55 protein-coding genes (2 of these 55 running past the window's edge) are annotated in these 56,462 nt (G+C 62.6%); 10 read left to right on the top strand and 45 right to left on the bottom strand.

Annotated elements, in window-relative coordinates; genetic code table 11:
• Positions 1-1,084 carry the 3' portion of an FAD/NAD(P)-binding protein gene (locus LPB73_RS04690; RefSeq protein WP_231079769.1) on the top strand. Its footprint begins 275 nt before the window's first position, so the window shows 1,084 of its 1,359 coding nt (coding positions 276-1,359); its start codon lies off the left edge, out of view; its stop codon occupies positions 1,082-1,084.
• On the opposite strand, the gene LPB73_RS04685 is transcribed toward LPB73_RS04690, so the two are convergent.
• Genes LPB73_RS04685 through LPB73_RS04655 form a run of 7 tightly spaced genes read right to left on the bottom strand, consistent with a single transcriptional unit; the run spans position 1,081 to position 8,462 of the window.
• Positions 1,081-1,854, bottom strand: coding sequence for an ABC transporter permease (locus LPB73_RS04685; RefSeq protein WP_231079768.1), 774 nt, complete (start codon positions 1,852-1,854; stop codon positions 1,081-1,083). The two genes, LPB73_RS04690 and LPB73_RS04685, sit on opposite strands and share 4 nt — an antisense overlap.
• Complete coding sequence (locus LPB73_RS04680; protein ID WP_231079767.1) at positions 1,851-2,681, bottom strand: ABC transporter ATP-binding protein; 831 nt, start codon at positions 2,679-2,681, stop codon at positions 1,851-1,853. The genes LPB73_RS04685 and LPB73_RS04680 overlap by 4 nt, the downstream gene beginning before the upstream one ends.
• Before the next feature lie 22 nt (positions 2,682-2,703).
• Positions 2,704-3,732: an ABC transporter substrate-binding protein gene (locus LPB73_RS04675; RefSeq protein ID WP_120291610.1), complete on the bottom strand. Its 1,029-nt coding sequence runs from the start codon at positions 3,730-3,732 to the stop codon at positions 2,704-2,706.
• Between the two features lie 52 nt (positions 3,733-3,784).
• A complete protein-coding gene (locus tag LPB73_RS04670) occupies positions 3,785-4,789 on the bottom strand; it encodes an amidohydrolase family protein (protein WP_231079766.1) in 1,005 nt (334 codons plus the stop codon).
• 9 nt (positions 4,790-4,798) lie between these two features.
• On the bottom strand, positions 4,799-7,093 hold the full coding sequence (locus tag LPB73_RS04665) for a xanthine dehydrogenase family protein molybdopterin-binding subunit (protein ID WP_231079765.1): 2,295 nt from the start codon (positions 7,091-7,093) through the stop codon (positions 4,799-4,801).
• A complete protein-coding gene (locus LPB73_RS04660; RefSeq protein ID WP_175368366.1) occupies positions 7,090-7,587 on the bottom strand; it encodes a (2Fe-2S)-binding protein in 498 nt (165 codons plus the stop codon). The genes LPB73_RS04665 and LPB73_RS04660 overlap by 4 nt, the downstream gene beginning before the upstream one ends.
• Positions 7,584-8,462: an FAD binding domain-containing protein gene (locus LPB73_RS04655; protein ID WP_231079764.1), complete on the bottom strand. Its 879-nt coding sequence runs from the start codon at positions 8,460-8,462 to the stop codon at positions 7,584-7,586. The genes LPB73_RS04660 and LPB73_RS04655 overlap by 4 nt, the downstream gene beginning before the upstream one ends.
• Before the next feature lie 141 nt (positions 8,463-8,603).
• Here LPB73_RS04655 and LPB73_RS04650 point away from each other — a divergent pair, with 141 nt between their 5' ends.
• Positions 8,604-9,410: an IclR family transcriptional regulator gene (locus LPB73_RS04650; RefSeq protein WP_170849559.1), complete on the top strand. Its 807-nt coding sequence runs from the start codon at positions 8,604-8,606 to the stop codon at positions 9,408-9,410.
• Between the two features lie 22 nt (positions 9,411-9,432).
• On the opposite strand, the gene LPB73_RS04645 is transcribed toward LPB73_RS04650, so the two are convergent.
• The 6 genes from LPB73_RS04645 to LPB73_RS04620 are packed head-to-tail and all read right to left on the bottom strand — an operon-like array spanning position 9,433 to position 15,443.
• Positions 9,433-10,884, bottom strand: coding sequence for an aldehyde dehydrogenase (locus LPB73_RS04645; RefSeq protein ID WP_231079763.1), 1,452 nt, complete (start codon positions 10,882-10,884; stop codon positions 9,433-9,435).
• Positions 10,885-10,917: 33 nt separating this feature from the next.
• Complete coding sequence (locus LPB73_RS04640) at positions 10,918-11,640, bottom strand: ABC transporter ATP-binding protein (RefSeq protein WP_120291622.1); 723 nt, start codon at positions 11,638-11,640, stop codon at positions 10,918-10,920.
• Positions 11,633-12,376, bottom strand: coding sequence for an ABC transporter ATP-binding protein (locus LPB73_RS04635; RefSeq protein WP_231079762.1), 744 nt, complete (start codon positions 12,374-12,376; stop codon positions 11,633-11,635). The genes LPB73_RS04640 and LPB73_RS04635 overlap by 8 nt, the downstream gene beginning before the upstream one ends.
• The gene (locus tag LPB73_RS04630) at positions 12,373-13,320 is read right to left on the bottom strand and encodes a branched-chain amino acid ABC transporter permease (protein ID WP_231079761.1); all 948 of its coding nucleotides are present in this window, start codon (positions 13,318-13,320) and stop codon (positions 12,373-12,375) included. The genes LPB73_RS04635 and LPB73_RS04630 overlap by 4 nt, the downstream gene beginning before the upstream one ends.
• Complete coding sequence (locus LPB73_RS04625; RefSeq protein WP_093756755.1) at positions 13,317-14,186, bottom strand: branched-chain amino acid ABC transporter permease; 870 nt, start codon at positions 14,184-14,186, stop codon at positions 13,317-13,319. Before LPB73_RS04625 ends, LPB73_RS04630 begins: the two co-directional genes overlap by 4 nt.
• A gap of 30 nt (positions 14,187-14,216) precedes the next feature.
• Complete coding sequence (locus tag LPB73_RS04620) at positions 14,217-15,443, bottom strand: amino acid ABC transporter substrate-binding protein (protein WP_231079760.1); 1,227 nt, start codon at positions 15,441-15,443, stop codon at positions 14,217-14,219.
• Positions 15,444-15,592: 149 nt separating this feature from the next.
• Between LPB73_RS04620 and LPB73_RS04615 the strand changes: the two genes are divergently transcribed.
• Together LPB73_RS04615 and LPB73_RS04610 are read left to right on the top strand one after the other, a co-directional pair.
• Positions 15,593-16,516: a helix-turn-helix transcriptional regulator gene (locus LPB73_RS04615; RefSeq protein WP_175368362.1), complete on the top strand. Its 924-nt coding sequence runs from the start codon at positions 15,593-15,595 to the stop codon at positions 16,514-16,516.
• Between the two features lie 452 nt (positions 16,517-16,968).
• Positions 16,969-18,147: a glycosyltransferase family 4 protein gene (locus LPB73_RS04610; protein WP_175368361.1), complete on the top strand. Its 1,179-nt coding sequence runs from the start codon at positions 16,969-16,971 to the stop codon at positions 18,145-18,147.
• A 15-nt stretch (positions 18,148-18,162) separates the two neighbouring features.
• On the opposite strand, the gene LPB73_RS04605 is transcribed toward LPB73_RS04610, so the two are convergent.
• The 5 genes from LPB73_RS04605 to LPB73_RS04585 form a co-directional block, all read right to left on the bottom strand.
• The gene (locus LPB73_RS04605) at positions 18,163-19,329 is read right to left on the bottom strand and encodes a glycosyltransferase family 4 protein (RefSeq protein ID WP_175368360.1); all 1,167 of its coding nucleotides are present in this window, start codon (positions 19,327-19,329) and stop codon (positions 18,163-18,165) included.
• Positions 19,322-20,344, bottom strand: a complete 1,023-nt coding sequence (locus LPB73_RS04600; RefSeq protein ID WP_231079759.1) for a polysaccharide deacetylase family protein — start codon at positions 20,342-20,344, stop codon at positions 19,322-19,324. The genes LPB73_RS04605 and LPB73_RS04600 overlap by 8 nt, the downstream gene beginning before the upstream one ends.
• Before the next feature lie 54 nt (positions 20,345-20,398).
• Complete coding sequence (locus tag LPB73_RS04595; RefSeq protein WP_231079758.1) at positions 20,399-21,898, bottom strand: lipid II flippase MurJ; 1,500 nt, start codon at positions 21,896-21,898, stop codon at positions 20,399-20,401.
• 70 nt (positions 21,899-21,968) lie between these two features.
• A complete protein-coding gene (locus tag LPB73_RS04590) occupies positions 21,969-23,123 on the bottom strand; it encodes a glycosyltransferase family 4 protein (protein ID WP_231079757.1) in 1,155 nt (384 codons plus the stop codon).
• Positions 23,123-25,435 (bottom strand): GumC family protein, encoded by a 2,313-nt coding sequence (locus LPB73_RS04585; RefSeq protein ID WP_231079756.1) that lies wholly within the window; start codon positions 25,433-25,435, stop codon positions 23,123-23,125. Before LPB73_RS04585 ends, LPB73_RS04590 begins: the two co-directional genes overlap by 1 nt.
• A 354-nt stretch (positions 25,436-25,789) precedes the next feature.
• Here LPB73_RS04585 and LPB73_RS04580 point away from each other — a divergent pair, with 354 nt between their 5' ends.
• Complete coding sequence (locus LPB73_RS04580) at positions 25,790-25,963, top strand: DUF1328 domain-containing protein (RefSeq protein ID WP_089265352.1); 174 nt, start codon at positions 25,790-25,792, stop codon at positions 25,961-25,963.
• Positions 25,964-25,991: 28 nt separating this feature from the next.
• Here the strand turns inward: LPB73_RS04580 and LPB73_RS04575 are convergent, their stop codons facing one another.
• The 9 genes from LPB73_RS04575 to LPB73_RS04535 all read right to left on the bottom strand — a co-directional run bounded on the left by LPB73_RS04575 (position 25,992) and on the right by LPB73_RS04535 (position 36,893).
• Entirely contained in the window at positions 25,992-26,705 is a 714-nt protein-coding gene (locus LPB73_RS04575; RefSeq protein WP_231079755.1) for an ABC transporter ATP-binding protein, read from the bottom strand.
• On the bottom strand, positions 26,686-27,450 hold the full coding sequence (locus LPB73_RS04570) for an ABC transporter ATP-binding protein (protein WP_231079754.1): 765 nt from the start codon (positions 27,448-27,450) through the stop codon (positions 26,686-26,688). The genes LPB73_RS04575 and LPB73_RS04570 overlap by 20 nt, the downstream gene beginning before the upstream one ends.
• A complete protein-coding gene (locus LPB73_RS04565) occupies positions 27,447-28,448 on the bottom strand; it encodes a branched-chain amino acid ABC transporter permease (protein ID WP_231079753.1) in 1,002 nt (333 codons plus the stop codon). Before LPB73_RS04565 ends, LPB73_RS04570 begins: the two co-directional genes overlap by 4 nt.
• The gene (locus LPB73_RS04560; RefSeq protein WP_120291915.1) at positions 28,445-29,314 is read right to left on the bottom strand and encodes a branched-chain amino acid ABC transporter permease; all 870 of its coding nucleotides are present in this window, start codon (positions 29,312-29,314) and stop codon (positions 28,445-28,447) included. The genes LPB73_RS04565 and LPB73_RS04560 overlap by 4 nt, the downstream gene beginning before the upstream one ends.
• 8 nt (positions 29,315-29,322) lie before the next feature.
• Complete coding sequence (locus tag LPB73_RS04555) at positions 29,323-30,957, bottom strand: amidohydrolase (protein WP_231079752.1); 1,635 nt, start codon at positions 30,955-30,957, stop codon at positions 29,323-29,325.
• 79 nt (positions 30,958-31,036) lie between these two features.
• Complete coding sequence (locus tag LPB73_RS04550) at positions 31,037-32,212, bottom strand: ABC transporter substrate-binding protein (protein ID WP_231079751.1); 1,176 nt, start codon at positions 32,210-32,212, stop codon at positions 31,037-31,039.
• 108 nt (positions 32,213-32,320) lie between these two features.
• The gene (locus LPB73_RS04545) at positions 32,321-33,757 is read right to left on the bottom strand and encodes a glutamine synthetase family protein (protein ID WP_089265357.1); all 1,437 of its coding nucleotides are present in this window, start codon (positions 33,755-33,757) and stop codon (positions 32,321-32,323) included.
• A gap of 31 nt (positions 33,758-33,788) precedes the next feature.
• Positions 33,789-35,156, bottom strand: a complete 1,368-nt coding sequence (locus LPB73_RS04540) for an aromatic ring-hydroxylating dioxygenase subunit alpha (protein WP_231079750.1) — start codon at positions 35,154-35,156, stop codon at positions 33,789-33,791.
• Between the two features lie 36 nt (positions 35,157-35,192).
• Positions 35,193-36,893 (bottom strand): amidohydrolase, encoded by a 1,701-nt coding sequence (locus tag LPB73_RS04535; protein ID WP_231079749.1) that lies wholly within the window; start codon positions 36,891-36,893, stop codon positions 35,193-35,195.
• Positions 36,894-37,136: 243 nt separating this feature from the next.
• On the opposite strand from LPB73_RS04535, the gene LPB73_RS04530 reads away from it, so the two are divergent.
• The 3 genes from LPB73_RS04530 to LPB73_RS04520 all read left to right on the top strand — a co-directional run bounded on the left by LPB73_RS04530 (position 37,137) and on the right by LPB73_RS04520 (position 39,650).
• Entirely contained in the window at positions 37,137-38,357 is a 1,221-nt protein-coding gene (locus tag LPB73_RS04530; RefSeq protein ID WP_089265360.1) for an NAD(P)/FAD-dependent oxidoreductase, read from the top strand.
• A 16-nt stretch (positions 38,358-38,373) separates the two neighbouring features.
• The gene (locus LPB73_RS04525) at positions 38,374-39,159 is read left to right on the top strand and encodes an IclR family transcriptional regulator domain-containing protein (RefSeq protein WP_089265361.1); all 786 of its coding nucleotides are present in this window, start codon (positions 38,374-38,376) and stop codon (positions 39,157-39,159) included.
• A 143-nt stretch (positions 39,160-39,302) separates the two neighbouring features.
• Positions 39,303-39,650 carry a 5-carboxymethyl-2-hydroxymuconate Delta-isomerase gene (locus tag LPB73_RS04520; RefSeq protein ID WP_231079748.1) on the top strand — a complete coding sequence of 116 codons (348 nt, stop codon included), beginning with the start codon at positions 39,303-39,305 and terminating at the stop codon, positions 39,648-39,650.
• Positions 39,651-39,926: 276 nt separating this feature from the next.
• On the opposite strand, the gene LPB73_RS04515 is transcribed toward LPB73_RS04520, so the two are convergent.
• The 10 genes from LPB73_RS04515 to phnG all read right to left on the bottom strand — a co-directional run bounded on the left by LPB73_RS04515 (position 39,927) and on the right by phnG (position 47,452).
• Entirely contained in the window at positions 39,927-40,226 is a 300-nt protein-coding gene (locus LPB73_RS04515; protein ID WP_068735221.1) for an HU family DNA-binding protein, read from the bottom strand.
• A gap of 252 nt (positions 40,227-40,478) precedes the next feature.
• Positions 40,479-41,099 (bottom strand): pyridoxamine 5'-phosphate oxidase family protein, encoded by a 621-nt coding sequence (locus tag LPB73_RS04510; protein WP_093756773.1) that lies wholly within the window; start codon positions 41,097-41,099, stop codon positions 40,479-40,481.
• Between the two features lie 23 nt (positions 41,100-41,122).
• Positions 41,123-41,701: a phosphonate metabolism protein/1,5-bisphosphokinase (PRPP-forming) PhnN gene (phnN, locus tag LPB73_RS04505; RefSeq protein ID WP_089265363.1), complete on the bottom strand. Its 579-nt coding sequence runs from the start codon at positions 41,699-41,701 to the stop codon at positions 41,123-41,125.
• Positions 41,698-42,852, bottom strand: a complete 1,155-nt coding sequence (locus LPB73_RS04500; RefSeq protein WP_231079747.1) for an alpha-D-ribose 1-methylphosphonate 5-triphosphate diphosphatase — start codon at positions 42,850-42,852, stop codon at positions 41,698-41,700. Before LPB73_RS04500 ends, phnN begins: the two co-directional genes overlap by 4 nt.
• An 11-nt stretch (positions 42,853-42,863) precedes the next feature.
• A complete protein-coding gene (gene phnL, locus LPB73_RS04495; RefSeq protein ID WP_231079746.1) occupies positions 42,864-43,565 on the bottom strand; it encodes a phosphonate C-P lyase system protein PhnL in 702 nt (233 codons plus the stop codon).
• Positions 43,566-43,572: 7 nt separating this feature from the next.
• Complete coding sequence (phnK, locus tag LPB73_RS04490) at positions 43,573-44,397, bottom strand: phosphonate C-P lyase system protein PhnK (protein ID WP_231079745.1); 825 nt, start codon at positions 44,395-44,397, stop codon at positions 43,573-43,575.
• Positions 44,390-45,274 carry an alpha-D-ribose 1-methylphosphonate 5-phosphate C-P-lyase PhnJ gene (locus tag LPB73_RS04485; RefSeq protein ID WP_231079744.1) on the bottom strand — a complete coding sequence of 295 codons (885 nt, stop codon included), beginning with the start codon at positions 45,272-45,274 and terminating at the stop codon, positions 44,390-44,392. The genes phnK and LPB73_RS04485 overlap by 8 nt, the downstream gene beginning before the upstream one ends.
• A complete protein-coding gene (locus LPB73_RS04480) occupies positions 45,271-46,377 on the bottom strand; it encodes a carbon-phosphorus lyase complex subunit PhnI (protein ID WP_231079743.1) in 1,107 nt (368 codons plus the stop codon). The genes LPB73_RS04485 and LPB73_RS04480 overlap by 4 nt, the downstream gene beginning before the upstream one ends.
• 2 nt (positions 46,378-46,379) lie before the next feature.
• Positions 46,380-46,988: a phosphonate C-P lyase system protein PhnH gene (gene phnH, locus LPB73_RS04475; RefSeq protein ID WP_231079742.1), complete on the bottom strand. Its 609-nt coding sequence runs from the start codon at positions 46,986-46,988 to the stop codon at positions 46,380-46,382.
• Positions 46,989-46,990: 2 nt separating this feature from the next.
• Entirely contained in the window at positions 46,991-47,452 is a 462-nt protein-coding gene (gene phnG, locus LPB73_RS04470; protein WP_231079741.1) for a phosphonate C-P lyase system protein PhnG, read from the bottom strand.
• A 125-nt stretch (positions 47,453-47,577) separates the two neighbouring features.
• On the opposite strand from phnG, the gene phnF reads away from it, so the two are divergent.
• The gene (gene phnF, locus LPB73_RS04465) at positions 47,578-48,312 is read left to right on the top strand and encodes a phosphonate metabolism transcriptional regulator PhnF (protein WP_120291917.1); all 735 of its coding nucleotides are present in this window, start codon (positions 47,578-47,580) and stop codon (positions 48,310-48,312) included.
• On the opposite strand, the gene LPB73_RS04460 is transcribed toward phnF, so the two are convergent.
• From LPB73_RS04460 to LPB73_RS04450, 3 genes are all read right to left on the bottom strand, one after another.
• The gene (locus tag LPB73_RS04460) at positions 48,313-48,780 is read right to left on the bottom strand and encodes a DUF1348 family protein (protein WP_231079740.1); all 468 of its coding nucleotides are present in this window, start codon (positions 48,778-48,780) and stop codon (positions 48,313-48,315) included.
• Between the two features lie 82 nt (positions 48,781-48,862).
• Complete coding sequence (gene ybgC, locus LPB73_RS04455; RefSeq protein WP_231079739.1) at positions 48,863-49,309, bottom strand: tol-pal system-associated acyl-CoA thioesterase; 447 nt, start codon at positions 49,307-49,309, stop codon at positions 48,863-48,865.
• A 165-nt stretch (positions 49,310-49,474) separates the two neighbouring features.
• Positions 49,475-52,258 carry a UPF0182 family protein gene (locus LPB73_RS04450; protein WP_231079738.1) on the bottom strand — a complete coding sequence of 928 codons (2,784 nt, stop codon included), beginning with the start codon at positions 52,256-52,258 and terminating at the stop codon, positions 49,475-49,477.
• Positions 52,259-52,497: 239 nt separating this feature from the next.
• Between LPB73_RS04450 and rocD the strand changes: the two genes are divergently transcribed.
• The gene (gene rocD / locus LPB73_RS04445) at positions 52,498-53,715 is read left to right on the top strand and encodes an ornithine--oxo-acid transaminase (RefSeq protein ID WP_231079737.1); all 1,218 of its coding nucleotides are present in this window, start codon (positions 52,498-52,500) and stop codon (positions 53,713-53,715) included.
• A gap of 121 nt (positions 53,716-53,836) precedes the next feature.
• On the opposite strand, the gene LPB73_RS04440 is transcribed toward rocD, so the two are convergent.
• The 5 genes in view from LPB73_RS04440 to ruvC are tightly spaced (at most 6 nt apart) and all read right to left on the bottom strand, a layout consistent with a single transcriptional unit that may run on beyond the window.
• On the bottom strand, positions 53,837-54,247 hold the full coding sequence (locus LPB73_RS04440) for an NUDIX hydrolase (protein ID WP_120291684.1): 411 nt from the start codon (positions 54,245-54,247) through the stop codon (positions 53,837-53,839).
• A 6-nt stretch (positions 54,248-54,253) separates the two neighbouring features.
• Positions 54,254-55,303 carry a Holliday junction branch migration DNA helicase RuvB gene (ruvB, locus tag LPB73_RS04435; protein ID WP_231079736.1) on the bottom strand — a complete coding sequence of 350 codons (1,050 nt, stop codon included), beginning with the start codon at positions 55,301-55,303 and terminating at the stop codon, positions 54,254-54,256.
• Positions 55,300-55,800 carry a hypothetical protein gene (locus tag LPB73_RS04430; RefSeq protein ID WP_068735190.1) on the bottom strand — a complete coding sequence of 167 codons (501 nt, stop codon included), beginning with the start codon at positions 55,798-55,800 and terminating at the stop codon, positions 55,300-55,302. The genes ruvB and LPB73_RS04430 overlap by 4 nt, the downstream gene beginning before the upstream one ends.
• On the bottom strand, positions 55,797-56,414 hold the full coding sequence (gene ruvA, locus LPB73_RS04425; RefSeq protein ID WP_089265378.1) for a Holliday junction branch migration protein RuvA: 618 nt from the start codon (positions 56,412-56,414) through the stop codon (positions 55,797-55,799). Before ruvA ends, LPB73_RS04430 begins: the two co-directional genes overlap by 4 nt.
• Positions 56,411-56,462 carry the final stretch of a crossover junction endodeoxyribonuclease RuvC gene (ruvC, locus tag LPB73_RS04420; protein WP_089265379.1) on the bottom strand. 476 nt of this gene lie beyond the right edge of the window, so the window shows 52 of its 528 coding nt (coding positions 477-528); its start codon lies off the right edge, out of view — the gene reads right to left on this strand; it ends in the stop codon at positions 56,411-56,413. Before ruvC ends, ruvA begins: the two co-directional genes overlap by 4 nt.

The raw sequence follows: 56,462 nt of genomic DNA, 5'->3' as shown, positions 1-56,462 counted from the left end.
TTCAACCTCATTCGTGCCCCGCCGGGTCTATGGCGACTACATCTCGACGAAGTTCAACGAATTGACGGGCAGCGGACGCGTGACGCCGCGGCAGGATGTGGCTCTGAGTGTGACGCGGCAGGGCGATGGCTATCGCGTTGCGACAGCATCGGGCGCGACCATCGACGCCGATCTGGTGTTCCTCTGTCTTGGCAACCAGCCGCCGTCGCCATTTCCCGGCATCGAGGCATCGCCGCGCTCGATCACCAATGTCTGGGCGCCGGGCGCGCTCGATCCGATCGGCAAGGACGATCGCGTGCTGGTCATCGGCACCGGCGCCACCGCGGTCGATATGGTGATCGATCTCGTTCATCGCGGCATGCGCGCGCCCATCACGATGGTCTCGCGGCGCGGATTGCTGCCACTGATCGACGTGCCGGCACAGACCGATCCCGATCCGATGACATCGTTCCCGAATCCCACCGCACGGGGGCTTCTGGCGGCATTGCTCAGGGACACCCGCCGCAAGGTTGCCGCGGGCATTCCATGGCAGACGATGGTCGACACGTTTCGATTGTCCATCGGTGAACTCTACAGGAATGCCTCTGAGACCGAACGTGCCCGCTTCGCGCGGCATCTGCGCGCGATCTGGATGGTGCATCGGCATCGGCTGGCGCCCGACGTCGCCGAACTGCTGGAGCAGTTGCAGCGAGACAAGCAGCTCGATGTGATCGCGGGTCGCATCACCAGTGCAGTTGCGACACCGTCGGGACATGACGTGACCATCCGCAAGCGCGGACACGGCGAGACCATCGATCTCGCCACCAACTGGATTCTGAACTGTACCGGCCCGGAAGAGCACTATGATCGCCTGGGCGATCCGCTCATCAAGTCGCTGCTCGCAACCGGGCAAGCGCGGACCGGCTTCAACGGCCTCGGCCTCGATGTCACCCCAACCTGCGAACTCCGCGACAGCGCCGGTCATGTTCAGCCCGGCTTCTATGCCATCGGCCCGGCGACGCGCGGCGCGTTCTGGGAAGTGACTGCGGCATCCAATATTCGGCGGCAGTTGCTGGCCGTAAGCGAGCAATTGAAGGTGCTCTAGCCGTTCCGCCACGGCACGATGGCGCGCTCCAGCGCGTCGAAGCCCGCATTCATCACGAAGCCGATGATCGCGATGACGAAGAGGCCGACATACATGGTCTGGACGTCGAACAGCTCCCACGCATTCCAGATCATGTAGCCGAGCCCCTGCTTGGCGCCGACCATCTCGGCGATGGCGATCAGCACCAGCCCCATGCCGGCGCCGAGCTTGATGCCGGTCATGATCAGCGGCAATGCGCCGGGCAGCGCCACGGTGCGAAACATGTTGAAGCGGCTGGCGCCGAAATTGCGGCCGACATCGAGGAAGATGGGCGCAATCTGTCGCACGCCGGCGGCTGTATTGATCACCACCGGATAGAACACGCCGATCGCGACCATGGCGATTTTCGAGCTTTCACCGAGACCGAAGATCAGCAGGATCAGCGGCAGCAGCGAACTTTTCGGGATCGGATAGGTCGCCGAGATCAGCGGATCGAAGGCGGCCCGCACGGGGCGATAGAGCCCGATGGCAAGCCCGATCACGATGGCCGGCACGCAACCAACGATAAAACCGGCAGCGAGGCGATACAGGCTGGCTCCCACATGACGCCACAGCGCGCCCGAGGAAGCGAGCTCGAACAGATGCCCAATGATGTTAGAGGGCGCCGGAAAGAACCTGACATCAACGATGCCGGTGCGGGCGCAGATTTCCCATAGGCCCAGTAGCACCAGCGGCGACAGGATGCTGATGGCGCGGTCGCTCCACAGTGAACGGGTGCGAACCGAACTCATGCCTTGCTCCCCGGCTCGCGGCTGCGCGCGCGATCGACCTCTTCGCGGAGCTGCGCCCAGATGTCATAGACCAGTTCGCCGTAAGCCGGGGTATGCCGGAGCTCGACGACATTGCGCGGCCGCGGCAGATCCACTGGCACGATGGTCTTGATGCGCCCCGGCCCCGCCGTCATGACCATGATGCGATCACCGAGCGTCACGGCTTCATCGACACTGTGGGTGATGAAGACCACAGTCTTGCGGGTTTCTTCCCAGATCCGCAGCAGCTCTTCGTGCAGCAATGTCTTGTTCTGCTCGTCGAGCGCCGAGAACGGCTCGTCCATCAGCAGGATATCGGGATCGTTGGCAAAGGCGCGCGCGATCGACACGCGCTGGCGCATGCCACCGGAGAGCTGATGCGGATAGAGCGTGCGCGCACCATACATGCCGGTCTTGTTCAGGTAGTGCCCGACCACGTCATCGATGCGCGCCTTCGGAACATTGCGCATCGTCAGGCCATAGGCCGCGTTGTCCCAGACGGTCATCCAGGGAAACAACGAGTCCCCCTGGAACACCATGGCGCTCTGTGGATGACCGGGCTGCGGATTGGCGATGTCGATCCGGCCCTCCGATGGCGCATCCAGCCCGGCAAGCATGCGCAGCAAGGTCGTCTTGCCGCAGCCGCTCGGGCCGACCACCACGAAAAAGGTGCTGGTCGGGATATCGAGCGTGATCCGGTCCAGCGCCAGCCGTGCATCGTGACGCTTGGTGACGTCGCGCAGGCTGATCTTCGGCGCGGGCGCTGGCCCGCTGTCCCCGATTGCTGCTGTCGACATCTGCACCGTCATCGCCACACTTCTCTTCACCGTTTCACTTGGGCCGTGCGAACGGCCCCAGGACTGGCTTCAGTGCATCGACATAGGACATGTCGACGACCTTGGCGGCCTCGATGTCGCTGGTGACCAGCCCGCGCGACTTGAAATAGGCAAGATCGGTCTCGACGCTGGGAAGATTGATCTGACCGTCGGGATCGATGAACACCGGCACGATCTGATGCAGCAGCGCCGTGTCCTTGATGCCCGTCATCTCGGCAATGTCCTTGATCATGTCCTCGGCGCCGGGACCCGCGATCTTGCCGTCCTTGAGGGTCGCGGCATAGGCGCGCACCCCGCGCAGATAGGCCTTGAGAAACGCCGTGACCGTCTTGCGGTCCTCGGCGAACTTGCCATTGATCAGCAGCATCGCCGTCTGTTGCACTGGATAGAAATCGTCGAGGCCGGTGAAGCGCACAGCGACATTGTTGCGCACCATCGCCGTCACGCCCGGCTCCGCCGAAATCGCCGCGTCGATCGCCTTGTTGGCGAAGGCGGTGAGATGCTGCGGGAACGGAAGGAAGACCTTTTCGATATCCTCGTCCTTCAAACCGGCCTTTTTCAGCGCCTGATTGATGACCGACTCATCGGCCGCGCCATTGGCGATGATCGCGACCTTCTTGCCCTTGAGATCCGCAAGCGACTTGAACGCACCTGACTCGATCAGATCCTTGCGCACCATCAGCGCCTTGTAGCTGTAACCGGCGATATTGGTGCCCTTGTCCGCCACCATCTTCAGCTTGAGACCGCGATTGACAGCATTATAGAGCCCGGCGGAGGCGGCGCCTGCCGATGCGTCGAGATCGCCTGCGCCGAGCGGCGCAACCATCTTGGCGCCGGAGTCGAACGGTATCAGTTCAACCTTGACACCCTCTTCCTTGAAGTAGCCGCGCTTCTCAGCGAGGAATAGGCCGATATCCGACGACAGATTGGTCGTCCCCACCTTGACCGTCTTCATCTCCTGGGCGTTCGCAAGACCCAGCATCGACATCGCAACACCGGCGGCAACAAGCAGACGTTTCAGCATGATCGGTCCTCTTTATCTCGCATGAAGATGATACGGCAGAACGCACCGCAGCTCAGGGCAAGCGTGGAAACAGACGCCTCGGATTGGTTTCGGTAATCAGTTCGATATCGGCAGCGGAAAAGCCCGCAGCCTTGACGCTGGCGAGGGGATCGCGATCCGCCGGCGGGAAGGACTCGTCAGTACCGAGCGCCACACGTTCGATGCCCACGGTATCGGCGAGGAAACGCAACGCTTTCGGCGCATGCACGATGCTGTCATAGCCGATGCGCGATGCGTAGACCGACGGGTCGCATTGCGCGACATCGCCCTGCCCCGCGCGATCCATCCGCGCATGCATCACATCGAAGCGACCCAGCAGATAAGGAAATGTGCCGCCGCCATGGCTGAGGACGATCGAGAGCGCCGGGAAGCGATCGAGCACACCCGAGAGGATGATCGAACCAATGCCGAGCGTGGTGTCGAATGTGTATTGCGCGATCTGCGTCAGCGCGAATTTCGCGGCACGCGGCGCAGCATCCACCAGCACGGGATGCAGGATGACTGGCAGTCCCAACGCTTCCGCCTTGGCCCAGAACGGATCGAGCGGCTTCTCGCCGATATTGACGCCTTCAACATTGGCCGGGACCATGACCGCAACAGCGCCAAGGCCAACGGCGCGATCGAGTTCAGCCGCGGCATCGGCGGCGTCGGCTAAAGGCACCGATGCGACAAAGGAAAAGCGGTCATTGTTCGTATGGCACCACTCGCCCAGCGTATCGTTGAGCATGCGGTGCCAATGCGCGCAGGCATCTTTCGCCAGACCGTAGCCGTAGATATCAGGCCATGTGGCGACGAGCTGCCGGTCGAGACCCTGGCGGTCGAGGCTGGCACGGCGTTGTTCAACCGGCTCGACCAGTTGCGGGAAGAACGGCCGAACCCTGAAACCATAATCGAAGCCGAGGGCCGGCGGCTTGCCATTCCCGGCTGGCAGCAGCCTCACGCCGCAATAGGCGCCGCGGCCATCGATCGCGGACAGCAGCTGCGGCGGCACATAATGGGCGTGGATATCGATCGGCACAATCGGTCCCTATGCAGCGTTGCTCGCGCGCTCGCGCGCGTCCTTGATGAGGCGCCACAGACGCGGCGGCGTCAGCGGCAGGTGATGAATCTCGACATTGAGCGGCGCCAGCGCTGCCGCCACCGCATTGGCCGTCGCTGCGGCCACAGCAACGATACCGCCCTCGCCCGCGCCCTTTGCACCCAGCGGGTTGCTCGGTGACGGCCGCAGCTCCAGCGTCACCGCCCGCAGCACCGGAAAGTCGCTCGCGGTCGGCACCAGATAATCGGCCAGAGAGGCGTTCAAGAGCTGTCCCTGCTCGTCATAGATCAGATGATCGAGGAAAACGCCACCCAGTCCCTGCACGATGGCGCCGATCGCCTGTCCGTGCACGATGGCCGGATTGATGGCGCGACCGACATCTTCGACCGCGATGTAATCGAGAACTTTCACCGCGCCCGTGCGCGGGTCGACGGTGACATGCGCCGCATGGGTGCCGTAGCTGTAGGTGCGCGCATCGTTGGAGAATGTGCCGTCTGCCTGCAATTCGCGCCCGGCTGCGAGCGTCGCGAATGACACGGATGTGCCATTGTCAGCGATGACATTCGCATTAACGATCTTCAACTCGCTGTTCGGTCTACCCAGGTGATTGGACGCCTGCTGCAGGATCTTCTCGCGCAGCCGGGTGGCGGCATCGAGCACGGCCGAACCGCCCATCACCACCGCACGCGAATGATAGGTGCCAAAGCCCTCATCGAGCAGCGTGGTCGAGCCATGCAGCACACGGATGCGATCGAACGGGATCGACAGCGTATCCGACGCGATCTGGCCGAGCACCGTCTCCAATCCCTGCCCCAGCACGGATGAGCCGACTGCCACCGTCAGCGAGCCATCCTTTTCAAGGGTAAGCGCTGCGTTTTCCTTCGGGCCGGCACCGCCGCTTTCGACGAAACAGCCGAGCCCAATGCCATGACGTACGCCATCAACCAATTTACCCTGCAGATGACGTTTCTCGTGCCAGCCGATCTCTTTCAAGGCACGCTCGAACACCTCGACATAGTCGCCGGTGTCGTAGGATGTCGGCCCCTCATAGGGCACGAGCCCATCGATCGGATAAGGCAATTCCTGTTCGGTGATCAGGTTCTTGCGCCGGAATTCGGCGATGTCGATGCCGAGATCGGTCGCAGCCATGTCGATCAGCCGCTCGCGAAAGAAATTCGCCTCGAAGCGGCCCGGCCCGCGATAGGTGCCGACCGGCGTCTTGCTGGTCATGAAAGCTTCGACCGACACGCTGACATGGGGGATGCGATAGGGGCCGGGCAGAAACTGCGCCGCCTTGGCCGGCACCACGCCGCCATTGGTGCGGATATAGGCGCCCATATCGGCGAATACCCGGCCGCGCAAACCCAGCATCATTCCGTCGCTGCGGCAGGCGAGCGACAATTCGCAAGCGATGTCGCGTGAGTGATTGATCGCCATCAGATGTTCGCGGCGATCCTCGATCCATTTGACCGGGCGTGCCAGTTTGCGGGCAGCGAAGGGGATCAGGAAATCCTCGGGATAGAATTCGCCGCGTACGCCGAAGCCGCCGCCCACATCGATCTCGATCAGGTCGATATCATCCTCGCGAAGGCCCAGCATCTGCGCCAGCGCGCGGCGGTTATAGAACGTGACCTTTGTCGCGCCTGTGACGACGAGTCGACCCGCCGATGAATTCCATTCTGCGAGGAGGCCCCGCGTCTCCATCGGCAGCGCCGTGTGGCGCTGCACGCTGAAGCGCTCGGTGCGCACATAGTCCGCCGCCGCGAAGGCCGCATCGGCATCGCCAAAACCGGCATCGTAGCGCAACGCAACGTTATCTTCGGCGAAGTCGAACAGCGGGGTTTCACTTGCGCCGCGCTCAGTGACTGCGGACAGCGCTTCAAATTCGATGCCGATCCTCTCCAGCGCATCCTCGGCCAGTGCGCGGCTGTCGGCGATCACGACAGCGATGGGCTCACCGACATAGCGCACCTTGTCGCTTGCGATGACGGGCTGGCGGAATGGCTCGAATTCGGGCAGCGGCGCCAGGCGCAGCGGGATGATGGGGATGGTGTCGCTGATGTCGCGAGCCGTGATCACGGCATGAATGCCCGGCATCGCTAGTGCCGCCGATGCATCGATGGCGACAATCCGCGCATGCGCGATCGGGCTGCGCAGGATCGCCGCATGCAGCATGCCCTCGACGGCGAGATCGTCAGCGAAATTGCCGGATCCCGACAGGAAGCGCGCATCCTCCATGCGCTCGACTGCGCTACCGACCAGGAGCTTGGCGACATCGCTCATTGCGCCGCCTCGCATTGCACGTCGCGATAGGCAATACGGGCTTCCATGATCGCCGCGATGATCGGCAGATAACCGGTGCAGCGACATAGGTTTCCGGAAATCACCTCGCGGATGCGGTCCTCGTCCGCATGCGGCTCTTCGGTCAGCAATGCATGCGCCGTCGTGAGAATACCGGCAGTGCAGAAGCCGCACTGCAAAGCGTGATGCTTGCGGAACGCAAGCTGCAACGCACTGAGATGTGCGGCGCTGCCAAGACCCTCGACGGTGGTTATCTCGCGTCCTTCTGCCTGCGCCGCCAGCACCAGGCAGCCGCGCACTGCGGCGCCATCGACGATGACCGTGCAGGCACCGCAGACACCGTGCTCGCAACCCAGATGCGTGCCGGTCAGGCGGAGCTCGTTGCGCAGCGCATCCGCCAGCGTGGTGCGAGGTTCGACTGTGACGGTCGCCGCGGCACCGTTGACGGTGAAATGGACGGGACGGGCCGACGTCATGCGGCCTCCGGCAGAGTGATATTGGCTGCGCGCGCCAGCGCCCGCTCCAGCAACACGCCGAGAAGATCGCGGCGATAGGCGGCTTCCGCGTGGATATCATCGGCGGGATCGACCGCATCCCGTGCGACAGCCGCGGCCTGCAAAATCACGTCGGCATCGATCCGACGACCATCGAGGATGGCCTCGACACCGGGCAGCCGCATCGGACGATCGGCAACGCCGATCACCCCGATATGCGCATTATGCGCCAGGCCCTGCGCGTCGATGTCGTAGAATGCGGCAACACCCGCCAGCGCAAAATCTCCGCGGCGGCGTGCGAGTTCCTCGAAGGCCCAGCGCCGCGCCTTCTTCCAGAGCGGCAGACGTATGCTGGTCAAGATTTCGTCGGCCCCCAGAACCGTGCTGAGGCCGCCGGTGATGAACTCGTTTGCGCTCAAGATGCGGGTCCCGGTCGATCCGACGATCGTCAGCATCGCATCGCAGGTCACCGCAATGCCCGGCATTTCGGCGGCCGGATCGGCATGGGCCATGCTCCCGCCGACGGTGCCGCGGTTACGGACCTGGTAATGCGCGACATGGGCGATGGCCGCCGCCAGTAGCGGATGCGCCTGTGCGAGCTGCGCATCGCGCTCGATATCCCGCCAGGTCACGAGGGCCCCAATGTCGATGCCCTCAGCGGAAATACTGATACTTTTGAGATCTGGCAGCCGTCCGATATCGACCAGCACGCTTGGCGCCGCCAGCCGGAAAGCAAGCATCGGCATCAGGCTCTGCCCACCCGCGATCACCTTGGCATTGCCGCCATGAACCGCGAGCGCGGCGATCGCCTCGGGCAGCGTAGCAGGGCAAATATAGTCCAGCGGCGGAAGCTTCATGGGCTGATTTGCTACTTCTCAATTGCTGAGAACACTATCTTATCTTATAAGAAGGCACGCGCACGGCAATGTTTGTTGGTGCGCAAATGATATCCACATGCTGCCGTTTCCATTGGCAAGCATTACCGAATGGAGGTTCCGTTGGCCATCAAGAGAGCCGCAACTGCGTCGAAACGCGTCGACCAGACGGACCGTCCTGCTGCTGCAGATGGCAGTTCGCGAAAGATACTTCGCGCCTTGCTGGCCTTCTCCACCGATCGTCCGAGGCATTCCGCAGAAAGCCTGTCTGAACAGATCGGGGTGCCACTGTCGTCGACCTATCGGTACATTGGCATCTTGCGCGAAGCCGACCTCATCGACGAAGACGGCCGCGGCTCGTTCGTGCTCGCGCCACGCGTCATCGGCCTGGCTCAGGCGGCCCGCGCCGGCACCGACCTTGCCTCCATTGCGCGCCCCTTCATGAAGCGCGTCTCTCAGGAGGTCGGAGAAACCATCATCCTGCTGCGCCGCTCGGCCGATCGCGCCGTGTGTATCGAGCGCGCCGAATCGTCGTCACGCATTCGCCTGACCTTCGAGGTTGGAACGGCCTTGCCGCTGCACCGCGGTGCCGGACCGAAAATGCTGCTCGCGCATATGCCCGAAGCTGAATGCGAGACAATCCTCGACGACGCCGTTCGGCGCGATCCCGGCTTCGCACCCCATCGCAGGCTGCTGGTGCGCGAGCTCGCCGTGATCCGCGAGCAGGGATGGTCGGAGTCGCGCGCGGAAATCACACCGCATGTTTATGCCGTCTCCGTTCCCGTCCGCGATTCCGGTGGCGTGATCGCCGCAATCTCTTTCGTGACGCCGGCATTCCGCACGCCGAAAGCCAGCCAGATCAGGTTGCGCGAGCATCTGCAGCACGCAGCTGCAGATATCAGCAAGGCCTACGCTGCCGTCAGCTTCTGACGGCCGCGTGTAACGGACACGATCAGATCGGATAGTGCTGCGGGCCGGTCTCGATGGTGATCCAGCGCAGTTCGGTGAATTCGGCAATGCCGGCCTTGCCGCCGAACCGACCGTAGCCCGACGCCTTCACCCCGCCGAACGGCATCTGCGCCTCGTCATGCACGGTCGCGCCGTTAATGTGGCAAATGCCGGACTCGATCCGCTTGGCGACTTCCAGCGCCCGGGCGATATCGCGGCCGAACACCGCCGCCGATAGTCCGTATTCGGTATCGTTGGCAACGCGCACGGCTTCGTTCACGCCATCGACGCGCACGACACTCACGATCGGCCCGAATGACTCCTCATTGTAGATCCGCATCGTCGAGGTAACGTGATCGAGTACTGTAGCCGACATCAGCGTGCCATCGACGCTGCCACCCGCCACAACACGGGCACCCTTGCCCACGGCGTCCTTGATCAGCGCCTGCATGCGACCCGCAGCATCCCTGCCGATCAGTGAACCGAGCGGTGTATCGCCCTTGCGCGGATCGCCGGCGACTAGGCTACCCGCCTTGGCCGCGAGCTTAGCCACGAAGGTGTCGGCGATCTTCTGATCGACAACAAGCCGCTCGGTGGACATGCAGATCTGCCCCTGGTTCATGAATGCTCCAAAGGCCGCGGCCGCCACTGCTGCATCGAGATCAGCATCGTCGAGCACCACCAGCGGCGCCTTGCCGCCGAGTTCAAGCAGCACTGGCTTGAGATATTTGGCGGCGGTCTCTGCGATGATGCGGCCGACGCGGGTCGAACCGGTAAAGTTGATCCGGCGCACGGCGGGATGCGAGATCAGTGCATCGATCAGCGCGGGCGCATCTTCCGGCGCGTTGGTGATCACATTAAGTACGCCAGGCGGCAGACCGGCCTCGCGCAGGCACTCGCCGATCAACCGATGTGTGCCCGGGCAGATTTCCGATGCCTTCAGGATTACCGTATTGCCGCAGGCCAGCGGCAACGCCACAGCCCGCACGCCCAGAATGACCGGCGCATTCCACGGCGCGATGCTGAGCACGACGCCCGCGGGCTGGCGGATCGCCATCGAGATGCAGCCGGGCTTGTCCGATGGAATGACCTCGCCGGAAATCTGCGTCGTCATCGATGCCGCTTCGCGCAGCATGTTGGAGGCGAGATGAACATTGAAGCCGGCCCAGCCGGCAGTCGCGCCGGTTTCCGACGCCATCAAGGCAATGAAATCAGGCGCCTTGCTGGCAAGGATATCGGCCGCCTTCAGCAGGACGGCGCGGCGTGCGCCCGGGCCGGTCGCCGACCACGCAGGGAAAGCAGCGGCGGCAGCATCGGCAGCGCGCTTGGCATCGGCGATTTGGGCTGCCGCGGCGCGCGAGGCGATATCGCCGGTCATCGGATTGAGACGATCGAATGTCGCGCCGTCGATGGCCTGCACATCCTGGTTCTCGAGCAGCAGATTGATCTGGTTCATGATGATGTCCTCCGTTGGATGTTTCTTTGAATTTCAAGCCGCGCCGCTGGCGAGCCCGCCGAGATAGGCGCGGCGCACGGCGTCGTCGGATTGCAGGGCTGCGGCGGTGCCGCTGCCGGTGATCTTGCCGTTCTCGATCAGATAGCCGCGATCGGCGATAGCCAGACTCTCGCGTGCGTTCTGTTCGACCAGCAACAGGCCGACGCCGGTCTCGCGCACCTTACGCAAGGCGGCGAACAATTCCCGCACCAGCAACGGCGACAGACCGAGCGACGGTTCGTCGAGCAGAAGAATGTCGGGGTTCGACATCAGCGCACGACCGATTGCTACCATCTGCTGCTCGCCACCGCTCATGGTGCGCACGGTCTGCGCCAAGCGTTCGCCAAGCCGCGGAAACAGCGTCATCACCTTGGCACGCTGCGCTGCCTCGACCGCCCGCGCACGCTTCGGGTTGGCGCCGAGCAACAGGTTTTCGGCCACTGTCAATTCGCCGAACACGCCGCGACCTTCCGGCACCAGCGCAAGCCCGGCTTCCACGATCTCATGAGGCGGCAGACGGGACAGATCACGACCGGCGAGTTTGACGATCTTGGCTGGTGACGGCAGCAAGCCGGCGATGGCTTTGAGCAACGATGACTTGCCCGCGCCATTGGCGCCGAGAATGACAATGATCTCGCCGCGCTCGACATGCAGCGCCGCATCGCTCAGCGCGTGATGCTGGCCATAGGTGACGCTGATATTGGAGACCTCAAGCATCCGCCGGCACTCCCAGATAGGCTTCGATCACCGCGGGGTCGCTCAGCACAGCAGCTACAGGCCCTTCTGCAATCTTGCGGCCACTGCTCATCACCACGCAACGATCGCAGAGCGAACGGATCGCATCCATCACATGCTCGACCAGCAGGATCGACAGCCCCTCCTGTTTGAGCGATCGGATCAGCTCGATCCCGATCAGCAATTCGGACGGGTTCAGACCGGCGAGCCATTCGTCGAGCAGCAGCAGGCGCGGCTGCAGCGCCAGCGCGCGTGCCAGTTCAAGCCGCTTGCGGTCGATATAAGTGAGCTCCGATGCGGGCCGTCCGCCAAATCCGGCGAGACCGACCCGCGCGAGCAGGCCGGCCGCAGCCGCAGCCATCGCGTCGCGTGCAAGCGGCGCATGATGAAAGGCCAGCCCGGCCTCCACATTCTCCCCGCAGGTCATGCCGTCGAGCACGCGCACCAGTTGGAACGTACGCGCCAAACCGAGTCGCGCGATGCGATGGGTCGGCCATCCCGCGATGTCATGGCCAGCAAAAGCGATCACGCCCGTATTCGGCGACAGCACGCCGGAGATCAGGTTGAGCGCCGTGGTCTTGCCGGAGCCGTTGGGACCGAGCAGCCCGACGATCTCGCCGGCATGCACCGTCAGGTCGATGCCGTTAACGGCGACGAGACCGCCGAAGGCGCGGGTCAGGCCTTCGATGCGCAGGACTGGCGTTGCGCTGGGGGTCATGCCTGCGCTCCCCGCATCTTCGACGCCGTGGGTCGCCAGGCTTTCAACTTCTCCCAGAGGCCGACCACGCCTGATGGCAGCGCATAAACGATCAGGAGAAACACCACACCCATGATCAAGGTCGACGTGCTGGGAAAGCGCGCCGACAGAAAGTCGAACAGCAACGTCAGCGGAATGGCGCCGAGCGCCGGCCCCCACAGGCGGTGGGCGCCGCCAAGCAGTGCCATGATCACCACTTCGAAGGAGATGGTGGCGTTGAAGGCGATCGATGGCTCGATATAGGTGAAGCGCGGCGCCATGATCGCACCGACCAGCGTCATGAAGGTGGCCGTGATGGTGAACAGCGCGACCTTGGCGATGGTGACATTGATGCCGCAGTGTCGTGCCACGGCCTCGTCTTCGCCGATGATGCGCAGTGCGAAGCCGAAGCGCGAGCGGGCAATCAGCCAGCCGGTACCGAACACGATGACGGCAAGCGCCAGCAGCTGCCAGTAAATGTCGTTCTGGGTGATATCGACAAAGACGTAACGGCCGAGCACGCGGGTCTTGTTGACCTCGTACCAGACCACGATCTGGCGCACGAGTTCGGCGAGACCGAAGGTGAAGATGACGAAATGCACGCCGCTCAGCCGCAGCGTCGACAGGCCGACGATGACGGCCATGACCGCGCCGATCGCAGCCGCGATCAGCAGCACCAGCGACCACGGCAATTGCTCGCCCAGCACGGCGACGGTGTATGCGCCGACACCGAAGAAGGCTGTGGTCGCCAGCGACACATAGCGCGTCGGGCCAGAGAACATGCCCCATGCCGTCGCCAGCACCGTGAATTGCAAGAGACTGATCGCGAGCGCGAGGTGATAGGCATCGACAATCATCGGGACGAATGCGAGCGCAACCACGGCTGCGAGACAGATCGCACCGGTGGTCATTTGGGTACGGCTCATCGCTGCGCCCTCCCGAAAATGCCGGCCGGCTTCACCAGCAGCACGCCGAGGAACAGCGCGAAGTTAACAGCAAGCGTCAGTCCGGGATCGATAAAGGTCGCCACCAGCGCTTCGCTCAGTCCCAGCGCCAGCCCGGCGACGAGACAGCCCAGCAGATTGCCGACGCCGCCCATCACGACCACGATCAGCGCCTTCATGGTGAACACCACGCCGGAAGTGGCGCTGAAGGTCAGGAACATGCTGATCAGCACGCCGGCAGACGCCACCAGCGCGCCGCCGAGCGCAAAGGCCAGCGCCGATGTCCTGGTGACATCGATGGCAACAAGCTGCGCTGCGATGGGATCGACGGCTACGGCGCGGATGGACGTCCCGATCCGTGTGCGGGTCAGCGTCAGATAGAGCGCAAGGCCGACCACGACCGCAAGCCCGAATGCGATCAGGCGGTTCAGTGCCAGCACCTCGCCGACGATCGTCACCGGCACAGCGAGGAACGAGTAACTGAAGTAAGCGCCGCCAAACATGGTCAGCATGATGCCCTGCACAATGAACATCATGCCGAAGGTGGCCAGGATACTATCGACCTCAAGGGCGTCGCGGGTGCGCGCGCGGCGCACCAGCGGCGTGAGCAACACGCGATACAAGAGATAGCTGATGCCGAAACTGATCGGAATAACAAACGCCAGTCCTGCGAGCGGATTGAGCGCCCAGCCGGTGAACAGCCAATAGGACGCAAAGGCCGCGCCGATCAGGAACTCGCCATAGGACAGGTTCATGATCCGCGCCACGCCATATTGCAGGGTCAATCCCATGGCGATCAGCGCGTACATGCCGCCCAGCACGAGGCCGGTGAGAACCGCGTTTGTCATTCTGTCAGACCAGATGCAGGAGGGACGCGATCACTGCGCCTTCCATGCCGGCTTCGGCACGACCGGCGCACGTGCGCCCTCGTTACCCGACGGGCCGACACCGTAGAACTCGCCGTCCTGCCACTGCCCGACCCACCAGTATTTGGTCGGCATGTTGTTCTCGAGCTTCACCTTGCCGATCACGGTGTCGAAGGTGCCGCTCTGCAGGTCCTTGATGACCGCAGCGCGATCGACCTTGCCAACCCGCTCGATCGCCTGCTGCAGCATCTGCAGGCCGGCATAGGTGACCGCACTGGCCCAGCGATCCGGCTCCGCGCCATTCGCCGCCGACGCCTTGTGCCGCGCCAGATAGTCCTTGATGGCCGGGCTGTCGCCATTCCAGCCGCCGATGCCCATCACGCCTTCCGCGTTGGCGCCGAATTTCTGCTTGAACAGCGGAAATGCCGTGCCGACACCGGTGTAGAAGATCTTCGGATTGAAGCCGGAGATGCGTGACTGTTCGGTGATGGCGATCGTGTCCGGCGGATAGCTGAAGGCGATGAACACGTCGGGGTTCAGCGCCTTCACCTCATTGATGATCGGGCTGAGATCCTGGGTGCCGACCGGATAGGTCTTGTCATAGGCGAGCTTGAACTTGGCGGCTGTAAGAGCTGGTCTGGCGGCACCAGAGAGATCGATGCCGAAGCCGTCGGCGATGCTGGCCATCGCCACGGTGTCGCCGATCTTGCCTTCGGTGCGCAGCTTCACCAGCAGCTCGACCAGGGTCTTCGCGGCGTCCGCGCTGGTGCCGAGCAGCCAGAAACTGTTGGGCCAGCGCTTCGCCAGTTCGGGCGCACGGTCGGTCACGGCCGTCGATGCAATGTGCGGATAGCCGGCCTTGTTCAGGATCGGGCCGACCGCGAGATTCAGGCCGGTGCCCCAGGGCGGCAGGATGAAATCGACCTTGTCCTGGGTGATCAGCCGCTCCAGCGCCTTGGCGGCTTCTTCGGCGCTCGACCGGTCGTCATACTGGACGACCTCGATTGGGACGCGCTTGTCGCCGAGCTTGAGCCCGCCGGCGGCGTTCACCTCTTTGACCCACAGCTCGTAGTTCGGAATCGTCGTCACCGCGGCGCCGCCGGCGGCGGGGCCGGTGCGCGAGATGGCATAACCGATCTTGACCGACGTCTGGGCCTCCGCTGCACCGTCCCACCCGACGGACGCCGCACCGGCCACTGCGAGTAGTCCCGCCGCAAGGCGCTTGACTGCTGACACCATGTTATCCTCCCCGAATTCTTTTCACCGACGCCTTGTGGCGTTCGATGGCCGGAGACTAGTCCAGCGTTTGGGGCTGGGAATTGGACGCATCCGGGGAAAGATTGTATTGATCCGTGTAGGCGAGCTATTTCACGCGACGGATTGTCCCAGTGCTTGAGACCGCACACATCGTTTCGGGTCCCACCGGCTTTGGGGAGAAGCCGCTTCCGGCATTGCATGCGGAAAGATTCGCACCCGGACTGGCGCCGCGCAGCTGGATCATCCGGCAGTCGGTTGCCAGGCGCTCGCACCTGCTGGTGATCGAAACCCGGCGCGGCACCGCCACCATGCGCGGCACCACGGTTGCCATTCAGTCCGCCGGCCTGTTGTGGCTTCCAGGCGATCACGAAGGCACATTGGAGGTCGAAGCCGGCGCGCAAGGCTATCTGATTTCAGTGTCGGACGATGTCCTCACCCGCACCGTCGCCGGCAGTGCCGAGGCGCTGCATCTGCGGCGAACCATCGACCGGCTGGTCCTGCGCGAAGGCGCGCAACTCGCGACGACTTTTGCGGCCATCACGGAATCCTGCAGCACGCTGGTGCGTGAGTTGAATACGCCGGGCCGCGGCAGCGCGACGATGACATCGACGCATGTGTTGTTGCTGTGCCTCCACATCTGGCGATCGGTGATTTCGGAGGAAGCCCCCGACGATGCTGCACAGCGCGGCGACGGCCCGCGCCTCGTCGGCAATTTCCTACAGATGGTCGAACTGCATTATCGCGACGGCTGGCCCATCGCACGCTATGCGGCCGCACTCGGCGTCACTGACGACAAGCTGCATGCGCACTGCAAGCGCGAGAAGGGCTACAGCCCGCGCGCCATCGTGCATCAGCGCCTGATCCACGAAGCCTGCATGCGGTTGCGACAGCTCGATCTGCCAGTCGAGCAGATCGGCTATGGCCTCGGCTTCCGCGATCCCGGCTATTTCAATCGCTTCTTCCGCAAGTATCAGAATGCGTCGCCAGGCGCCTATCGGCGTCGCGCACGGCTCGATCCAAGTCAGCACGGTCCGTCCTATGCAGCCTGGCCGTAACTGTCCCACGCTCGATCAGTGCTGTGTCTCTTTGAAACCCGCGTGATCAATTTGAAACAGCGCGCGTTAAGCATGACTCAATATTGAAGTGGGGTCACAATATCCATTTCCGCGCTCTGTTTCAGATGTCACTTCAAGACGCCGTTCACTATTCGGCCCAAAGCGCTGGTGAAAGGTGCCTACGAGATCGTCGTCGACGTAGGATCGCACCCATAAGACGCATGCGACGGCGCCAATTACCGACTCCAGGTGGAGCGGAATACTACTTGGCGCGGCAGGGCTGCATTTGCTCGACTGTGTCCGAGTGTTTCCGCTGATATCCCTTATCGCGAAGGTCAAATCTTAGACGTTGTGCTGGTGACAAAAGCCTGCGAAAGCAGGATATTGATGAAATTGCGACTTATCAGCGCACCTACGGTATTGGCGTTCACCCGTTTTCATAGTGTCGGCCCATGACCATCGAGATCGTCCAGATCGTCCAGGAGTTGAGTTCGGTCGGCGGCGTTGAAAGCGTGGCCAGCGAACTCGCATGCGCATTCAGTCGCGCCAAAATCGCCAACACAGTTCTCGCCAGCGCCGTCGGCGACAAGGCAACGCCAGGTACGCGCATCGAGCGCGTCGGCGCCTGGCTTTCGCACATCAAGACGCGCGGCATCCTGCGCTATCTTGGTCGCGCTTTTGTCGTTCCCACCTTCACATTACTGGCGACGCGCGCCGCCTATCATCATCCCAAGGCCGTCATCATCAGCCACGGCGACAGCCTGACGGGCGACGTGTTGGTCGTGCACGCGGTCAACGCGCAGAGCCTCGCCGAAAAGCGCAACGCCGGCTCCTGGTCATGGATGCTGAATCCCATGCATCTGTGGGTGGCCCTGCGTGATCGCTGGATGATCGGCGGCCTGCGCTATCGCATGTATGTCGCGGTCTCGCCGCGCGTCGCAACTGAACTGCAACAGATCTACAAGGTGCCAGCGTCGCGCATCCGCGTGATCCCCAACGGCATCGACCTCAATCGCTTCGCCCGCGACACCGCGGCCGGTCTCAGGATCCGTCAGGAATTCGGCATCCCGGTGGACGCAAAGCTGCTTCTGTTCGCCGGTCATGAATTCCGCCGCAAGGGTCTGGCACATGCCATCGGCGCGCTCGAACGCCTCGGCCCGGATGTCTGGATGCTTGTGGTGGGCTCGGATAATCCCGCGCCCTATCGCAAACTGGCGACGACCTCCGCCGATCGGCTGGTCTTTACGGGATCGCGTACCGATATGCCGGCCCTCTACGCTGCGGCCGACGCCTTTGTACTGCCGACTGCCTATGAAACTTTCTCGCTGGTCTGCATGGAAGCCATGGCCTGCTCGACGCCGGTTTTTGCAACGCCGGTTGGCGGCATCGAGGATTATCTCGTCGATGGCGTAAACGGCTATCAGATCAAGATGGACGGCGCAGACATCGCCGACAAGATCGCGATGGCTTTCTCCGATCCGGCGACACTGGCCCGGCTGTGCGAAGGCGCGCATGCCACGGCACTGAATTACGGCTGGGATTATGTCGGTTCGCGCTACATCGAGCTGCTGGAGCAGGTGCAGGCGTCGAAGAACGAATTTGCGCCGGGCGCTATGGCGGTCGGCGCCTGATCGCAAGCGCCTGCTTCAAGGGCGCGGCCGATCAGCCCCCCGCTTTGCATCGGCGGCCTGCTGGCAGGCCGACACCAGCGCATTCGCCACCACCTCGTAAGTAAAACGCGTCAGCACGTTGTCGCGCGCGGCCGCGCCGCGGTCCAGCAACTGCTGCGGGTGGGCAGCAAGCCGATCCAGCAGTGTCGCCAGTGCATCGGGATCCCGTTCGGGAATAGTCCAGCCGCCCTTGCCGACAACATCGGGAATAGCGCCGCCCGTCGAACCGATCACCGGCACGCCGCAAGCCTGCGACTCGACGATCACCCGGCCGAACTGCTCACGCACGGCGCTGGTGGTGCGTGTCAGCAAGATCATTGCATCGAGACCGCTCAGGAATGACGCGACATCGGCCGGTTTGCCCCAGCCCCGGAATGTGACACGATCGGTCAGTCCCAGTTCGTTGACGCGCAGTTTCAACGCAGGCTCATGCGGACCTTCGCCCATGATCGCCAATGTCACATTCGCCGTGGCGCGCTTCATGGCGTCGAGCGCGTCGTCGAGACCCTTCTCCTCGACGAGACGCCCGACATAGCCAATGCGTAGTCCCCGCCCGGGCGCAATCGGCGCCTGGCGCTCGCCGGTCTGATTGAAGGTCGCAAGATCGACGCCATAGCCAATCGGCGACGTCGGCCCGGTATAACCGCGCGCGCGGACGACTGCTGTCGCCTCCGGACTGCGCGAGAGGATATGATCCGTGTTCCGCAACACGACCTTGCGGATGAATTCGAACGGTGGTGGCAAGCGCTTCAGGATGTTCTGATCGACTTCCAGGACCATCGCGGCCCGGCCCTTGAGGATGCGCGCCTGCATCGCGACGACGCTCCACGGCTCTTCCCAGAGATGGATCACATCGGGATCGACCTCGCGGATGAGACGCCGCAAGCCCGGATAGAAATGTAGATACCAGCTCATCGGGCCGGCGCGCGGCAGGCGGATCGGCATCACATGCACGGTCATGCCGGGATCGTCGGACGGATCTGCAATGATCGTACGGCCGAACTGGTACCAGGTGGCCGGGACGACGAGATGCATGTCGACGTCATCACGTCCGACGAGTGGATAGTATCGCAGACGCCCCGCATCGCGGCTGACAGCGGAATGGGCGATGGAAAGAACCTTGAGACGACGACTGCTAGACACGCCCCGTCATCCTCGCGGCCACACCCGTCAGGCCAGACAGATGGAGCTCCATGGTCGCGAGACTGCGATCCGAACCATTGATCGTGCAGCGTGGCAGGTTGTAGGCATCCTGGCCATTGCGCACGAGGCCCTTGCGGGTCGTCGCTGCACTCGCATAACCGGCATCGCGCGCGATCGCGAAATCGCGCGGACCGCAATCGCCCGAACGTCCATAGGGAAATGCGAAATGCCTGGCGGGAATACCAAGGCGCTCGACCAACCGATCGCGACTGCCCTTGAGCTCGAAGCGTGCGCCATCGGGTGACAGCGACGAAATACGGGCATGCGTCACGGTGTGGCCGCCGATCTCCACCAACGGATCGTCGCGCAACTCTTCGAGCATCTCCCAGGTGATCGCATGCTTCCAGTGCATCGCGTCGATGTCGACACCATTGAGCTCGCAAAACTTCTTGTAAGAGGCTGACGCCTGCGGACCGTCCCAACGATCTGCAATACGATAGAATGCCGCACGCTTGGCATCAGACGTCGGCACGTCAATCGCGCCATCCTCAAGGATGACGCGGTCGTTGTTGAGCAGCGCATCTTCCAGACCTGCGGCCCACAGCGGAAGCGTACCGTCAGGAATGCCCGTCGTGACAAACAGCGTCACCGGCACATTGTGACGGCGAAACAGCGGCACGATCTCCTCATAGGTATCGCGATAGCAATCGTCGACGGAGAAGTTGACGAAGCGATCGTTGGACTTTCCTGCCTTCGAGCGCTGGATCGCTTCTTCCATCGTCACGACATCCCAGCCGCGTTGCTTCAGATGCGACAGGAACTGATCGAGAAAATTCGTGTCGAGATAGAAGTCGCGGTTCGGCAGCTTTTCCCAGGCCCGAGCGGAGGCGCCGCGATGAAAGGTCATCAGGCAGCCACGCGTGCCCATGAACATATCGGCAGCCATGCTGATCGGGCGAACCAGCGCTTCGGAAGACGCCATGCGTCGGGCGGCGCTGGATAACAGGTGCTTCATCGAAAAGTCCTCAGACGATCAAGGCACTCTCTAATACAAAAACACATATCAAAATCACAAGCGCCCCCGGACGCGCGCAAATGCCGCAATGTAGACGCCCGGCATCAGCATCGCGACAGACAGCGCGAGGCAGGCCAGATAGGCAAAACCACCGGCGAAAAGCCGCTGCCACGGGCCCGTCAGAACCTCGTGAATTTGCCAGCTGAAGAGTGCCATCAGCGCTGCCGGGAAACACGCGAGAAACATCAGGTAGAGCAGCTTGCGCCGGGACCCCAGGACGATCATGACGCCAGCCAGAAGAACGATACCACGGGCGGCTTCGCCCAGTCCAAGCAACAAGGTGCCCCATTCATGCGCCGTGGGCAGGTATGAGGTGAGAAGGTTAACTACGATATTAACCAGATAGGCAGTGACGATGATGGCAGCGGCCGCAAAATTCCGGCCTGCGCCATTGAGGATGCGGATCAGGATCCAGCCAAGCGTCGCAGCCCATAGGCCAAGCGCGATGCCGCGCAAGGCCTGACTGGTCAGGAACAGCGCCTGCTCGTTGAAGGCGCCGCGCAGAAAAACCAGCCGCACGATCTCCGGCGCGAACATGGCGAGAAAGACCGATGCCGGCACCGCGAGTGCGAGAATAGGCCGAGCGATCCCTTCGATCTGCGCGCCGACGTCCTTTGGTGGATGGCTGGACAACACCGCCAGCCCGACCGGCTGGCTGATCAGCAGCAACGCGCTCTCGGTCAGCGTGCGTGCATAGTCCAGCGAGGCCACTGCACCGGTCCCGACCCGCGATGCCAGCAGGCGTTCGATCCAGACATTGGCCTGTTCGGCGACCGGTAGCGCGAGCAGCGGTCGCAGCCGACGGAAGAATTCGCGGCCTGACGCCAGCACCGATGACAGCGACAGGCTCTTGAAGCTGAGCACGCCCTCGCGCCACATCGTGTAGAGGCCCCAGGCGCCGAGCGCGTTGAAGGCAATCGAGAACGACCACGCCAACGTATGGAAGTTGCCGGACACAGCGACCAGTGCGATGCCCATCAGCACGGCGACGTTCAGGATGCTGGCGCGGATATTCGTCAAGCGGGTCCGACCGAGCGCGATTTCGCCTGCAGCCAGCACGTTGATCATCGCCGAGGCCGGCATGCCCAGCGCCATGATGCGAATGAAGTCGAGAGTGAGGCTACGCCCCTCCGCCGAAAAGCCGCCGACCAGCGCATCCACAGCCCGCTCACCGAGCGCCTGCAGCCCGATCATCAGGATCATGGCAATGCCGGTGATCGCCACCGTCATGGCACCGAGGCGCTGAGGTCCGTTGCCGTCCTTCAGCGCATCCCGGTGCATCGGGATCATCACGGCGGGCACAGTTTCGTTCTGCAGGAAGGCCAACGGCAGCATCACCGCCGTGATCGCGCCACGAAAGCCGTCGGCGACCAGCGAGGCGCCGAGCACTTGCGCCATCAAGATCTCACGGCCGAAACCGAGCAGCTTGCTGGTCAGCGCACCGCTGATGAGAATGGCTGTAAATTTCCGCGTCGAGTGCCGGGCGCCGCTCATAAGCGCGCCACTACGGCCCGATCAGGAGCCGTCCAGGAACTCAAATTACAAACTGAACGGCGATACGCGGTCACACGGGCGCTCCCGCGGCCGCTCGCCCGATCAGGTTTGAAACCGTCTGCAGCATCTGATCGACGCTGTAATGCGAGCGCGCCCGCGCTTCGGCATATTGCAACTGGCTCGCCAGTTCTGGCGGGCGCGACATGACCCTGGTGATAGCGGCGGCCAGCGCATCGGCGTCCCCTGGCGGCACCAGCGTCCCCGCCTTGCCGGCTTCGAGAATATCGGACGCCGCACCGGCATCCGTCGCAATCACCGGTACATCGGCGAGCATGGCTTCGACGAGTGTGCGACCAAAGGGTTCGGGATCAATCGACGGATGGATCATCGCATCGACGGCGCGCATCAGCCTCGGCACGTCGCTACGCTGACCGAGGAAATGCACGCGATCGCCAAGACCGAGATCCGCCACCATCCGGTTGAGCTTCTCGGCATAAGGCTCTTCGCCAAACAGCGCAGCCCCTGCAATAATACAGCTGACGCCCGGCGTCTTTGCCAGAGCCTGCAACACGATATGCTGGCCCTTCCAGGCCGCGAGGCGGCTGAAGACGCCGACGAGCGGTCCTTCAGGCAATTTCAACTCGCGCCTGATCTCAAGCGGCGTGCTGGCATCCGGCGGCACATCAAGACCGTTGGGCACGATCGCGACCAGCTCCTTGCGGCCGCCTTGGGCAATGAAGGCATCTGCAGCAGCTTGCGAAGGAACGACCACCTTCGCCGTGCAATAATTTGCCAGCGCCACCTGCACGCGGCGCTGCGTGGCGCCGAAATGCTCACTGCTGATGATATCGTGCAGGTGCCAGATCAGCGGACGCCGCGCCAGCGTGGCGGCGACGGCCGATAACACAAAGGCTTTCTGCGAGTTCGCATAAATGACGTCATGGCGGCGCGCCTCGCGCGTCAATTCGGCAATGATGGCCCCGAGCCGGCCAATCAGCGGAAAGGCTTTCAGGATTGAGCTGTCGCGCCTGACATCCGAGAGCCCGTCGCCCCAGCGCGACACACGCACCTTCAGGCCCTTGGCTGCGAGCGCCTGATGCAGCGGGCCATCCTCGAACAGGAAGGCCGCCTCGCCCGCCCATGGCTGAACAAGATCGATCAGAACGAGCTCAGCGCCGGAGATCGAGCCCGTATGGCAGACGAACAGAACGCTGGGAGCGGGCATCACGTCGCTCCGGCATAGGCATTATTCGAAACCCGGTCTGTGCCGCTCGGCGTATTGGCGTCCGGCATCATGGTGACGGCAATGCCGAAGACGCTGCCGCCCGCGACACGGATCGCGCTGGATGTCGCCACTGCCTGCCCGATCGACGAGCGGCCGGAACGCATGCAGAGCAGCACGCCATCGACCTGTCTGGCCAGTACGCCCAGATCGGTCTGGATGCCCGGCGACGGCGCGTCGATCAAGACGACGTCGTAGATCTGGCTCCAGAGCAGGAGATCGCCGAGCGGTTTACGCATCAGCAATTCGGCGGATGCCGAGAACGGCCCGGCAGGAATGACGTCGAGATTGGGAGTCGCGGTGCGGACCACCGCTTCGCGCGGCGTGATGTCGCCGCGCAGAATTCCCTGCAGCCCCATGCTGCTGCGCAAGCCCAAGGCTGTTTCGAACTTCGGCGCGCCGAAATCGCATTCGATCACCAGCACGCTGCGGCCAGCCGTTGCGAGATATTGCGCCAGAGTCAGGGTCAGAAACGTTTTTCCCTCGGCCGTCGTCGGCGACGCGACCAGAATCTTGCGGCGTGTCCTGGCGTCGTTCGACGTCAGCAGGCCCGTCGCCAGATCGCGGAGTGCATCTTGATAGTGCCGATCCTGCAGCGCGAGCGGCAGCGCACGCGACAGCGAGGCGCCGGACTGCGCCGTGAGGATCGCACCGATCGGCGATTCCGACGGATCGCGCTTGACGGTCGGCAATCGTGCCAGAATGGGTGCGCCGGTAACGACGGCCAGCTCCGATGACGACGTCGGCAGTGGCGGTCCGGGACGCGGCGTCACGGGGGCAGTCGCCTGAACAGCGGCCGGAGCGACTGGTGCAGCGACTGCGACAGGTGCAGCTACGGCGGCAGGCGCAGCGGCAGCAGGCGTGGCTGCGCGCGCGGGGCGAATGGTTGCCGTCCGCAGCCGGGACAGACCCGCAAGATTGACGCGATCGCCGAAGAAGGCTGCGACGAATGCGAGCAGCAGGCCGAGCGTGCCGCCAGCGGCCAGGAACGGAATTTTCTTCGGGAAAAACGGCTTGGTCGGCAGTTCGGCAAGGCTGACCAGCCGTGTATTGCCAATCAGCACGCGCCGCTCGGTTTCGAGTTCGCTGGCGCGCTTGTAGAGATCGGCATATTGCTGGCGCTTGATCTCGGTGCTGCGCACCATGCTCTCGATCGAGGCCTCGTCCGATGTCGCCGAGCCGACTTCAGCCTTCACGGCATCCATCTGCTTTTTGAGCGCGTTCACGAGGGCATCATTGGCGTCGAACGCCTTCTGCGCGCTGGCGGCAATGCTCGCCACTTCCGTGGCCATACGCTCCTTGATCGCGGACTGCTCCTGCTCCAGCGCACGCAGCGACGGATGCCGCGGCCCCAGTACATTGGCCTGGCTGGCGAGCTGCGCAGTGACAACCGTGAGCTGCTGCTTGAGATCGGCGATCGAACGGTTCGACAGCACAGACGGCGAGTCGGCAGCGCGCGCCTGATTGGTCTTGATTTCCTGCAGGCGGGCGAGCGCATCGGCACGCGCGGTCTCGGCGGTCGACAGCTGCTGGCTGATACTGCTCAGCCGCTCCGAGCTGATCGGCGCCAGCGATCCGCGCATCAGGCCCTTGTTGCGGCGAAATGCCTGGATCTTGGCATCGGCATCGCGCAACTCTGCATCCAGCTGCTTGGCTTCCTTCCAGAGATAGGACGCGGCAACCTCGCGGCTGCTCGCACCCGATGTCCGCTGCTCGTCGAGAAACGCATTGGTCAGCGCATTCGCCATCTTCTGCGCGACTTCGGGGATCGACGAAGTGTAGGAGATATTGATGACGCGCGAACGTCCGACAGCACCGATCGCGAAATTTCCCGACACATAGTCGATCAGCGCCGCCGTATCGGTCTTCATCTTTTCGCAGCTGGAGCTGCTGCTCCTGCTCTGACACTCTTCAATCGCGGCTTCCGTGACGCCCGGCTGCTGCATGGCGAGCCGCATCACCCGCGGCGAGCGCGCAATCAGCAGCTGGCTCTCGACGTCGGCGGGATCGCCGATCTTCTGCGCCCAGGCGGCCGAGGCGTTGCTGTTGCTGGGCTCCTGCTCGGCGACGATCACCGAACCTGTGGCGAGATAGCGCACGGGCAGCACAACCAGCGCAATGACTGTCAGGATCATCACGCCGAGAAACACCGCGCCGAACAGGCTACGATTGCGCCAAACCCTGAGCAGCGGGCTGTCTCCCGCCGCGCCATCGGCGGCTTCCGTATTCGTAACGATGGCGCGTTTGGTGAACATGCGCGTCAGACTTTACTACGGGGCGCTGGCACCGCACATCCCTGCGCCGTAACGGTGCTCACCCAGCGCAACCACCCATGACCGACCGCGACACGCATACTGAACCCTTTGTCCCCCGAACCACAAATCCACTGCGGGGAGCAGGTCTACTATCCATTCATTAGGGATGTTTTGGTTAAGGGCGGGTTTAAAATGCTAATCAATACCTTTGTGTTGCCCAATTAGTAGGCTGTTACGCATCTCCCCGGGCTGGTGCCGCATTAGCGAGCTAGGTACGTATGGCAGCTTTGGTTGCGAGCCGGAACCAAATCTCGCAGCGGGGCGTTCCGGAACTGCTGCAACCGGAGTTCCCCGATGAGCCTTCTGAAATGGGCGCTGATCTTCTTCCTGATTTCCGTCGCCGCCGGCCTGTTCGGCTTTACCGGCATTTCCGCCGCCACGGCGGATGTCGCACGCGTACTTTTTTATATCTTCCTCGTGATCTGCATCGTGCTGCTGGTATTGGGGATCACGATCTTTCGGGCTTGACGCGCCAGCCGGCGCGCCATTCCGGAATCTAGTGAATGCCGACACCGACCAGCCGATCGACCAGCGCGCGGTCGGCGGTCAGCACATCCGGCGCCCCGCTCCAGCTGGTGCGGCCACGCTCCATCACCATGACGCTGCTCGCGAAATCCAGCGCGCGCTCGATCTGCTGCTCGACCAGAATGATGGTGACTTCACTGGTGGCGGCCAGCTTCGCCAACAATGCCATCAACTCGTCGCAGATCACGGGCGCGAGGCCTTCCAGCGGCTCGTCCAGCAACAGGATCGACGGCTTGCCCAGCAGTGTCCGGGCCATCGACAGCATCTGCTGCTCACCGCCTGACAGCTGCTTGCCGTAATTGCCGCGGCGTTCGCGTAGCCGCGGAAACATCGCATAGGCTTCATCGAGCGCCGACGCCGGCCGCCCCTTCAGCCCGGTGCGCAGATTCTCCTCCACCGTCAGCGAGGCGAAAATGTCGCGGGTCTGCGGCACATAGCCGATACCAAGATCGGCGCGCGCCGAGGTCCGCTTGGCCGTGACGTCCTGGTCGCCGATCCTGATCTCGCCGCCGTGACGCGTCGTCAGGCCCATCAGCGTCGCCAGCAGTGTAGTCTTGCCCATACCGTTGCGGCCGAGCACGGCGAGACGATCACCTGCTTTCACCGAGAACGAAATGTCCTCGATGATCCGCGTCGGACCGTAGCCGGCGCTCAGGTTCTGGATATCAAGTGGCGCGGCGGGCATCGGCATAGCTCCCCAAATACGCGCGGCGCACTTCGTGATCGGCGGTGACCTGATCGGGCGATCCCTCGAAGATCAGCCGCCCGGCCGCCAGCACCAGCACGCGCCTGGCAAACTTGAACACCAGATCCATGTCGTGCTCGATCATCAACACGGCGATATCAGGTGGCAGCCGATTGATCGCCTCAAGGATTTTGGGGGCTTCGTCATGCGGCACGCCCGCGGCGGGCTCGTCGAGCAGGAGCACCTTCGGATGCAGCGCAAGGCCGATAGCTAGCTCGATCAGGCGCTGCTGGCCGTAAGCGAGCTCGACCACCTTGCGATAGGCCAGCCTGTCGAGACCTAGATGGCTGAGAATCTCGCTCCACTCGGCACGCACTTCCGGCAGCTCCGTCGAGCTCGAGAAAAACCTGCGCGTGATTCGCTTGCGCTGCATGATCGCCAGCGCGACATTGTCGGCGACGGTGAGATTGGCAAACAGCCGCGTGGTCTGGAAGGTGCGCACCAGACCGCGACGCACGCGATCCGGAATGCTGAGACCGGTGATCTCGTCGCCGCCCATGAAGAATTGGCCGTCGCTCGGCGCGATGTCGCCGGTGATCAGATTGACCAGCGTGGTCTTGCCAGCGCCGTTCGGACCGATCAGCGCTACGCGGTCACCGGCAGTCAATTTGAAATTGACGTCGCGCGTCACATGCAGACCGCCGAACGAGCACGACACGCCACGGGCTTCGAGGAGATTGGTCATGCCGCCTCTCCCTTGCGCTTGAAGCGGGAGGCCAGCGACAACACCGGTTCGATCAGCCCGCGCGGCGCGAACACCACAATCAGGATCAGCAGCAGGCCGACCAGCGTCATCCAGTGGAACGGATTGGCGGCGGCCACGATATGCTCGAAGATCATGAAGATGATCGTCCCCGCCAGCGCGCCCCACAGATGCCCTGCACCGCCAAGCACCAGCATGACCAGTACTTCCGCCGAGCGCTCGAAGCTGACGCTATCGAGACCGACGACGCCGGTGCTGATCGCCGTCAGCGCTCCACCGATCCCGGCAACGGCACCAGCGACGCCATACATCACGACAAGGCGCGGATAGATCGAGACGCCGATCATCTTGGCGCGCAGATCGTCGTCCTTGATGCCGCGGCACATCAGACCAAACGGTGAGCGCACGAAACGCTGCAGCAGCACGAACACAATGACCAGCACGCCCAGTGAGAACAAAAATGCCGTGCGGCTGTACATGTCGAAATTGAAGATGCCGAACACCTTGCCCGGTGTAATGCCTGACAGGCCATCGCTGCCGCCGGTCAGCCACGACAGCTTGTTGGCAAGTGCGGCGACCAATTGCCCCACAGCAATCGACAGCACCAGTTGCGGCAGTCCGCGAAACCGCGTGATCAGCGCGCCGGAGATCAGCCCCATGATGGTACCCGCAAACACGCCGATCGCCAGCAACGCAATGGGATCGGTGATGCCACGCACGCAAGCAATGCCGGCGGCATAGGCGCCGACGCCGAATTGCGCGGCATGGCCGAGCGTGGCGACGCCGCAATAGCCGGTGACCAGATCGAGCGACAGCACCAGGAATGCGATGCCGATCAGCCGCGTCAGGAACGCCAGATCGTCCGGATACAGGAAGTAGCCGATGGCACCGAGCACGATGATACTCAGCGCACCTGCCGCCTCCTGACCGAAGGGAATGCTGCGCTTGTGCGGAACCTGGGTCGCGACGATCTCGCTCATGCGTGCGACCTGCCAAATAGGCCATGCGGAAACAGGAACACGACGACGATCACCGACAGATAGAAGAAGAAGTCGCCGAACTCCGGCGCGAGATATTTGCCGGTGGTGTCGGCGAGGCCGAGCAGGAGCGACGCCGACAGAGCGCCAAGGATCGAGCCTGCGCCGCCGACAGAGACGACGACGAGGAACGTCACCATATAGCGCAGGGCATAGAACGGTTCGATCGGCAGGATCTCCGCGCCGACCACGCCACCGAATGCGCCGAGCCCGATCGCCAGCGCGAAGGTCACCGCATAGATGATTTCGGTGCGGATGCCCAAGGCGTCCGCCATACCACTATGATCGACCGAGGCGCGTAGCTTGATTCCGAACTCCGTCTTCTCGATCAGAAGCCACAGCGCCAGCGCCGTAACCACGCCGCAGGCGATGACAAAGATGCGATGGGTCGGCAGCATGCGGAAACCGATATCGAGCGGACCACTGAGGGTCTGTGGCAGCGGAATCGATTTCAGCGACGGGCCGAAGATGAAATTGACGATGCCGATGATGAAGAACGTGATCCCGATGGTCATCAGCACCTGAATCAGCGGATCGGACTTCCGGTAGATCCGGCGGTACAGCAGAATCTCGAACGGGATCGACACGATGATGGTGCCGACCACTGCCATCAGGATCGCGACGCTGTAATGCACATGCAGGTCGCGGATCGCATAGGAGGCCAGATAGCCGCCAATCATGGCGAAAGCACCATGGGCGAGGTTCACTACGCGCATCAGCCCCATCATGATGGACAGGCCGATGGAAATGATGAACAGCACCATCCCGTAGGCGACGGCGTCGGTCATGATGCTGAAGACGGTACGCATGATTGATCCTATGCCGAAGCAGCGCCCGAGCGCCATTCCGGAAACTGCGGCATGGCGTCATGGACGACAGCGCCGCGCACCATGGTGAGTAACACCTTCGTCTCTTTCAGAGGGAGGCACTCGGCGGCGAAGGGATTGCGATCAAGGGCGATCAGATCGGCCGCCATGCCCGGCATCAGCGTGCCGCGCCAGTCTTCCTGCTTCATCGCGATGGCGCCACCGACCGTATAGCTGTGAATGGCTTCGCGGACGCTGATGGCTTCACCCTGCCCGATCGGCGCACCGCTGTCCGAGGCGCGGCTCACCGCATCGGCGATGCCATCCCACGGAGACCACGACCCGGTCGGCGCATCAGAGCTGGCGATGTAAGTGACACCCGCGTCGATCACGGAGCGGCCGGGATAGCAATGATCGGCGCGCGGACCGAAGGCGCCGGCAATCGAGCGCCGCATCCGGGTGAGGAAACTTGGCTGGGTGACGACGAGCGCGCCCAATGCCTTCATCCGCGCCAGCCCACCGGCGGGCGGCACGAAGTAATGTTCGATGCGGTGCCGGACATCGGCGCGGGGATGTGCCGCCTGCGCCTTCTCATAGGCTTCGATGATGCAGTCGATACCGCGATCGCCGGTACAATGAACGGCAACCTGCCAGCCGTCCGCATGGGCCTCCGCGACCACGCGTTGCAGTTCGGTTTCATCGCGCATGAACATGCCGCGGGATGGCGTATCGAAGAAATCCTCGCTCACCGCCGAAGTTCGCGCGCCGACGATGCCATCGGCGAAATATTTCAGCGTCATGGACTGCCAGTCGGCGTCTTGCGTCGGCACCAGCCCACGCGCCGCCGCTTCAGCCGGGTCGAGCTGGTTCATGAAGCCGAGCCGCATTGGCAGCACATCACCATTTGCGCGGATCTCGTTCCAGATCGCGAATTCATCATCGAAGCCGACGGTGAATCCGACTGCGGCTTCTACGACAGCAACAAGACCTAACCTGGCGCTATCGGCAATTGTCGCGCGCAGAGCTGCGGTGAGCTCATTGCGATCCATCGGCGGTGCAGCACGGAATATCAGTTCGGCTGCGCTTTCTTTGGCGCTGCCGTCCAGTCGACCATCCTCGGAGCGCCCGAACGTGCCGCCTTCCGGGTCGGCGATAGCATCGTCGATGCCCAGCAGTCGCAGCGCGGCACTGTTGACGACGGCGACATGACCGCAAAAGCGGCGGATCAGCACCGGATGATCGGGAATGACGGCATCGATCTCGGCCCGTGTCGGCAGCCGGTGTTCGGTCAGACCGTTCTCATCGAGGCCAGCACCGTACACCCATTTGTCTGACGGAATGGCGCCTGCGCGTGCAACCAGCAGATCAAGCACATCGGAATTCGTGGGCGCATCGCGCGGCGTCACCGGCACCTGCAGTCGCGCATGGGCGATGGCGAACAAATGAATATGCGCGTCGGTGAGACCCGGAATGACGGTGGCGCCCGCGAGATCGATCGTCTCGTCGACAGCTGGCGCAACATCTGCCGCACCAATCCAGACCACCTTGCCATCGCAGACAACGATACTGTCCGCTGGGGTTTCATCCCAGGCAGAACGATAGATGCGGGCGTTGGTCAATCGAAGCGAGCGCGCGCGGCTGGTCATGTCGAAGGAAATCTCATCTCGCGCGACGATGTCGCAGAAAGAGGGGGATTCCGCAACGAGGCGGAATCCCCGGCATTGCCTACTTCGTGCTCAGCGCCCAGTCCGGCTGATCGGCGAAGGTCTGGCTCTCCTTGTTGATCAGCTTGCCGTCCACCTTCTCCACGCTGCGCAGATAGACGTTCTGGCGAATGTGACGCGTGGTTGGATCGATCGACACCGGACCGCGTGGGCTGACCCACTTCATGTCCTTGACGGCATCGACCGCCTTGGCGGCATCGCGCTTGCCGTCGGTGGCCTCGATCATCTTGTAGATCAGGCGCGCGCCGTCATAGGCCGCGACCGACGTCATGGTGACTTCGTCGAGGTTGCCGCCGCCCTTCTTGATGGTGGCAAGGAAGGCCGCGTTTTCCTTGGAATCGTGCGACACCGAATAGTGATAGGTCGAGAGGATACCGATGCCGGCATCGCCGATATTCGGCAGATCCGGCTCGGTGACGACGTCACCGGTCGACATCAGCTTGACTCCGCCGGCCTTCAACCCGTTGTCGATATAGGCCTTGACGAACCCCAGCGTCGGCGGGCCGGATGGCAGGAAGGTGAAGATGGTGTCCGCGCCGGAATCCTTGATGCGCTGCATGATCGGGCTGAAGTCGGTGGTGGCGAGCGGAATGCGAACCGCTTCGACCACTGCGCCGCCCTCACCTTCGAACGTCTTCTTGAATGCCGCTTCAGCATCCACACCCGGACCGTAATCGCTGACCGCGATGGCCACCTTCTTGGCGCCGTTCTTCAACGCAATTTTCGCGGCAGGCACGGTGTTCTGCCACATCGTGAACGAGGTACGGACGATATAGGGGCTCTTCTCGACGATCGACGAGGTCGCCGCATTCATCACGATCAGCGGCGTCTTGGATTCTTCCAGCAGCGGCGCGATGGCCATCGCGTTCGGCGTGAAATAGACGCCAGCGAGATATTGCACCTTGTCCTTGACCAGCAGCTCCTGCGCCAGCGCCTTTGACTTGGCGGGATTCGGGCTCTCTTCATCGCGATAGATGAATTCGACATCATGCTTGCCTGCTTTGGTGCCATGCTCGGCGACCCAGGCGTCGATGCCCATCTTGAAGTTCTTGCCAAACAGCGCGTAAGGGCCCGACATGGTGCCGATCACGCCGACCTTGATGGTGTCGGCGGAGGCCGTGCCGGTCATCAGACCGAGAACGGCTAGTGCAAGAATGGATTGGCTGCGTCTGTTCATTGCGGTTGTCCCCGTTGGAAAGTTAAGAAAACTATTCGGCAAACCTGTATTCAATAAACGTGCCGAGATGGCTCGTTTGATCCGGCGTGAGCGCGCCGAAATGACGCGTCAGAACATCTCGAAATATTCGCGCTGCTCCCAGTCAGAGACTTCCGCCTGGAAGCGATCGATCTCGGCATTCTTGATGTGGGTGTAATAGTCGACCATCGTCGCGCCCATCTTCTCGCGGAAGAAGGGATCTTCCTTGAGTGCGAAAGTCGCCTCGCGCAGCGACTTTGGCAACAGATCGGCATTGGTCTCGTAAGGCGTATCGGCCGATGGCCCTGGATCGAGCTTGCGATCGACGCCGTCGAGACCCGACAGGATCTGCGACGACATATAGAGATAGGGATTGGCGGCGGGTTCGCCGACGCGATTTTCGATGCGCGTCGCGGAATCGCCCGCACCGCCGAGCACACGCAGCATCGCGCCGCGATTGTCGCGGCCCCAGATCGCGCGATCCGGCGCCAGCGAATAGGAGCGATAGCGCTTGTAGCCGTTTATGGTCGGTGTCGTGAATACGGTTGCCGCGCGCGCATGCGTAAGAAGCCCCGCGAGATAGCCCTGCCCGAACGAGGACAGCGGCTGCGTACCCTCGGTCGGCATGAACGCGTTTGCGCCGGTTGCACGCGATACGATCGACTGATGCAAATGCCAGCCAGACGACACGACGTTCGGAATCTTCGGCCGGCACATAAACGTGGCGTGGTAGCCGTGGCGATGGGCGATCTGCTTCACGGCGCTGCGAAACAGCACCATGCTGTCGGCCGGCGTCAGGCCCACCGTCGGCGCGAAAGTGAATTCGCATTGGCTCGGGCCGTATTCGACCTCCACCGAACGTAGTGGAAGACCAAGCGCGATCACATCACGCCGGATGATTTCGAGCACCGGCTCCATCTGGTCGTAGCGCTGCTCGGTGAGATAGTTGTAGCCGTGCGAGAGAAGACTGACCTCCGGCGGATTGCCGGGCTGGCCGGCATCCTCCGGCTTCATGCGGTTGTTCTCGACGTTGAAGATATGAAATTCAACTTCAAGACCGGCGACGAAATCATAGCCACGTGCGCCGAGATCGCCGAGCACCTTCTTGTAGAGATTGCGCGTCGCGAACGGCACCGGACGTCCGTCGGCGAAATGCACGTCGCACAGAACCCATCCGGTCTCAGGCGCCCAGGGCAATATCCGAAACGTGCTGGGATCGGGGATCATCAACACGTCGGCCGCGCCCTGCATTTCAGGAATGCCGAAGCCGCCACCGGCGGTGAACACCGGAAATACCGTCTTGTGCGACGTGTCCTTGGCGAACATGGTCGTGGTGATCGAGCAACCGCTTTCGAGACAGCGCAATGCCTCGCTGGCGATCAGCGTCTTGCCGCGCAGGATGCCGTGCTGATCCGGAAACGACAGCCGGATCACTTCGAGCTTGTGCTCTTCGACCATGCTGCGCAGCCGGACGGCTGCTTCCTTTTGCTCCGCGGACCACAAACCGTGACGTTCAACGAAACTCAACGCACTCTCCCGCGGCTGTTCTGATCGATCTTCACTCTGCCGCCGGCAGATGGATGACATTGGACCCCGGCTCGGTCTGGTCGGCCGGAGCGGCTGCCATCCATGGCGCACCGCGACGACGGGCGACGTCGACTTCCATCCAGTAGGTTTCCCAGCCCTTGGTCGGCCCGATGCCGTCCATGGTGCCCGGGCCCTGAATGCTGCGCGCGGTGTCCGCATCGAGAGACATCATCGGCCGCTGGCCGCCGGCAACCTTCTCGATCTCCGCACGCAGCAGCTTGCGATAGGCGATGATCGCCTTGTCGCTGGAGCCGAGATGCTCGCGGGTTCGGTCCTGGATCTTGCCCATCGATTCCACTGCCCACTGGTCGTGGACATTGATGTCGGCGCCCATGCCGGTATAGGTCTCGTGCTTCTGCTCGTGCGGATTGAAGCCGTAGTCGTTGGTCTTGTTCTTGCGCGAGGTGTAGTTCGGCAGCTCGTAAAGTTCGAGCCGCTGGTCGGTCATCTTCTTCTTGTCGACCGGCGTCGTGTAGCTGGTGAAGATCGCATACCAATAGCAGTTCTCGTCATCGACCGGCACGTGCCACTGGGTGATCGTCATTTCCGTGCTCATGGGGATGACGAAGCCATGCGGGAACAGCTGGTTGGTGACCCGCACATGGGTACGCTCGTCGTCGAGCTCGCGCAGCGCAATCAGACGCAGACCGTATTCGGTGCTTTCGACATTGATGATCGGGCGATCATATTCGCGCAGGATCTTGGTCATCGGCAGTTCGGTGCCGGCGGATGCGCCGCGGAACTGCTTGCCGTAAGACGCCTTGACGTCCTCGTCCTCAAAGAAGCGGTGCAGGAACGAGGCGTGGGCGGGATCGATGCCGACCTCCAGCGCCTGCAGCCAGTTGCATTCGAACAGGCCCTTGAAGGCGAAGGTGTATTGGCCGGGTGCGGCGAAACAGTCGATCTCCGGAAATGCCGGCGGCTCGCCCTCGCCCAGATAGGCCCAGAGGATTCCGCCCTTCTCGACCACGGGATATGCGCGCTGCTTGATGCCAGCGCAAAGCTTGGATGTCTTCGGTTCGGCCGGCGTTTCCAGGCACTTGCCCTCGACGTCGAACAGCCAGCCATGAAACGCACAGCGCACGCCGCCGCCTTCGAGACGACCGAAGGCAAGGTCAGCACCGCGATGCGGGCAGTCGCGGTCGAGCAGGCCATAGCGGCTCTGCTCGTCGCGGAACAGGACAAAATCTTCGCCGAGCAATTTGACCGGACGGATCGGACGATCCCCTTCGAGCTCAGCGACCAGTGCCGCCGGCTGCCAGTACTGACGCATCAGCTTGCCCGCCGGCGCCTTGGGCCCGATGCGAGTGATCAGATCGTTCTGCTCTTGGCTCATCATGGCAAAATGTCCTTTATAACTCTGGCGATGCGCCGCTTATCGCTGAAATACAATCTTGCCGCCGACCATCGTCATATCGGCGGTGATGTCCTTGATCTGGTCGTCCGGCACCGTCATGAAGTCAGCGGAGAGCACCACGAGGTCGGCCAGCTTGCCGGCCTCTAGCGTCCCCTTCCGCGTTTCCTCAAACATGTAGCGCGATGCCGCGCTAGTATAGAGGCGAAGCGCCTGTTCGCGCCCGATCGCTTCGGATGCGCCGTAGACCTGGCCGGCCGGGTCCTTCCGCGTCACCATGATATACATCGTGAGGAACGGATTCAGCGGATTGACCGGGAAATCGGTGCCGGCGCCGAGATTCTCCAGTCCCATTTTCTCGATTAAAGTGCGCGTCGGGACCGCACGATCCGCGGTCGGCCTGCCGAGGAAACGCGCGACCGTCGCCGCCTTGTCCCACATGAAGGCGTTCTGGAAATCGATCCGCGCCCCGACGCGGCGTGCCCGCTCCATCTGTTCGGGGCGGATCAGGCTGGCATGGATCAAAACGAAGCGGCGATCCTTGATCGACTTTTCCTTGTCGGCGGCTTCGAACGCATCCAGCACCTGATCGACGCCGAGGTCGCCAACGACGTGAACGCCGACCCGCCAGCCGCGAAGGTTGGCGATCGATACCAGCTGCTTCAGCCGTTCGGGCGTAACCTGCGCGATTCCATGATAATCGTCATGCGAGTCCGGATAGGCGTCGCGCATCATGGCCGTCTTCAGGGTCATGCCGCCGTCGTAGAAGATCTTGATGCCGCCGAGCTTCAACCAATCGTCGCCGAAACCCGAAGTGGCGCCGTTGCCGCTCATGATGGCGTCCCACCCGGCCGAATCTGCGGGCGGCTCCGGTCGAAACATGGTTCCGACCCGCACCGTCGCATCGCCGGCCAGAGCGAGCTTCTGCAGAATCTGCGTGTCGCGCGCGCTTGTCGCCCCCTCGACGACGCTGGTGATACCGAGGCGGTTGAGCGCGGCCTCGGCGAGACGATATTGCCGCAACTCCTCGTCTTCGGTGTAGGGCGGCACGATGTTCTCGACCAGCGGGATCGCCGTCTCGACGAGCACGCCATTGATGTCGCCGCTTGCGTCCCGCTCGAACGCGCCGCCGGCTGGATCCGGCGTGCTCTTGCTGATGCCCGCCTTCTGCAACGCCAGCGAATTGGCCATCGAAAAATGACCGACGGTCCGCAGATAGACCGGATTGTTGGGGGACACGCTGTCGAGTTCCTGGCGGGTCAGGTAGCGCTTTTCCGCCAGCTGCGACGGCGGATGCCAGCCGCCGGTCGTGATCCACGCGCCGGGCTGCTTCTTCGCAACGAACGCCCGAATGAGATCGAGGGCCCCGGCCACGTCCTTGGCGCCGCCGAGATTGACCACATAGTCGCCGAGCCCGGCCGCCTTGAAATGCGCGTGGGTGTCGATCAGGCCGGGGACAACCGACTTGCCGGCGAGATCGATGACCCGGGTCTGCGGACCGGCCAGCGGCTTGATCGCGGCCTCACTGCCGACCGCGAGGATCTTGCCGTCGCGGATGGCCAACGCTTGCGCGATCGTCGATTGGCCGTCGAGGGTGAGGATCTTGCCGCCCGTCAGGACGACCTGGGGCGCGTTCGGGTCAGATTGCTGCGCCACCGCCGGCAAGACGGAGGCGCCAATTGCAATGGCTCCTGCAATCAGACATTTCGCACCCAGATGCATCTCGCCGCTCCATCAACAATGTTCAATAGACGAACGAATGTGCGAATATTATCGTTAGACTAATTCCAGGCAAGCAGAATTTTGCAGCATGATTTGACGCCTTAGTGAGCAAACGCAGCAATTCACGCCTAAAGCATCACCTTGCGCAGAACGAACACTTGTTCAATATACGGACGCAATTCAGGAGCTGATGATGTCGAAGACTTTGAATTCGCGTGTGGATCGGACCCAGGGAGCGCGCTCGTGAGCGGCCTCGTGATCATCGGCGCCTCTTATGCGGGCGTCCAGGCCGGCATCAGCGCGCGCGAGAAGGGCTATCAGGCGCCGATCCGCATCGTCGCCGATGAAATCCATCTGCCCTATCAGCGACCGCCGCTGTCCAAGGCGTTTCTGTCCGGCGACGTCGCGCACAACAGTCTTTTCCTCCGCGGCGAGGACTATTTCAAGACCCAGGGCATCGAACTGGTGCTGGGCCATCGCGCCATCGGGCTCGATCGCGCGGCCGGCCGGATCGCACTGGACGGCGGCGACAGCCTGCCCTTCGATCAGCTTGTCATCGCCACCGGCTCACGCGCGCGGCGCCTCAGCGTGCCCGGCCATGAGCGCGACGGCATCGTCTATCTGCGCACCCTCGATGACGCGCTGCATCTCAAGCCCCGGCTCGAAGCAGCCAACGATGTCGTCATCGTCGGCGGCGGCTTCATCGGCCTCGAAGTGGCATCGACTGCTGCCAAGGCCGGCAAGAAGGTGACGCTGATCGAGGCGCAGTCGCGCCTGCTGGAGCGCGCGGTATCGCCGCTGATCTCGCAATTCCTTCTGGATAGCCATCGCTCCCATGGCCTCGACATCCGCTTCAACGAATCCGTCGTTGCCATCGAAGGCAACAGCGCCGTGCATGAGGTCGTCTGCTCCAGCGGCTTGCGGGTGCGCGCCGACCTGATCGTCGCCGGGATCGGCGGCATCGCCAATGACGAGTTGGCCGCGCAGGCCGATATCACCTGCACCAATGGCATCGATGTCGACGAACATGGCCTGACCAGCGCGCCGAACATCTATGCCGCCGGCGACGTCAGCAATCACCACAACGGCTTCGCCGGCCGCCGCGTCAGGCTGGAAGCCGTGCAGAACGCCACCGATCAGGGCAAGGCTGTGGGCGCGATGATCGCCGGCAGACCCGAAGCCTATGACGCAGTGCCGCGTTTCTGGTCGGATCAATATGACGCCAAGCTGCAGATCGTCGGCCTCTCCGCGCCGACCGACAGCGCGGTGATCCGCGGGTCGATGGATGATGGCAAGTTCTCGGTGTTTTATTATCGCGACGGCAAGCTCACCGCCGTCGACAGTATCAACCGGCCGGGCGACCAGATGATCGCGCGTCGCCTGATCACCGCGTCACTGTCGCCAACACCAGAACAGGCCGCCGATCTGTCATTCGATCTGAAAAAATTCGAAGCAGGCAAATAGGGCGGACCCACGGCTCATGCCCAAGATCAAGCGCCCCGACGACGAACGCGGCAATACCGACTTCATCGAGAGCCTCGATCGGGGCTTGAGGGTGTTCGAACTGTTCGGCGCACATTCGCGCCCGATGACGCTGAGCGACGTCGCCAAGGCCGCCGAGCTGCCGCGTGCCACTGCGCGCCGCATCCTGTTTACGCTGGAACGCAAAGGCTATGTGACCAGCGACGGCAAGCTGTTCGCGCTGTCACCGCGCGTCCTGGCGCTGGCCGGCTCCTACATGACCTCCAATCAGGTCGTCACCATCCTGCAGCCGGTGCTCGACAGCATTTCCAGCGACGCGCAGGAGATTTCTTCACTCGCCGTGCTCGAGGGCCACGAGGTGATCTTCGTCGCGCGCGCCAGCCCGGCGCGCGTGTTCTCTGCCGGCATCGATCTCGGCTATCGGCTGCCCGCCTTCTGCTCGTCGGTGGGCCGCGCCATGTTGGGCAAGTATTCCAACGACGACCTCACCGCGACGCTGGATGCCATGGACCTCGTGGCAATGACGCCGTTCACGGTCATCGACAAGGAACTGCTGAAGGCCACCATCATCACCGACCGCGAGAAAGGCTATTCGCTGGTCGACCGCGAGGCCGAACCGGGCTTCCGCTCAATCTCCGTGCCCGTGCGGCGCTACGATGGCGCCATCGTCGCCGCCATCAATATGGGCGCCCATGTGGACCGCGTCTCCACCGGGGAAATGATCGACCGCTTCCTGCCGCTGCTGCGCGATGCCGCGGATTCGGTGAAGCCGCTGCTTCTTTAACGCTGTCCCCTCATCCTGAGGAGCGGCCACTTGGCCGCGTCTCGAAGGATGAGGAGCCCTACACTCATGGTTCGAGACGGCGCCAAGTGGCGCCTCCTCACCATGAGGTCCGAGATTGAACACGCACCAGGAATTGTCGTCTCATGCCCCATATCGTCATTGAACATTCCACCGACGGCCATGGCGACGCGTTCGACATCGCCAGCCTGATGCAGGCGTTGCACAATGCCGGCGCCGCCACTGGGGTAATGAAGGCTGCCGACATCAAGGTGCGCGCGATCCCGTATGCGCATCACCTGATGGCCGGCCGGGCCGAAGGCTTCTGCCACCTGTCGGTCTCGATGCTGGAGGGCCGCACACCCGAGCAGAAAGTCGCCGTGAGCGAGGCGTTGCGCGCGGCAATGGTTTTGCTGCTGCCGCACACCAAAAGCCTCAGCGTCGATATCAGGGATATGGACGCGGTCGCCTACAAGAAGCGCGTGAACGATTAGAGCCGCGCTAACTGCCTTCTCCCCGCCTGCGGGGAGAAGGTGGCGTCGCGAAGCGACGACGGATGAGGGGGAGCCTCCGCAGGCGCGGAGCGAATGGAAAGCCCCCTCACCCGACTTCCACACGCTTCGCGCGTTGCAGTCGACCTCTCCCCGCAAGCGGGGAGAGGTAAGGCACTCCCCAAAACGAAAACGGCGCGGCATCCTCTGGGAGTGCCGCGCCGTTCTCAATTCAGGTCGGCTGCGGTCACCTCATGGGCGACCGCGCCGAGGGTCTGCTTAGACCGCGTCCTTCGCAGCCTTGACCGGGCGGGCGCGCACGATCTTGCGGGCCGGCTTGGCCTTGAAGGTCATTGCTTCGCCGGTGAAGGGGTTGGTGCCCTTGCGTGCCTTGGTGGCGGGCTTCTTGATGACGACGAACTTGGCGAAGCCGGGAACGAGGAACACGCCGCTCTTCTTCAGCTCTTTATAGCCGAGGGTCGCCATGGTCTCGATAACGCCCTTGACGTCCTTCTTCGAGAGCTCAGTGGTCTCAGCGATTTTCTCGATGAGCTGCGACTTCGTCATTTGGTCTGCCATTTTGCACCTTTTGGTTTGCCGTGATTCGGTGAGACAGACACTATGAGGAATTACGGGAAAAAACCCGTGCTCAATGAAATTTTCACAGATTTTGCCGGGAAAAATGATGTTTTTTGACCATCAAACCCCGATTCGACTTGTACGGCAGGGTTTCAGGACCCTCGCAAGCGCAAAATACTTGAAACAAGGGGCCTACAGAGTCGCGGCAGGCGACAGAAACGCACTGCAAAAATCACCCCCAGATTCGCCCCCTCACCACATGGTCTGGCGCGCCCTTTCCGGCCATTGCCGATCGTATTCCGGACCACCGACCCGGCGCTCGCTCATCTCCGCCAGGATCTCGCCGGGCGTCGGCAGAGTCTTCGGATCGACGCGTTTGTCAGGGTTCCAGAGATCGGACCGCACGATGGCGCGGGCGCATTGGAAATAGATCTCCCCGACCGTCATCACGATCACCGTGCGGGGAGCCTTCTCCTCCACGGCGAAGGACGCCAGCAGGTCCGGGTCCGTTGAGAGATGCGCCGTCCCGTTGATGCGGAGCGTGGTGCCGGCACCGGGGATCAGGAACAGCAGCGCGATCTTGGGATCGCGCACGATGTTGCGCAGAGAGTCCACGCGATTGTTGCCGCGGCGGTCCGGCATCATCAAGGTGCGCTCGTCATGGATCCGGACGAAGCCCGGTTTGTCGCCGCGTGGTGAGCAATCCAGCCCCTCCGGGCCAGTGGTCGCCAGAGCGGCGAAGGGCGAGACCTCGATCAGCCGGCGATATTGCGCCGTTACACAGTCCGCGACCTTGGCGGTGGATGCTTCGCCGATGTCATCGAAACGGCCGTAGATCTCTTCGAGCTGCTCGATGGTTTCGATCACCGACATGGCCGCACTGCCCTCCGCCGTATCTATTGACCCCTGATGACCCGTATCAGGTCATCCGCATGATCTTCCGCGACACCAATATTGTTGATCGTGACGTCGGCACCTGATGTCTCGACGCTACGCTTGAGCCGATCGCCGATCGGCCCATCGGTTGAGCGTCCCCGCGCCGCAAGTCGCGCCGCAAGCACTTCCGGCGGCGCCGTGATCGACACTACGACGACATCTTCATAAGCGGCACGTAGCGCCGGGATAACCGTTCGTGAGATATTGGCAACGACATTGCGGCCGGCGCGAAGCGCATCATCGATCGAGCGCGGAAGTGCATAAGAAAGTCCATGCGCTTCCCAGTGGACGGCGAAAGCGCCGCTGGCCTGTGCCTGACGGAACGCCTCCGGCGTGACCTGCGCATTATTCTCGAATTCCGACGCCTCGCGCGTCACCACGCGGCGCGTGAACACCACATTGTCGTCATCCGCGCAGGCGGCCTGCGCCAGACCGATCAGCGTATCCTTGCCGGCACCCGACGGGCCGACCACCAGCACCAACCGGCCGGGGCCGATCCGACCTGCTTGCGCTTCGGATATCGCCGCGGTGTCGGTCATGCCACCCGATGTCCTTCGCGCCAGACATTGCGCACCACCGGTACCTCATGCGCCACATGGACGCGGATCACGTCGGCGCGCTTGCCGACCGCAATCTCGCCGCGGTCCATGAGCCCAACGGCTTCCGCGGGCCGCTTGGTCACGGTGCGGATCGCGCTCGCCAGATCTATCAAGGATACCTTGCTCGAGAGCTGCAGGGCTCCCATCAGAAGGCTCGACGGCACATAGTCCGACGACAGAATATCCAGCATGCCTTCGCGGGCGAGATCGATCGCCGCGATATTGCCGGAATGCGAGCCGTTGCGGACGACATTCGGCGCTCCCATCAGGATGCCGATGCCAGCCTTGTGCAGTCCTTGGGCCGCTTCCAGCGTCGTCGGGAATTCGGCCACCGAGACCTTGTCTCCAACGGCTTCGGTCACGTTGTCTTCCGTGGTGTCGTCATGGCTCGCCAGCGGAATATTGCGCTCGTGAGCCAGCGCCACGATCGCCCGCATATTGCCGGCCGCATATTGCTGCTGGCAAGCTAGGCGCTGCGCGAACATCACATCGAGCTCGGCATCGCTCTTGCCGCCCTTGCCACGATAGTAGGTGCGCAGCTTCTCCTCGTCGCGGAACTGGCGCTGCCCGGGCGTATGATCCATCAGCGACATCAGCCGGACGTTCGGCTTCGCCAAGAGCGCCTTCGCTTCCTCGACCACGGTTGGCATCGGAATCTCGCAGCGCAAATGCAGGAAATGATCGACCCGCAGGAGACTGGCTTCGCCAGCAGAGGCAATCGAATCCACCAGCAGGCCGGCGTAGCTGTCGATGCCCTGGCTTGAGTCCTCGCAACCGACCCGCACCGAGTCGAGCACCGTGGTGATGCCGGACGTGGCGAGTTGACCGTCATAGGAGACGACGGCAGCGATGGGATCCCAGAACACCTTTGGCCGCGGCATGAAATGGGCTTCGAGATGATCGGTGTGCAATTCGATCAGGCCGGGCATAATCAGATCGCCGCGCGCATCGTCGCTACCGCGTGGCGCATCACCCTCGCCGAATTCGGCGATGCGTCCACCAGCGAAGGCGATCCAGCCCTTGTCGATCACGCGGTCGGCAAGAACGATCCTGGCGTTGCCGATGACGGTTTCGGTCGATGATGCGGTCATGGTTCTCTTTCTCAGGCAGCAGCAGCGGCGAAGGATGCGACGTCCACCAGCCGGTCGGCGATCAAGTGCCGCACTTCGTCGTCATGCACAATGGCAACCATGGCAACGCCGGCACGTTTTTTCTCGGCGACCAGTTCAACGACCACGGCCCGGTTGGCGGCATCGAGCGACGCGGTCGGTTCGTCCAGCAACAGGATCGGCAGATCGGAGATAAAGCCACGCGCGATATTCACGCGTTGCTGCTCACCGCCGGAAAAGGTCGAGGGCGGCAGCTTCCACAGCCGCTCGGGAATGTTGAGACGTTTAAGTAACGCCCCCGCACGCGCACGCGCCTCCGCGCGCGTTACGCCGGCAGCGAGCAGGGGCTCGGCTACGACATCGATCGCGGCGACACGTGGCACCGCGCGCAGGAACTGGCTGACATAGCCGATGGTATCCCGGCGCACACCCAGGATCTCGCGCGGCTCGGCGGTGGCGATATCGATGACATCACCGTTGTGGTGCACGCCGATGGTGCCGCCGTCGCAGCGATAGTTGCCGAAGATCATCTTCAGGATCGACGACTTGCCCGCCCCCGAGGGACCGGACAGCACCACGCATTCGCCGGGCGCGACATGGAACGAGACGTTGCGCACCACCGGCAGGCGGATGCCGTCCTGCAAATGCATGACGAAGGTCTTTTCGGCGTTGCGGATATCGATCATCGGAATCATGTTGACCTCACGCCGGCAGGATCGAGGAAACGAGCAGTTGCGTATAGGGCTCTCTGGGATCGTCGAGCACCTGATCGGTGAGCCCCGTCTCGATCACGCGACCGCCCTGCATCACCATCACGCGATGCGACAGCAACCGCGCCACCGCGAGATCATGCGTCACAACGATCGCGCTAAGGCCAAGCTCGCTGACCAGCGTGCGCATCATGTCCAGCAAACGCGCCTGCACCGATACGTCCAAGCCACCAGTCGGTTCGTCCATGAACACGAGACGCGGCTCGGTGACGAGGTTGCGCGCGATCTGCAGCCGCTGCCGCATGCCGCCGGAATAGGTCCGCGGCGCATCGTCGATACGCTCGGGCGAAATCTCGACGCGCTCGAGCCACGAGGTCGCCGTATCACGAATCTTGCCGTAGTGGTTCTGACCGACGGCCATCAGCCGCTCGCCGACATTGGCGCCGGCCGAGACCGCCATGCGCAGCCCCATCGCCGGGTCCTGATGCACAAAGCCCCAGTCGGTGCGAAACAGGAAGCGCCGCTCGGCTTCGCCCATCGCCGCGAGATCGCGGGTCACGCCGTCGCGCATCCGGTAGGAGACGCTGCCGGTGGTCGGCGCTAACTGGGCGGAGAGGATCTGCAGCAGTGTCGATTTGCCGGACCCGGACTCGCCGACGATAGCCAGCACCTCGCCGGAATAGAGTTCGAAGGACACGTCGCGGCATGCCGCAAGACGGCCATAAGATTTTCCGAGGTTTGCCGCAACGAGCAACGGCTCGTCACTCGCAGCCGCGCGCGCCCCCGGTACAGTTGAATTCGCTGTCACATCAAGCATTTGCGCTCTCCGCATAGGGCGCAGCATTCTCGCTGCCGCGATACCCCTGTGATTGCCGCGTTTCGCAATAATCGGTGTCGGAGCAGACGAACATCCGGCTGCCCTTGTTGTCCGTGACGATCTCGTCGAGATAGCTATCCTCGGCGTTGCACAGTGCACAGCAGGCCTTGTGCTTGTAGGGCTCGAATGGATGATCCTCGAAATCCAGCGACACCACCGATGTGTAAGGCGGGATCGCATAGATGCGCTTCTCGCGGCCGGCGCCGAACAGCTGCAGCGCCGCGCAATTGTCCATCTTCGGATTGTCGAATTTCGGCGTCGGCGACGGGTCCATCACGTAACGCGCATTGACCTTCACCGGATAGGCATAGGACGTGGCGATATGGCCGAAGCGGGCGATGTCTTCATACAGCTTTACATGCATCAAGCCGTATTCGGCGAGCGCATGCATACGCCGCGTCTCTGTCTCGCGTGGCTCGAGGAAGCGCAGCGGCTCGGGGATCGGCACCTGATAGACCAGCACCTGATGCGCCTGCAGCGTCGCTTCGGGAATGCGATGCCGTGTCTGGATCACAGTCGCATCGCCCGTGCTCGTGGTCACGGCAACGCCGGCAGTTTTCTCGAAGAACTTGCGGATCGAGATCGCATTAGTCGTGTCGTCGGAGCCCTGGTCGATCACCTTGAGTTTGTCGATGGGACCGAGGATCGCCGCCGTGACCTGCACGCCGCCGGTGCCCCAGCCATAGGGCATCGGCATTTCCCTGCTGGCGAACGGCACCTGATAGCCGGGGATCGCGATCGCCTTGAGAATGGCGCGGCGGATCATCCGCTTGGTCTGCTCGTCCAGATAAGCGAAGTTATATGTCGGCGCGTTCATTCCGCGGCCTCCTGAAGAGCAACGGGCGTCTCGTTGGCATCGGCGAATTCCTTGCGCAGCTTGCGGAGCAAGCCAAGCTCAGACTGGAAGTCGACGTAATGCGGCAGCTTCAGATGCTCGACGAAGCCGGTCGCCTGCACATTGTCGGAATGCGACATGACGAATTCCTCATCCTGCGCTGGCGCCTTGATGTCCTCGCCGAGCTCACGCGCGCGCAGCGTGCGATCGACCAGTGCCATCGACATCACCTTGCGTTCGCTCTGGCCAAAAGCGAGGCCATAACCGCGCGTGAAGCACGGCGCCTCGGTATCCGAGCCCTTGAACTGATTGACCATCTGGCATTCGGTCAGCGTGATCGATCCCAGCGGCACCGCGAAGCCAACATCCTCGGCCATGAATTCAACCTCGACCTCGCCGAGGCGGATTTCACCTGCGAAAGGATGGTTGCGGCCATAGCCGCGCTGCGATGAATAGCCGAGCGACAGAAGAAAGCCTTCATCGGCCCGCGCGAGATTCTGCAAGCGCAGATCACGGTCTGCCGGGAAGCTCAGCGCGTCGCGCGTGAGATCGCCGACAGGCTTTTCGGGATCTTCTGCGGGCGAGGCTTCGATCAGGCCGTCGCGGCCAAGAATATCGGTGACGCGCGGCATCGCAGCCGGCTCTGCATCGGTCATGGCCGGCTGCTCGGGCGAGGATTCGCCGGTCAGCACCGGATCGAGCAAACGATGCGTATAGTCGAAGGTCGGGCCAAGCACCTGGCCGCCCGGCATGTCCTTGAAGGTCGAGGAGACGCGGCGACGCACCTGCATCTGCGACGTATCGACGGGCTCACTCGAACCGAACCGCGGCAGCGTCGCGCGGAAGGCGCGCAGCAGGAAGATCGCCTCGATCATGTCGCCGCGTGCCTGCTTGATGGCCAGCGCCGCGAGCTCGCGGTCATAGAGCGAGCCTTCGGTCATCACGCGATCGACGGCGAGACCGAGCTGATTGGAGATCTGTGCCAGCGATACTTCCGGCACATCGCGATCACCCCGGCGCTCATGAGCCAGCAGACGATGCGCATTCTCGATGGCGCGTTCGCCACCCTTGACGGCGACATACATGCTCAGCCCTCCTTCGCGACAAGACGCGTGGTACGCGGTAGCGCGACAATGGATTCGCCGGACACCAGCACGAGGTCGATGCCGCGGGGAAACAGCGAGGCATTCAGCGCAAGGCGATCTAGCAGATCCGGCACGCCGATCGCAGCACGCAGGATTGTGGCACCATCGATACCGGGGCCGCGCAGCTCATAGGCAGGGCCTTCAGTCAGGCTCGCCACCTGCAGAACGATCGTGGTGGAGCGATCCGGATATTCGCCGGTGCCGAAGGCGAAGTGCTCGAAGGACGGCAGCGCGGCAGCATCAGCCACCACAGCGAAGGCACACACGGCGGGATCGGCGATGACCGGCGCGCTGGTGTGAAACTTGATCCACTTGGCAACATCCATCGTCGCCGCCAACTTGGCATCGAGCCACACCGGCGTATCCTGATCGAACAGCGTGAGCGCGATGGCCGCCGCGCCGCGCATCATTGGCGCGGGCACGCCCGAAACAGCCTGAATGCGCTGCACGGTACCCGGACGCGCCATCGCATCCATCACCGAACGGAAGGTCGATTGCGCTGCAAGCACCTTGTCCGCGAAACCGGCCGGCATTTCCGCAACTGTCGTCATGATCAGCCCTCCCCGCGCACGAGCGTGTAGAAATCGACTTTGGTTGCCGCCGTCTCTGCGGCCTTGCGCTTGCTATCGGCGACGACGCGCGCGCGCAGCGGCGTGAGCACCTTGGTCTCGACAGCATCTGAAAATTCACTGGTCTGGATGAGTGCATCGCAGAGCGCGATCAGCTGTGCCTTCGCGCCGTCACGACCGAGTGTGTAACCGAAGCCAACCTCGCCGCTGGCAAGCCGTACAGCGGCACGCGACACCGTCGCCTCGCCGAGATTGAATGGCGCGCCATCGCCGCCGATCCGGCCGCGCAGCATCACCAGGCCGTTTTCCGGCTGACGCAGTTGTTCATGGGCGGGAACAGCCACTGCATCGAGATATCCGGCGATATCCGCCGTGCCGGAGTGCCCAAGGACCCCCATCGCCTCACGGCGCCGGGCCTGCTGGTGGTTCAGGGAGGATGAAGTCATGTCACCGCCGCTCAACAAGTTGTATGATTTACTAGACAACTTTATAGGCGGAGGCAATGACCGTTTCGTGACAGCGGCACGATTTTTCGCTAATGCGTGGTCGACATCATTCCGGGACCGATTTTGTGACCATTCAGGACAAGCCAACAGGCGTTGCATTGTGGCGGCACGTCGCCGACGGCATCGAGCGCGGCATTGCAGATGGCCGCTATGGCGCTGGCGAAAAGCTGCCCGGCGAGACCGAACTGGCTGACATCTACCGCGTCAATCGGCACACCGTGCGCCGCGCGCTCGCGACCCTGGCCGAACGCGGCATGGTGCGCGCCGAGCGCGGCAGCGGCACCTATGTGGAATCGCCAAAGCTTGCATATCCCCTGCGATCACGCACCCGCTTCTCGGAAATTGCCGGTGCCGGCGGGCGCGAGCCGCAAGCGCAATTGATCGGAGCCTGGGACGATGTGGCAACACGCGATCTCGCCAGGCAGCTTGGCCTCAAAGCCGGCGCTCCGCTGATCCGCATTGAAGCCTTGCGGTTGGCGGACAAGACGCCGATCTGCGTCGGCACCAACTGGCTGTCGGCCGAACGCTTTCCCGATTTCGGCAAGGTCTATGAGCGCGTGCGCTCGATGACTAAGGCCCTGGCGCATTACGGCATCAAGGACTATCGCCGCGCCTCGACGAAGGTCACCGCGGGGATCATCGACGCGACCGATGCGACACGGCTTGGTGTCGCCCTCGGGCGTCCGATCTTGATTGTCGATTCCATCGATGTGGATGCCGACGGCACGCCGCTCAGCGCTACGCATTCGCGCTTCGTCGCCGAGCGCGTCGAATTCGTGGTCGATAGCGGTTCGCTTTAGTTAGAACGGGTCCGTGCCGAGACCCGGCACATCGACTGGACGCGGCCCCGGCGCCGGCCACAGGAAACGGCGATCCTTCTCAGCAATGGCCACATCGTTGATGCTCGCCTCGCGGCGGCGCATCAGGCCGGCCTCGTCAAACTCCCATTGCTCATTGCCATAGGAGCGATGCCAGTTGCCGGCGTCATCGTGCCATTCATATTGAAAGCGCACGGCAATGTGATTGCCGTCGAACGCCCACAAATCCTTGATCAGCCGATATTCGTGCTCCTTCGCCCATTTACGGGTGAGGAATTCGACGATCGCCGGGCGCCCCTGAAAGAACTCGCCGCGATTGCGCCAAGTCGAGTCCTCGGTATAGGCGAGCGACACTTTCACCGGATCGCGTGAATTCCAGGCGTCCTCGGCCATGCGGGCCTTCTGGGCGGCGGTCTCTCGGGTGAAGGGCGGAAACGGTGGACGCGACATGGGACCCTCGGCTTTGCGATGTTGCAGGGATTGTAGCCCTGCCGCATGCGGAGTCGATGCCGTTTCACCTATGGGGCGATTGCTAAATCTGATCGGCCTTCATGGCAATCCGCAGCGCTTTCGGGATCGGCTTGGCGCGGCCGCCGGAGACAAAGGCCACCTTGACCTTGGCCTCAAGCAGCAACTCATCGCCGCGGCGCACTTCCTGACCCAGCATGATCGAGGCGCCCCTCACCTCTTGTGGAACCGTGACGACGTCAAGCAGATCGTCCAGGACTGCCGGTTTTAGAAAATCAATTTTCATCGAACGAACAACGAAGGCAAAGCCGGGCGTATCCTCTCGCGCTTCTTTCAGCAGCTCTTGTTGACTCGTTCCGAGCAAACGCAAGTAATTCGTTCTGCCGCGTTCCATGAAACGCAGAAAGTTTGCGTGATAAACAATCTGGCCGGCGTCAGTATCTTCGAAATAAACGCGGACCCGCATATGATGACGACCGTCGCGAATTTCGCCATCAAGAGAGGCTGTCACAGGGAGATTCCTCTTATCACACTCCGGGGAGTAATCGTCTTGCACGGAGGCACCTTCCTCAGCAAGCGACAATCGCTTTGGGCTTGAACCTTGCTTGGGATGCACCTGGAATCTTGGTTGCGGGAACGCGCACCTCTTTGTCGAATGACAATCAGCCGGCGTTGGTCAGTGTCCGGCCGATTCCCGGCTCATTTTCTCCAAAAGACCGCGCATCGCGTCGATCTGCGTGCCGAAGCCTGCCCAATCCCCAGACCTCAACAGCTTCATTGCCTCGTTATAGCGATCAAGCGCCTCCTGCGCCCTATTTTCCGCAGGGCTCGCACGTGGCATTTCCGTCGCAGCACCCAGCGATGTCGGCGACGCGTTAGTTTCGATGAAGAGCGCGGACAAGGCCTCGGCAAGCGTCTCTTTCATGACGACATGCTCGCCGTAGGCGGCGATCACGCGCTTGAGTTCCGGCAAGTGTCCGTGGACCGCGCGCAGGTACAGCGGCGACACGTACAGGATCGAATTCTCGATCGGGATCACCAGCAGGTTTCCGCGGATCACCCGTGAACCCATCTGGTTCCACAACGATATTTGCTGGGAGATCTCCGTGTTCTGATGAATGCGCGCCTCGATCTGGAACGGTCCGTAGACGAGCTTCTCCTTGGGAAATTCGTAGACGATCAATTTTCCATAGTCGGGAGCGTCGCAGCGCGCTGCCAGCCATGCGATCATATTGTCGCGTCGGCTTGGCACCATGGGGATCATGATAAAGAACTCGGCCTGGGTTTCTCCGGGCAGCCGCATCACAATGTAGTAAGGGACCATCGGCGCGACGCCGTCGCCGGCCGGCTGGCGCGGAAACTGCCAAAGATCCTCCCGGTTATAGAAAACGTCGGCAGATGCCATGTGATAGGTCTGGTAAAGCTGCGCCTGAATCAGGAAGAGGTCCTCTGGATAGCGAATGTGCTTTTGCAGATCGGACGGCATTGCCGCAAACGGCTTGAATAGCCCCGGAAAGATTCGCTGGTAGGTGGCTACGATCGGGTCCGCCTGGTCCATCAGATAAAAGTCGACACTGCCGTTATAGGCGTCGATGACGGCCTTCACGGAATTGCGGATGTAATTCAGATTGCGGCCGGGCGCAGGCTGCGCAGAGGGGAAATAGTTACTGGTTGTATAGGCGTCCTGGATCCAGAACATCCGCCCCTCGCTGATGACCAGATAGGGATCGTGGTCGAGGCTGAGGAACGGGGCAATCGTGCGTAGCCGTTCCCCGATATTGCGCCGAATCATGATCCGGCTGTCGTCGGTGATGTAGCTGGAGAGCAGCAGATTCATGTCGTTGAAGTGGTGAGCGAAGATGATTTTTCGCACCATACCCGTCAGCGGTACGCCACCGGCACCGTCGTAGACCGTGTATGCGTTTTCACTCCCCTTCGGATAGTCGAATTCCGGCGTGGTCGTCCTGACGACAACGTAGTTGCTCTCCTCTTGTCCATAATAAATGCGCGGTTCGCGGATCTCGGGACCGCCGTCCGCAACGGGAGGAATATCCCGCAGGTAAAGCAGCGGGAGCCCTTCAGCGCTCTTGTGCATTACCGGGCTCATCACCGCTCCATTGCCGTGGGTGAACAGCAGGTGGAGGTTGACCCACGTCTGGGCGTTCGGCGGTAGCAGTGAGGATCTGAGCTCGCGTGCCGACAGCATCACGCTCTGGTAGGTGCCGCGAAGCCAGTAGCGGTCGACATCCAGGTCACTTAATTTGTAGTAGGTGCGTATCTCCTGCAGCTGGGCGTAGGTATCGGCTAGCGGCTGCCCGTCCCACAATCTGATGTTCTCGATGGTCGCCTTGTTGGCTTCGAGTGTCGCGAAGGTAAGGTCCTGTTCGGCAGGAAAGGGCTTGGCGGCGATCTTGTCGAGATTATAGGCTTCCCTGGTCAGACGGATGCTGCGCTCGATGTAGGGCCGCTCCAGTTCCAGTTCGTTCGGTTTCACGTAGAAGCGCTGAAACAGCGTCGGGATCACGCCGGACAGCAGGAAAGCGCCCCCGAAGACGAGCAACATCGCGGCAGTGGGGAGCCAGTAGGTACGCGCCCACAGGTTCGCCCACGCGGCGCATGCCGCAACGATCGAAAGCCCGATCAGCAACCAGAGAACGGGTAGCTGAACGTGGACATCGGTGTAGCTCGCGCCAACCACTACGCCATTGTCTCCGTAGAGCAGCAAATAGCGGTCGAGTCCGTAGGACCATGCCTTCACCACAAAGAGCAAGCCGAGCAGCGCCGAGCCGTGAGCAACCGCTGGCGGTGATATCGACCACCGCTGGACCTGGTATTCGATCTGACCATGCAGCCAATAGATCACTGCGGCGAGAAGTGCGCTCATGAATAGCGTTAGCAATGCCCAATTCTTGATGCCGATATAGGCGGGCAGAGAAAACAGATAGAATCCAATATCCTTGTCATACAGCGGATCATTCGCGCCATATGGCACCTGATAGAGGAACTGCAGAATGATGCTCCAGTTGCCGACCTCCTCCCATGCGACAAGCAGAGCGAGGAATCCGGCGCCGCCAGCGATGGCAAGGCGCCATGGCAACCGATCGCGTATGAATTCGAACGGATCGGGCGGCACCGCGGTGGCCGCGAGCTTCCAGTCGAAGTCGACGGGAAGCCGGCCTCGCCGCCGTCGGACAAGAAAAAGTGCCAGCCGGGCGTTCGCCCACGCAATGACGGCAGTTGCCGCGAAGACGACAGAAAAGACTGCGGCTTTCGCGCCGATCGATGTCCAAAAAACCTGCGAATAGCCGACCGCGGAGAACCACATCCAGTCGACCAGGAAGTCGCCGACAATCGCGAGAAGGATCAGGCAAATTCCGGAGAAGATGGCAGTCACAATCACCCCGACCACGGCGTTTCGCCCTGGCGTCTTCCGTTCGGGCCCGGTAATCCCGATCGTCATGAACGGATTATAGCAGAACGGGAGAGGTGGCGGTGCCTGTCTTGAGCCCTCGCACCTGTTTTTTCTGCGTCGGCCTTCCTACATCAGAACTAAGGTGCGCATCGCCTTACGCGCGCCCAATCGGGAGAGCGCGCCATGAGCGGTGATCTCACGATGTAGTTGTGCTTGTGCGCCCTCACCAACGGTCGGGATGGCATGCCGAACCGGTGCGGGGGAGGAACGCGGCAGGAGCGCTTGTCATGACTGATTTCGCCAGTCTCGAAGCCCGTTTTGGCGCAGGAAACTATGCACCGTTGCCGGTCACGATCGTCCGCGGGGCTGGTGTCTACGTGTGGGACGAGGCTGGCAGACGCTACATCGACATGATGGGCGCATATTCGGCGGCGAGCTTCGGCCATTGCCATCCGCGCCTCGTCAAGGCGCTGACAGAACAGGCACGACGCCTGGATACGATTTCGCGCGCTTATTTCAGCGATCGGCTGGGGCCTTTCCTCGCGAAGGCTTGTGCACTTACCGGTATGGACGCCGCGTTGCCGATGAACAGCGGCGCGGAAGCCGTCGAGACGGCGCTCAAGGCGGCACGTAAATGGGCCTACAGGGTCAAGGGAGTGCCGACTGACCGGGCCGAAATCATCGTCGCGGAAGGAAATTTCCACGGCCGCACCATCTCGATCGTCGGCTTTTCTTCGCAAGCCCAATATCGCGACGGCTTCGGGCCGTTCCCGCCCGGCTTCACGCGCGTGCCGTTCGGCGATGCGTCGGCGCTCGCCGCGGCCATTACCCCTGACACCGCGGCCTTTTTGGTCGAACCAATTCAAGGCGAAGGCGGGATCAATGTGCCGCCCCCTGGATATCTCGCTGAGGTCGCGCGCATTTGCAAGGCGAACAACGTGCTGCTGCTGTGCGACGAGATCCAGAGCGGTCTGGGACGCACCGGACGTCTGCTCGCGTGTCAGCATGAAGGAGTAACACCCGACGGTCTGATGCTCGGCAAGGCGCTCGGCGGCGGGATGTTGCCGGTTTCGCTTTTCCTCGCCCGTCGCGAGGTCATGCAGGTTTTCACTCCGGGTGACCACGGCAGCACGTTCGGAGGCAACCCGATTGCATCAGCGGTTGGATTAGCCGCCCTCGACACACTGATCGACGAGCGATTGATTGAACGCGCCGCGACTGTCGGCGCGCATCTCCTCGATCGGCTCTCCGCGATCAAAAATCCGATCATTCGCGAGGTGCGCGGTCGCGGTTTGTTTGCGGGGGTCGAGTTACACCGCAACATGGCTAGTGCCGGTACGGTGATCAGCCGCTTGCTTCAGGCGGGCGTGCTGACCAAAGATACTCACCGGAACACGATACGCTTTGCGCCGCCCTTGATTATCAACGAGTCACAGGTGGATTGGGCCGTAGACCGATTGACCGAAGTACTGGACGAGATCGCCGCATCGACGGTTCAGGCCTAGCGGCCGCCAATATTGGGCAAGCCTGCTATCTGAGAATTACCGAAGCCAAACGAAAGATTTGCCTGCATGCGATGCAGGCCGTCGGCGATGGCGTCGCCGAGATGGAAGGTCGTAGCACCCGTCATAACGAAAAGCCGTGAGCTGCGAGTGGCAGCACATGATCACGCGTCAATGGCGCCAGGATAATAGCCTCAGGCGCAGTTGGATTGATCCAAATCGCTTCGGCGATCTCGGCCTGGGGCTCGATCGCGCCATCCACTTTGACCGCATAGACGCTTGCCTGCACCCGCCATCCCGGCTCATTCGCGGCGACGCTGTTGAATTGTCCGAGCGCTTGCGCAGAACCCGGCACCATCCGGCAGCCGAGCTCCTCGCTGATCTCGCGCTCCAGCGCGGCCAGATCGTTCTCGCCGGCATCGCGTTTGCCGCCCGGCTGCATGAAGGCCTCGGTGCCGCGCTTGCGCACCACCAGCATGCGCCCTGCGTCATCGCGGATCAGCGCAGCGACGACGCCGATGATCTTGTCAGTCATTGCGAACTACTCCTCGTCGCCCGAACCGAACAATCCGATCTGGCTCTCGTCCCGTTTCGGTTCACTCAGTCCGAGATGCTTGAACGCATGCGAGGTGAGCAGACGCCCACGCGGGGTGCGCTGCAGATAGCCGCACTGGATCAGATAGGGCTCGATGATGTCCTCGATGGCATCACGCGGCTCGGACAGCGCGGCCGCCATGGTCTCGACACCAACGGGGCCACCAGCATAGTTCATGGCGATGGTGGTGAGATAGCGGCGATCCATGGCATCGAGACCCGCACTGTCGACTTCCAGTGCGGACAGCGCGTGGTCGGCGATTTTGCGGTCAATCGCTGACGCATCCGCAGCGGAGGCAAAGTCACGCACACGGCGCAACAGACGCCCGGCGATGCGCGGCGTGCCGCGGGCGCGGCGCGCAATCTCGTTAGAGCCTTCAGGGGTCATGCCGATGTCCAGCACGCGGGCGCCGCGCGTGACGATCTTTTCGAGCTCGTCGATCGTGTAGAAATTCAGCCGCAGCGGAATGCCGAAACGATCACGCAGCGGATTCGTCAGCAGACCCGCACGGGTGGTCGCGCCGACCAGCGTGAATTTCGATAGTTCGATTTTCACCGAGCGTGCCGCAGGGCCTTCGCCGATGATGAGATCGAGCTGGAAGTCCTCCATCGCGGGATAGAGCACTTCCTCTACTGCAGGGCTGAGACGGTGGATCTCGTCGATGAACAGCACATCGCGCTCTTCGAGATTGGTCAGCAATGCCGCGAGATCGCCGGCCTTGGCGATGACGGGACCGGATGTCGCGCGAAATCCGACGCCGAGCTCGCGCGCCACGATCTGCGCCAGCGTGGTCTTACCGAGGCCGGGCGGCCCCACAAACAATGTGTGATCCAGCGCCTCGCCGCGCTTGCGGGCGGCATCGATAAAGATTTGCAGATTGGCGCGCGCCTGCGCCTGGCCGACGAAGTCGGACAGCGACTGCGGGCGCAGCGTGGTGTCACCGACATCGTCGGAGCGGCGCTCAGGTGTAACCATGCGATCGGGTGGCGTATTCATGATGCGACGTTACCACGGTGCAACGGCCGCGCGAACCACCAGCACAGGCTGGCTGGAATCACGGCAATGCCCGCGAGCAATGCGGACAGTGACAGCGCCTGCGTGAGTGATCGAACGCCGGGCAAAATCACCGCCGACGATTCCGAGGGCTGAACGAACATTCCAAACCCGATGAAGCCGGCAATGCCGACGGCCGCAGCAAGCCACGCCATCCAGATCGCGTTTTGTCCGGCATAGACGGCCGACAGCGCGAAGACGACGCCGGCACCGAGCGACGGCAGCAGCGCCGCCAATGCAGCAACGAATGCCAGCAGCCACAGTGCAATCGAGACAAGCGATCTGAAACCATCGAGATCGGCGACAGAGAAAATCAATTGCAGGATCGACGCACCCAGACCGACGACGAGCAACGATACGAGCGCAGCCACGGATAGCGAACCGACAATACCGAAGATCGCGACAATGCCGATCACACGGGCGATTCTGGCCAGGCTCACTTCGCCAATTCCTTCAGCCCGAGCTTGATGAGTTGCGCCGTTTCCGCACCCTCGCCTGCGCTGCGCGACGCGGCTGCGACGGCGGCCGCCGCCTGTGGCTGGCCATAGCCGAGATTGACCAGCGCGGAGATCGCATCCCTGACGGCGCCTGGTGCGCGGTTGTCGTCCATCGCACCGGCGAGTTGCGCGACCACCGGATCGACGGACGCAAAGGCCGGCGCCTTGTCCTTCAATTCGCTGACGATGCGCTCGGCCACTTTAGGACCGACGCCCGGCGTGCGCGCCACGGCCGTCTTGTCGCGCAGCGCGATAGCGTTGGCGAGGTCGGCCGGCGGCAGCGTGCTGAGCACGGCGAGCGCGACCTTGGCACCAACGCCCTGCACGGTCTGCAGCAGGCGAAACCATTCGCGCTCCATATCGCTGCGGAATCCGAACAGCTTGATCTGGTCTTCGCGGACATAGGTTTCGATGGCGAGCACCGCAGCTTCGCCCGCCTGCGGCAGTGCCTGCAGCGTGCGAGCGGAACAATGCACCTGATAACCCACGCCCTGTACGTCGAGGATCACATAGTCCTCGCCATAGCTGTCGATCAGGCCTTTGAGCTTGCCGATCACGCGCCGACGACCTTGAGGCGCAGTGCCGTGCTCTGACGGTGATGCGCA

It is taken from the genome of Tardiphaga sp. 37S4 (genome assembly GCF_021044645.1).
In the GTDB taxonomy this organism is placed as follows: domain Bacteria; phylum Pseudomonadota; class Alphaproteobacteria; order Rhizobiales; family Xanthobacteraceae; genus Tardiphaga; species Tardiphaga robiniae.
This window is presented reverse-complemented; position numbering and strand designations above follow the sequence as displayed.

What these genes read in the sequence shown, in the direction of transcription:
- LPB73_RS04515 (WP_068735221.1), bottom strand. Translation starts at nt 40,226, where the DNA reads ATGGCAGACCAAATGACGAAGTCGCAGCTCATCGAGAAAATCGCTGAG.
- LPB73_RS04585 (WP_231079756.1), bottom strand. Translation starts at nt 25,435, where the DNA reads ATGTTCACCAAACGCGCCATCGTTACGAATACGGAAGCCGCCGATGGC.
- LPB73_RS04500 (WP_231079747.1), bottom strand. Translation starts at nt 42,852, where the DNA reads ATGACCGCATCATCGACCGAAACCGTCATCGGCAACGCCAGGATCGTT.
- LPB73_RS04640 (WP_120291622.1), bottom strand. Translation starts at nt 11,640, where the DNA reads ATGCTTGAGGTCTCCAATATCAGCGTCACCTATGGCCAGCATCACGCG.
- LPB73_RS04645 (WP_231079763.1), bottom strand. Translation starts at nt 10,884, where the DNA reads ATGAACCAGATCAATCTGCTGCTCGAGAACCAGGATGTGCAGGCCATC.
- LPB73_RS04460 (WP_231079740.1), bottom strand. Translation starts at nt 48,780, where the DNA reads ATGTCGCGTCCACCGTTTCCGCCCTTCACCCGAGAGACCGCCGCCCAG.
- LPB73_RS04630 (WP_231079761.1), bottom strand. Translation starts at nt 13,320, where the DNA reads ATGAGCCGTACCCAAATGACCACCGGTGCGATCTGTCTCGCAGCCGTG.
- phnN (WP_089265363.1), bottom strand. Translation starts at nt 41,701, where the DNA reads ATGACCGACACCGCGGCGATATCCGAAGCGCAAGCAGGTCGGATCGGC.
- LPB73_RS04510 (WP_093756773.1), bottom strand. Translation starts at nt 41,099, where the DNA reads ATGTCGGTGATCGAAACCATCGAGCAGCTCGAAGAGATCTACGGCCGT.
- LPB73_RS04675 (WP_120291610.1), bottom strand. Translation starts at nt 3,732, where the DNA reads ATGCTGAAACGTCTGCTTGTTGCCGCCGGTGTTGCGATGTCGATGCTG.
- LPB73_RS04450 (WP_231079738.1), bottom strand. Translation starts at nt 52,258, where the DNA reads ATGACGATCGGGATTACCGGGCCCGAACGGAAGACGCCAGGGCGAAAC.
- LPB73_RS04575 (WP_231079755.1), bottom strand. Translation starts at nt 26,705, where the DNA reads ATGCCCGCCGCGCCACTTGATATCCAGAACCTGAGCGCCGGCTACGGT.
- LPB73_RS04625 (WP_093756755.1), bottom strand. Translation starts at nt 14,186, where the DNA reads ATGACAAACGCGGTTCTCACCGGCCTCGTGCTGGGCGGCATGTACGCG.
- LPB73_RS04565 (WP_231079753.1), bottom strand. Translation starts at nt 28,448, where the DNA reads ATGAGCGAGATCGTCGCGACCCAGGTTCCGCACAAGCGCAGCATTCCC.
- phnL (WP_231079746.1), bottom strand. Translation starts at nt 43,565, where the DNA reads ATGATTCCGATGATCGATATCCGCAACGCCGAAAAGACCTTCGTCATG.
- LPB73_RS04655 (WP_231079764.1), bottom strand. Translation starts at nt 8,462, where the DNA reads ATGAAGCTTCCGCCGCTGGACTATATTTGCCCTGCTACGCTGCCCGAG.
- LPB73_RS04590 (WP_231079757.1), bottom strand. Translation starts at nt 23,123, where the DNA reads ATGCCCGCTCCCAGCGTTCTGTTCGTCTGCCATACGGGCTCGATCTCC.
- LPB73_RS04525 (WP_089265361.1), top strand. Translation starts at nt 38,374, where the DNA reads ATGCCCAAGATCAAGCGCCCCGACGACGAACGCGGCAATACCGACTTC.
- LPB73_RS04560 (WP_120291915.1), bottom strand. Translation starts at nt 29,314, where the DNA reads ATGCGTACCGTCTTCAGCATCATGACCGACGCCGTCGCCTACGGGATG.
- LPB73_RS04480 (WP_231079743.1), bottom strand. Translation starts at nt 46,377, where the DNA reads ATGTATGTCGCCGTCAAGGGTGGCGAACGCGCCATCGAGAATGCGCAT.
- LPB73_RS04570 (WP_231079754.1), bottom strand. Translation starts at nt 27,450, where the DNA reads ATGACCAATCTCCTCGAAGCCCGTGGCGTGTCGTGCTCGTTCGGCGGT.
- LPB73_RS04635 (WP_231079762.1), bottom strand. Translation starts at nt 12,376, where the DNA reads ATGACCCCCAGCGCAACGCCAGTCCTGCGCATCGAAGGCCTGACCCGC.
- LPB73_RS04550 (WP_231079751.1), bottom strand. Translation starts at nt 32,212, where the DNA reads ATGAACAGACGCAGCCAATCCATTCTTGCACTAGCCGTTCTCGGTCTG.
- LPB73_RS04685 (WP_231079768.1), bottom strand. Translation starts at nt 1,854, where the DNA reads ATGAGTTCGGTTCGCACCCGTTCACTGTGGAGCGACCGCGCCATCAGC.
- LPB73_RS04540 (WP_231079750.1), bottom strand. Translation starts at nt 35,156, where the DNA reads ATGATGAGCCAAGAGCAGAACGATCTGATCACTCGCATCGGGCCCAAG.
- ruvB (WP_231079736.1), bottom strand. Translation starts at nt 55,303, where the DNA reads ATGAATACGCCACCCGATCGCATGGTTACACCTGAGCGCCGCTCCGAC.
- LPB73_RS04555 (WP_231079752.1), bottom strand. Translation starts at nt 30,957, where the DNA reads ATGACCAGCCGCGCGCGCTCGCTTCGATTGACCAACGCCCGCATCTAT.
- LPB73_RS04600 (WP_231079759.1), bottom strand. Translation starts at nt 20,344, where the DNA reads ATGAAGCACCTGTTATCCAGCGCCGCCCGACGCATGGCGTCTTCCGAA.
- LPB73_RS04485 (WP_231079744.1), bottom strand. Translation starts at nt 45,274, where the DNA reads ATGAACGCGCCGACATATAACTTCGCTTATCTGGACGAGCAGACCAAG.
- phnG (WP_231079741.1), bottom strand. Translation starts at nt 47,452, where the DNA reads ATGACTTCATCCTCCCTGAACCACCAGCAGGCCCGGCGCCGTGAGGCG.
- LPB73_RS04610 (WP_175368361.1), top strand. Translation starts at nt 16,969, where the DNA reads ATGACCATCGAGATCGTCCAGATCGTCCAGGAGTTGAGTTCGGTCGGC.
- LPB73_RS04660 (WP_175368366.1), bottom strand. Translation starts at nt 7,587, where the DNA reads ATGACGTCGGCCCGTCCCGTCCATTTCACCGTCAACGGTGCCGCGGCG.
- LPB73_RS04595 (WP_231079758.1), bottom strand. Translation starts at nt 21,898, where the DNA reads ATGAGCGGCGCCCGGCACTCGACGCGGAAATTTACAGCCATTCTCATC.
- LPB73_RS04535 (WP_231079749.1), bottom strand. Translation starts at nt 36,893, where the DNA reads ATGCATCTGGGTGCGAAATGTCTGATTGCAGGAGCCATTGCAATTGGC.
- LPB73_RS04680 (WP_231079767.1), bottom strand. Translation starts at nt 2,681, where the DNA reads ATGACGGTGCAGATGTCGACAGCAGCAATCGGGGACAGCGGGCCAGCG.
- phnK (WP_231079745.1), bottom strand. Translation starts at nt 44,397, where the DNA reads ATGCTTGATGTGACAGCGAATTCAACTGTACCGGGGGCGCGCGCGGCT.
- rocD (WP_231079737.1), top strand. Translation starts at nt 52,498, where the DNA reads ATGACTGATTTCGCCAGTCTCGAAGCCCGTTTTGGCGCAGGAAACTAT.
- phnH (WP_231079742.1), bottom strand. Translation starts at nt 46,988, where the DNA reads ATGACGACAGTTGCGGAAATGCCGGCCGGTTTCGCGGACAAGGTGCTT.
- LPB73_RS04520 (WP_231079748.1), top strand. Translation starts at nt 39,303, where the DNA reads ATGCCCCATATCGTCATTGAACATTCCACCGACGGCCATGGCGACGCG.
- LPB73_RS04440 (WP_120291684.1), bottom strand. Translation starts at nt 54,247, where the DNA reads ATGACTGACAAGATCATCGGCGTCGTCGCTGCGCTGATCCGCGATGAC.
- LPB73_RS04580 (WP_089265352.1), top strand. Translation starts at nt 25,790, where the DNA reads ATGAGCCTTCTGAAATGGGCGCTGATCTTCTTCCTGATTTCCGTCGCC.
- LPB73_RS04620 (WP_231079760.1), bottom strand. Translation starts at nt 15,443, where the DNA reads ATGGTGTCAGCAGTCAAGCGCCTTGCGGCGGGACTACTCGCAGTGGCC.
- LPB73_RS04665 (WP_231079765.1), bottom strand. Translation starts at nt 7,093, where the DNA reads ATGAGCGATGTCGCCAAGCTCCTGGTCGGTAGCGCAGTCGAGCGCATG.